The following is a 55,162-nucleotide window of genomic DNA, read 5'->3' as shown; positions in this document are numbered from 1 at the left end:
AACCCAGCCAAATTAAGTCTAAACTCCACTCTGTAAGTCCCTGCCTTTTTTACATTTAAAGTCCGTTTTTTCATGTAGGTAGTGTTTGTGTTATTGTAACTATTTGTCTCACTATGAATAACAAATTCCCCAACGTCAAAGTTGGTTTTTGCGTTACCTACCATACCAAACATATTTACACCTTGTTTGATATTTGAAGCAAGAAAATCAAGTTCATCCTCATATACAGCAGTCGAACCATCATAATAGCCCGCTGGAGGTGTGAAATATAATCTATTTGGGATGGTTGATAAGACACTCGTTGTCTTCTGTGATGTCCCTGATCTATTTGTCATTGTTCCTGTTATTTCCCCTGCGTCTGTAGTCGCTGTTTTACCAGAGAGAAGGTCAGACGCTACAGCATTACCACTGCCACCTTCACCCTGTAAGATAAAAGACGTTCCATCATAACGGAAGGTGTATATGCCATTCGCTTTTAAATTAGTCACATCAGTTCCGTTTGACTTCTTAACCCCTTTTGCGCCTAATCCATTTACATTTAGTGTAGATGCAGCAGAAGCGTTTACGTTTATTTTTACAGACACCGCCATACCTTCCACATAAGCAGTAGGTGCAGAGGATAAAGTAACGGCATATGTGTTAGATGTGCCTGTTGTAACTCCATAGGGCACATGTGACGCTAAATCGGCCTCATGCGCAGCGAAATCACTTGCAGATGCAAAACCCTCAGACTGTATATCTGCCATAAAAGCATCCCATTCAGCTTGAAATTGGCTTGTCGGAATGCTAATCAGCGAATACACCAATCCACATAAATTTTCATCTAATCTTTCGTCAATAAGATCAGACGGGACCAAAGTAGATGTGTTAGCCCTCACTCTAATTTGAGCTAATGACAACTCAAAAATGAATTCGTCCCGTTGTAACGTTGGAGCAACTGGTGCAGCTGCAGCTGTCCCCTGTAAAACAAAAAGCTTGATAAAACGCGATTGGTTACGTTTATCAAGCCTTAATATGATTCTGTCTATACGATCTAACGTTGCTTCTGGAAGTGCGTGTTGCAGGTACAAATCGGTTGTGTTTTCATATGCATAACCTTGAATGATTGCTTTTCCGGTTTCCACATAAGTTCTCAGGTCAGTTCCATCACACTGAACTTGTAGTGCTGGCAAACTATCAGTATGAAGTAAACCAGAACTCAGAACATCTCCAAAGTAATCCGCAAAATCGCTTGCTTGATAGGTCCTTAGATCGCCTGGTGCTGAATTAAAAAAGATACTTTTCTCCATTTTCTCACCCTTTCTATATGCCTATATAAAGTTTGTTATAACTAATGTTGACGATGGCCCCTTGGATATCACTATCAGCTGAGTATTCTATCTCATTCTCGCCGATCGAAAGCTGAAAAAAAGTGCTACCAAGGTCAATCCAATTAAACACGTTTTTAACTGTCCCATCTGGTGCCACGAATTCTACACTTTTATTACCTGGAGTTGTATCAACTCTCATAAACTCATCTTCAGCTAAAGTTTTATTGACTTTAATGTATTCACCAGTCGTGTTATTTGTAATAATCGGACTGACAGCAGGTCCATAAAATTCAATCAGGACGGGTGCCGGCGCATCCCCATCGTTTATAATGATTCGCTTATCACGCTGCATTCCCATTTCAAAGGTTCCCTCGAATGGAAACTGGAATAATGGCTCAAATGTAGGCTCTTCAGTAATATTAAGCGACTTCCAGTAAGGATTTGGACACTTCCAAGTGATCATGAAATTTTGATAGTGATTTTCCCCTCGTTCCGGAAAAAACACACCACCATCTAAAGTCCCGTTAATTTCTTTGACTTCCCCATCCATTTCAAATGTTATTTTACCTAATCCTAATTTTGGATTGCATATTCTTGTCAGCTCGCGTCTTCGGTCCTTATTTTCAGAGACACTTGATTCAAGTATTTCTCCTTCAAGATTAATAAACCTAGGTTGTAAAAGAGTATCAATGTAAGTGTCGCCATCTTGAAATGGTGACTTTTGACTTTGTAAGTCCGTAGTCACTTCACCTATCCCTGTTAATGAGTTTATAAAAAAAGGCGATAGATAAAATTCGATACTATCTCCCCTGCTATTCTCAAAGGTTAATCGTCTCAATATCTATCACCTCCACTCTAAGGCTAATTGTTGTTGAGCTTGTTTGAATTTCCTTGCATTTTCACTTGGCGAAGTTGGGTCAGGGCTTGTAATAGATATGTGCTGTGTAATTCCTGATTTTAAATCCATAGTTGAAGCTATTCCTCTACCTATTGCCCCGAGTGTTTCTTCATTCAGAGGTAATGCAGCCTCTGGTCCCGCATCTCCAGCACCTTGTAATCTTCCATTCATCATTCCGAATATGGTTGGTTGGGTGAATATAGCCCCTTTAGCCCGCCAATCCACATCAAAGCCAGTTGGATAAGTGATATCTTTACCCATAAAGCTTTTAGTTTCATAGTCTAAGCTAAAGTGAGGCATTTCTGGAAGTTCGAATTTTGGCAACTTAAACTCAATACCATCAATAAAACTTAAAATATCATCAATAACGCCTGTGATGGTATCGTATATATTGCCCCAAATTTCTTTTGTATCACCCCATAAACCTTCCCAAAATCCAATCATTTGACCGGTTGCCCAATCAATTTCACCAACATGTTCTTTCGCCTGGGCTTTCGCTTCTTTTACAACATCGCGATGCATAATTTCAGCTTCAGCAACTGATTTATCCTTTTGCTCTCTTGCTGATCTAATTAAAGCTTCAGCCTGTTCGGCGGTAATACTTTTAGTCTCGTCTCTTTGACGGATTATTTCTTGTACTGTTTTATCATATTGATCTTCAGCAGCTTTTACAGACTCATTTTTTTGCTTCAAACTGTTTTTCACAACATCAGCTGCCTGTTGTGCTGTAATTTTGCTAGCTTCAGCTTTCAATCGTTCTAATATAGATTTTTGCTCCGCCTCACTCGCAGTCATCATATCTATAGCCTGTGTTTGCATTCTTGCTTGGATAGCATTAATTTCTGTTGCTTCAGCATCTGTAATAGAACGTTTCTCTTCTTTGGCTGTGTTCAATATTTCAACGATTCGATTTTGACCGTCTGTAACTACTTGTGTACGAGTTTCATAGTTAGAATTCAACTTTGCTAATGCGTTTGCTTCTTCTTCAGCTGTTAATGCACTTGAGGTTGCAAAAAAAGTCTGCATGTTAGTTAAGGTTTCTCCTTGTCGTGCTGCTATGGCATCACGAACTTGTGTAGCCATGGTTTCGAAGGTCTGTGTAACTTCAGATGCAGTTTCTTGCGAAAGAGGAACAACACTTGATTTAAGCAATGCGATCTGAGTAGTGGCATTATCGTTTAATTCGAGAAATGCTCCTACCGCTTTCTTTGTACCAGCTGAAATATTCTCCCCAAACAGATTAAAAGTTTCAGCTATCTCAGGTTCTTTTTCTTCCATAACATATAAGAAATAAGCAACCTTGCTTGCAATTTCCTCAAACGAAGCAATTATTTCTCTATTTTTTTCTTTCACTTTTGCTGCAGTTGTGTCTGAAAGTGCATCTCCAGCTTTCTTTGTAGCTCCTTCAAATTCCCCAAGTTTATCAACACTTGTATCTATGGCACCTACAACTTCTGCCTCAAGGTCTTCCCATTGAGTTCCGAATACACCAACTGCTAATTGATTAGCTTTAACCTTATCATCCATGTTGGAGAGTTCTCTAACGATTGCATTAAAAACTACTTCACCGGTAACTTTCCCTTCGTTAAATTGCTTCCACAAGTTTTGTGTTTCTTTGCTCATACCGGCAAAGGATTCCGAAGTTGCTTTAGATCCATCTTTAACACGAATATTGAATTCTTTTACAATATCTCCGAGTTTATCAAGGTTAAATGCTCCGTTTTCTGCCCCCTGCTTAAATAGAGTAAACATATCCGTTGCATCCATACCCAAAGATTTGAATTGTGGGGAATATTCGTTAATGCTATCAAGGAATTCTCCAGAAAAGTCTAAGCCCTCTTGAAAACCTTTTGTAATGAAGTCAAAAGATTGTTCAGCGGTCATGCCAAAAGTGGCCATTAACTGTTTTACTGTTCTGGTGGAATCAGCAACGTCTACTTCAAATGTGTCTGCTAAGATTTGAGCATATTCCGCTGCCTTTTGAATTTCTTCTTTAGGAAGATCCCTTAGATTTCTGTTAACAGCAATAACAGACCTTGCCACATCATCAATTGATTCTCCCCAGCCGTTTTTCCATACTTCTTCTGTAACTTCTCCCAGTTCTTTAGCTCTTTCTTTTGTAACACCTAGTGAAGCTTGGATTTTCGCATCAGCATTTTCAAAATCTATCGCAGCTGTAACTGCAGCCGCACCAACAGCTGCTACTCCTGCCGCGACTGCCGCCCAAGGTGCAGAGGCTAAACTGCCAATAAATTCACCCGCTGGTCCAGTGGCACCCGCGATTGCTCCACCAACTTCAGAGAACTTATCACCCATTCCACCAACTGATCGTTCTGTCTTTTCGCCGCTGTCTTCAAGTTTATCTAATGACTTTTTAAAATCTAATACCGATGATTTAGTATCGTTTATTCGTTTTTCCAACTGCAATACTTCTACAGAGTTTTCACCGTAAACTTTTTTAGTCGATTCTAATTGTTTTTCTAAGTTGTTAACGGTCTTAACTGACAATTCCATTTGTGTCCTAAATTGTTTTTGAGAAAGTTCTAATCGTTCGGATTCGCTTGCGTTCTCTCCAAGCTCTGCATTTTGCAACTTAAAAGCACTGGTTAAACTTTTCTGTTCAGCCTCAAGTAATTGACTTTCACTTTTCAACTTATCCAGGCTATTTTGAGCATCTCTTGCTTCTGTAGCTTGATCAGATAAACCTTTACTTACCTTCTCCATGGATTGTTGCAACTTAATCTCAGCACTTTCTGCATCAAGTAACTTTCCATACATTTTAGTGAGTTGATCAGTTGTCGTACTAGTATCCTTAGACATTGCCTCATATTCGTCTCGCAACATCTTCGTTCTTTTCTGGGCACCATCCATTTGTATTTCAAGCTTCTTTTTCTCGGCTCTTAATTTATCTGTTGCAGAAGCATCCTGACCCATTGCCGCAATATGGTTTTTGTATTCTTTGGCCGCTGTGTTCATTACAGCATTTATTTGCTTTAATGTTTGAGCGTATTGCACCTGACCATCCATTTTAAAATTAAGTACAACATTTTTAGCTTTGTCCGCCATGATCTCACCTCACTTTATAAAAACGGAGTCTGATCCAAAGTAAAAATTTGCTTTGGTTCAATTTCATGCAAAGCCTTTGGATTGTTATATTTCAACCACATAATGAATTGTTTTAACAAATGGTTAGGTGTGCTTTCTAAGAATTCTTCCCTGCTCCAATTAAGCAGCGTTTCAGCTACAAAAAAATAAAAATCCCAATCAAGTTCTTTAGACTGGGATTCTACATTATTTTTTGTAAGTATATTTAAGATTTTTTTTTTGTGTTTTTAATCTTAGCCATATCAGAACGTTGGAAGTTTTGATTATTAAAAATTCCTATTACCACTTTAAAAACCTGAGGTAAATCACTAGGCGGAATCGCTGTTTCAATCTCTTCAAAAGTCGCCTCAGTACCTCCGCTTCTAATCATGGCATAAACCAAAGTGTTTATCGCCCTAATTTCTTCAACACCAAGCTTAACTTTGCCTTTTTCTAACATTGCATATAAATCTTTCTCGAAAACATGATACGGTTCGCCATACGCTTCCTCAACATAAGCGAAAGACTTAATAGTAAATATAACAGGGATTTCAACACCTTGTACTTTAATGGTATCCCTGTTTATATTAACGTTTACTAGATCACTAAATCTTGCCATTAGTTCAGCTCCATTTCTTTATTAAGGAGTAGTTGGGAATAAAGTTGCAAGTTGCGATTCATCACAAACAACTTGTTCCATAAATAGTTCTGCAGTAACTCCTGTTGCCGAATCACGAGCAGAGTTAAAATCAGACTTTGTGACATTATTGAATAACAACGGAGAAGCAGTCATTACTAATTGTTGAGTAGGGATTGTCGTTTCTTCAGTACCGGTTGCATATGACTCTTGTGGAGGTGTGATTTGTACTCGAGGATACCAGCGAGCAATTTTAGATCCATCATTCAATGGAGCGATAAAACCAATTGCGAAAAACGGGAATTCTTTTACATCCGATGTATCAAATACAATCCCTTTTTCGGCAACATAGGAATTCATCTTATCCATAACTTCAACTGGCAATGCCGTGTGATCGAGAGTTAAAGTGAATGTCCCGTTTTTTGTAGCATTTACAAACATTTTATTTGAAGCCCATTTAACAGCAGTGGTAGGGTTACCAGCTATCCCAATTGTTTCGATGGTAGGCAGTTCATAGATTTCTGTTTCATATGTTGGAATCGCATTAATAGTATCTTTTCCGCCTGTCATAAAAGCGATAAACAGGTTTTCAACACCAACCGGATAAAGCATTTCTTGTGCTTTCGTCATTTCATAATCATCCTTCCATTTTATCGATTATTTTATTGGCCATCATTTCTGCAATTTTTTCACTTTCAGCATCAAATGTATTACGCACAAAATGTTGCCCTTTTACTTTCCCTTTTCCATTTGCCTTCTTATGCCCGTGTTCTACCATGTACCAATAAAAAGCTTTATCCTCAAATTCAACTGAAACAAGATCATCCTTTAAAACGACTTTTAAACTATCCCTAAGATGATTCTGTTTGTTCTTTTCAGACCTTTTTATTCTTGGTTTAAGTTTGCTTACAAAATACTTTGCTGCATCCTCCAGAACATCCTTTTCCACATTCTTGTCCACATTCAGAAGAGTATTAATCTCATTTAATGCATCCGCAAAACCATTGTTATTGGCCATTAATTCACACACCTAACATACGTGATGAATTGCGTTATGGTGGCATCGTTCTCGTCATAAGGAATACCATCGAATTGGTTATATTCCACTCCATGAACATTGAACACATCCTTTAATGGTTCATAATCTGCTTCAGTACCATTTGTAACAACTGCTATCTGATAAAGTGGCATTGATTTAAACAGTTTAGAAGATGATCGTTTATGAGTTTCATTCACAAATTCATAAATGATATATGGATATGCAGCATTGGTTGTTGCTTCATCACGGTAAACAGACATTCCAGAAGACTTTAAGATAGTCCGTAACTTTTGAAAGTTAATCTGCATAGGCTAAGCTCAACTCCATTACGCGATCATTTTCGCGCACGTAGATTCGTTCGATATTGTAAATTACTGCATTTATTTTTACACGGTAATCTTTCTGGTTACTTTCGATACTACGATCAAGACGAATCTCAATTTTTTTCATTACTTCATTAGTATCTTTTGTTGTAAATTTATCCGATGCAGTAACTCCACTATTGTTGTATTTTAATTTACGTTCGAATGGATAACCCATGACTACTCTGTCCGTTGCTGGATCAACACTTTCGCCAAGCTTCAATAAATCGGCTGTCCATTTTAATCTATTCGGTTGGCGTTTCGACATCACTGTACACCTCCTGAACAAAGAAAGGTGTTAATGCATCAAGTGCTTGCCCCAACTCTTTTTCAGAAACTCTATAGTCATACATGATTCCGGCAACCATCAGCACAAGATATTCAACTTCTTTACCAGTTGCAGTTTGAACGTATTTTTTTGCATTAACAATATAAAAAGGGAGCATGGTTTCATCCATGCCCTCTTCCCAGTGAATATGGCTTTTTAGTTTAGCAACATATTCCGTATCAGTCATAAGCTATTAGCCTCCTACAGGTGCAGTAGCTCCTACTTCGTAACGGTAAACAGCTGGTTCAAATGGAGAGTAAACCAATTGACCATCAAGCAAGTTGTAAATTTTAAAACCTACTCGGTTAGTACTAGCGTAAGTTTCAAGAAGTTTTTGCAACTGCATTCCGCCAATAACATCTTGAATGTGGAAGGCTTTAAAATCTCCAAAATAGAACACTGGATCAGTCGGGTCAGTACCATCAGCAGCGTCTGTAAAGTCTAATTTATGGCCAAGTAATTTGTATCCTACACCATCGGTTGCATCTTGATGTAATAATGGACGACCAGTTGTATCTGTCATATCTTCTAGGACAGTTAAAGCAGCACGGTTTACAATCCACATAGATTTCTTAAGGACTTCTGTAACCGGTTGACCTTTAACTTTAACTAATTGAGAGTAAAGCTTTTGAGAATAACCAGCTGCGGTAATATCAACTGGAGCAGTTTCGTAGAATGCCACTGCTTTCTTTGCAAGTGCACCTGGGTTTTCGTTTCCTACATCATCACCGTTAAACATGTAGTTAGTTTCTTTACGAACATAAGCTTTCTTCAGTTCGTCGATTACGATCGTTTCAACCGGAGCACCAGACATGTTTAGTAGCTTTTGGGTAACAGTTGCAAGAGCATCAAACTCTGCTGGGCTCAATAAAATTTCATCAAACTCAATTGTAGTTACAGGGATAGGACTTCCAACAGCGCGTTCGTTCTTGTTAACATTTGCATCTGCTTTCTTAACAAGTACCGGATATTTAACGTTTCCTTTTGTTTTATGAACAGATCCGTATTTACGAAGTAAGTTTTCTTCTTGTGCATAAGAAATAACTTCAGATGCCACAACCTCTGGAACTGTGACTGAACCGTTTCCAGTTTCAATTCCTAGAGATCGAGCTTCGGCTTCTGTAATTTTACCTGCTACAAAATTCGCAAAAGCTGAACGGATTTCTTTTTCTTTCTTCGCTGAGGATTTATGTCCACGAGTGGAAAGGCCTTTACCGATTTGTTGCATAATGCCACTGCGTTGTTCCGAAGAGATACCATTTTGTCTTTCTTCCTCTTCATCATCTTCATTAGAACGTTCTTCCTCGTCTGAATCATCTGAGCGATCTTCCTCTTCATTAGCTGGAGGAGTTTCTTCTTCATCTCCACCATCTTCAAGGTTCGCTAAAGCATCAGCAATTGCTTGTGCTTCATCAGCAAGGTCTTGTACTTCTTGCTGCACTCCTTCTAAGTCTTCAGCGCGCACTTCATTCTTTTCTAATCTCGAACGTAACTCAGTAAGACGTGCCTTGTTACGTTTTTGCATAGCTAACAATTGTTTTTTATTCATTTCCCAAAACCCCTTTAATTTGATTTATTAGTTTCATTCGTTGTTCTACTGATTTATCAATCTCTTTACTTCTTAAAGACACTTCTGTGTCTTCATATGCGGGTATTGACACCACCGAAATTTCATAAAGCTCAACCTCGTTTATGGTCCTTACTGCAGGTTCCACTGAGTAATCCCATGTCTCACCGGTTGCCCAAAAACCAAAAGAACATTGGTTAATGTCACCGCGTCTCATGGATTCCGTCAAGTCTCGTGCGACTGAAGTGTTAGGTAGTTCAACCTCAAATTTCAATCCACGTGTATCCTCTTCTAAACGTAATGTTCCGTTTTTAGTACGGCCAAGAACGTTATCCCAGTTATGATTAAATAATGCTCTAACATCTCCGTTTTCAGAAATAGATCTTGAGAATGCACCAGGTAAAATAATTTCTTCAAACCAATCACCTATCGTTGTCTTCGAATTAAAGACAGCAGCATAACCACTGATTACTGAAGGAGTTGAATCGGTTCCATCACGAGTCTGTAAATTAGTGATGTCAATTCTCCGCATTTCCTTTTTCTTCACTTTCCTCACCTCCCTTCAGTGAATCGTCAGTAGCTTTCTTTTCTCCGATTTTTGATAAATCATTAGAAATATAGATTGCTTGTGTTTCTGGTGTATTCTGTTCAGGGAATCCAAGCATTTTAGCCACGTTGTCTGGGCTTGTAATACCAGTACGAACAATGTTGTAACCAATGTTTGTTTTGGTTGAGTAAGGCACAAAATCAAGAATGTTAATCTTGAACTTGATACGCTTGTCTGAATTTCGACCAAAAAAAAGAAGACTCAAATGGTCCTCAAAATTCCTCATTATTGGTTTAACGGCTTTGTTGTGTAAGTACATCATTGCTTTCTCGAGATCAGACTTAGTAAGGGCTGTATAAGTGTCCACATTTATTCCTAAGAATTTGCCCAGGTCCTTCTTATAAACATTCAAATAAGCTAAAATCTTCTCGTCTTCAATCGGACTTTTCATGCTATCGATTGAGTATCCCTTTCCAAGTGGAATCATTTTTACTGACCTGGATTCATCAATCGCTTCCAGCTGATCTAAGATAGCTTTAATTAATTTCGACTGTGCCGCGTTTTGTGGGTTTATATGAGCGTCTAGCTTGAGCAGATAAGCCAATAACCCTCCTTTAGAGTATTTGTCTGTCAGAACCTTTTCAGCGCTCATAACGCCTTCTAGGGTGTTCTTACCGAGCTCTAAAATTCCCACACCTTTTAAATGGTTTGTTCCCACATTTTTTACGTGACGAATCATAAAAGAAGGGATAGACTCTCCGCCAACTTTAAATTGCTCTATTAACCTTTCATCCAACTCACAATAAACATTTGTGGCCAAATGAAGTTGGTCCATATCCAATACTGGAAACACTTCACCGTGAAGCAGATAAGTATTTGTCATGAGCTTAATAAATTCAGAACCGGTTAAATAATTATTAGGATTCCTTAATACCTTTAATGCTGATTGATTCTTAACTTCATTTCCTTCATTGTCCTCAATGATAATGTTAGCTAACATCAACTGATTGCTGATGTCTTGAAGTAATTCATATACATCGCTGGACTCTAGAATGTTTTCATCATTCACATACCTGCCGCCATAACGGATGGTATTGTTAAAAATATCTTCAAACCAGCCGCGCTTTTCCACTTGTTTCAAAAGAAAATTTGAAATCCTATCTCTTAATCCCAATATCTCACCTCCTAAAAAAAATCCTCATTTCTGAGGATTTTAATTTAAATATATATTTTTACTTCTAAACTCACTGAGATGACTTTTTATTGCTTTTATTAAATCGAAATACCTATCCTGTAAATAATAATCATCTTCAGTTTTTAACTGTTCTTCATAATTAATATTTTGAATTCTTTCATCAAGGTCTATTATATATTCTGCTATATCTTCATGGAGAAGGTAGAATTTTTCATATAATATGGGTCGAACCTCTTTTAAATACAAAGTGATATCAAATTCATAAAAACCTCCTCCACCATTTGTAACCAGAGTATTTTCGCCATCTAATTTAAGCACTCTACTATAAATATCTAAAGCATCAATTACTTCTAATCTTTTTTCTTTTTGTTCTTCTTTTTTTATTTCTTTGTCAAACAAATCATTTTGAGTTTTTCTGGTAAAATAAATTCCTAAAAAAGCGCCAATAAGACCAACACTTGCAGGGAAAATTACTTTTATTAGCTCTAACAACATATCCTTCATGCTCCCACATCCATTTTATTACTTTTTTTTATTTTGAATTAAATGAAGGTATAAATCAATTAAGAAATTCATCTATATATTTCACTTATCAAATCGTCCATACCATTTTCATCTATGTCATCCATCTGCATCATGGTTTCTTTATGAGCAACTAAAAAAGCCACAAATCCATCAATCTTTTTCTTTGATTGACGCTTCGACGGCCCTTTCATTCCGTTTAAGTTTGTGACAACAACTAGATTAAGAGCGCAATAAACAAAAAGAGGATTGTCTGTAAACAATTTCTGTTCATAAATAATCCTTTCAGCATCATCTATCATTGCATTCATGACGGATGGGTACTGATTAACAGCAATACACTCTAATCCTAGATTCTCACACTTCTCAATAAGTTTCTGAGACATAGCAGGATCATAGTTTAATTGCTGCACATCATATAAATCCATGCACTCTTTGATGTATTCAAGCACTTGATCTTGATCAATCATCTTACCGTCACAAAATTGCACAAAACCTTTTTCAGCCAAGTCTGTATAAGGCACGTTATCTTCTTTTTCCCTATGCTCAATATCAGCATTTGGGATAAAGTACATTTGTTTTACCTTTAATATCGATTTTCCATCATCATTAAAGACAGGGAAGTTCAAATTCACACAAGTTAAATCTGTTGTTTTAGACAAATCCAAGCCGATATAACAAGTTTCTCCCGTTAAATCTCCGAGATCATTAACCAGCACATGTTCAACCTGATCTTGTTCAAAGAAATTGTCTGCTCCATTTACGAAAACATTTATATGCTTGGATAAGAATTCCGCTTTTTTATGCGCAGAACGTTCTGCACTAATGAATTCTGTTTCCAATGCACTCATTGTTACAGAAACACCAATATTCGGATTCACCATTGCCCAAACTTTACGATCTTTCCAGTCGTAATTTTTGTTAGGTTCATAGATCATTACGAAGTTTGCATCGTTATCATCATTTTTAAGTACTTCTTTCGCTTCGCGATAAACACGCATACCCACACTGGACGAACCTTTGCCAGCAGTAGAGATATTAAACATGATAGGCTCATCACGAGCAACCTGAGCGGACTTAAAGTTGTCGTATTGGTCCATATTTTCTTGTTTATGCAGCTCATCATTTAAAACAAAATGAGGATTTGAACCCTCGATGGAATCAATATTTTTACTCATTACGATAAATTGATTAGAGTAGGCTAATCCTTCATGAATATAATCATAAGTAACAGAGGAAACCGAGCCTTTAGGACCCTTATAAATATGAGATGCATTCATCAATGCGTCATGATTAAGGATTGTTGCTGCGAATGGTTTAGCAGCATATTGCGCTTGGTTAAAATCACTTGCACAACAGTAACAATCAGCACTTAGAACACCTTCACCATACATTGAATAACCCAAACCACCAACTGCTAATAATGTTTTACCGTTCTTTTTGGGAATCTGAATGTAACATTCTCTAGTAACACGAACGATTTTACCTTTCTCGTTTTTATGCACCCACCCATATATCCATGAGTACGCAAATTTTTCCCATTCTTCTAAAATGAAAGCCTGGCCAGCTAGATCGCCTTTCGTATGGCGGACAAATGTTTCAACCCAATCCATCATTTCATTCGCGCGATCTACATCAAACCAAACATCTTTACGTTTTTTCCACTTATACCACCTATCAACCATTTTCTTAATGGTATCAGGATATTTTTTAGGGCTTTTCCTTACTTTCTTAGCGAAAATTTCAGCATAGTTAACGCCTCGTTCTATCACATAAACCCCACCCCCACAGCCTATACTTTGCCGCTTCTCCATTTGTTTCTATGAGCTGTTAATTCATCCACAACAGGTTCAGGCTTTGTCATTTCTTCTTCTTTCCGAACGGATGAGCCGCCAGTAACAATTTTCCCTGGCTGTTTATTGTTAGTCAGACCAAGCAAAGCAAGTGCCTTTGTTTTTTTATCCGACCATGTTTCTACTTGTTGCGCCAATGGATGTTTAGAGTTATTAGTCGCCCCTGCTTTATTGGTATGTCGTTGAGTAGCTGGGAATCCTTTCTCTTTCCACTGTATGTACATGGTCATATAAATTTCGAAAATATCAAGATAGGATTCTATGAGTGGATCTAAAGTAAGGGTGTAAATATCAGCCTCCCTCATGATCTTCAAAATTCTATTTTTTTCAGCCTCTGTTTTTTCGGCTACAACCTTTTGTCGTTCTTTTTTGGTTGCCAATAGTCACACCCCCCTTTAATTTTAGAAATTGTTGTCCAACGAAAGAAATGCCTCCTCTGCTACCTATCTCTCCATGACCGGATATTTTGATTTTGGGTAGGGGGGCTATCGCTTTTCAAAGTAACTCGGAAACACTTTTCCCTTTTCCTTGTTCTCTTCTTCTGTATGACATTTAGGACAAAGCAGCATCAAGTTGTTCGGTTCCAATCTCAATGTCGGATCTTCTTTAACCGGTATCACATGATGCACATGTGCCTGTTTGCCAAACACAAACCTCTTACACTTCTGACAGCAGCCACGTTCTCTTTGATAAACAAAGGACCTTATATCTTTCCACTGCTTTGAGTTATAGAACTGTTTGTTCTCGTGGTGGTAGATGTTCCTTTTCTTTCGCTTCTGCAGCATAGATTTCCTAGACCTCTTATGCTCTTCGCAATAAGTGCCACGGTTTATCTTAGTTCCACAGCCATTAAAGTCACAGTACTTCATTCAGCATCAGTAAGGAATTTAATAATGTCATCTTTCTTAGTGATGTCAGAAGGTATTTCAATTTCCTGTTCAGCTGCAAACTCTTTTAATTGAGGAACTGTCATCTTGCTGAAATTAATTACATCTTTATCACCAGCTTCAGACTGATCAGAACCCTTTCCTAAAACCATACTCTTAGGATCCTTTGTCACTTCAAAGTCTGGTTCCTCACCAGCTGGGACGAATAATACCTTTTTTTCTTTTGCATCCCAATACTCAGTACCTTGTGCAGTTACACGTGTTTGAACTTTCATTGCTTAACACTCCTTTAATATTATTTACTACAGACAAAATACCAAAAGATATTCTGTGTGTAATAAACAAAAAAGCACCCTTCAGAGGATGCTCATTTTAATTATTCTTCTTCAGTTGTAAATCCAATTTTTCTTTTCGGTTCATCAGGATTTAATCTTTTTACTGACATTAACAGAAAACTAATTTGTGAAACATGTTGAATTAATTCTATAGGATTCCCATCTTCTGTTCTGCCAATGAATTTTATCAAACTTGGATTGTAATATCCTAAATCCTCTACATGAAATTGAACTGTTTGTCCGAATGAAACCAATCGCATACCTACTTCATGACTCTGGTCTAATTGTTCATCAAAATCATTAATCATTTCTACTAAACGTGTATAAAATTCACTTGCATGATTAGGGTTTGAGAATTTAAAATCCTTTTCGATGTCATATGTAGGCACTTTGGGAATAATACTACTTAAATCCATACCTTTTAAATTCATTTTTCCACCTCCTTCCACCAAACGTAATTCGGCAAAAGGAAACAATTTCCTGCTAGTCAAACCTTCTCTAATATCACTATAACATGGTTTTTTTAAACAATCGTTCGTAATTCGTTCACGAATAGTTCGCTATTTTTCATGTTTTTATTTTTTCTCTTGAGTTCTCTACAATACATAGGGAAGCAAACTCACTGCCTCGCTCTTTTCCTTACAGCCCTCTGCATTCCAATGGATTTTAAAAGATGAGTTTGAAAACCTGTTTTTTAAACAAACTGAATACGTCAAAAAAAAATAAAGAAGGACTTTAAATTTTAAATTTACGTTGAAGAGTGTTGAGCTCGTCTTGAATAATACCGATGTATCTCATGGTGATCTTAGGATGTGAGTGATTCAGCATTTCCTGAAGAGCAGCTACATCTCCGTGTTGTTTATAAAAGTGATAGCCATATGTTTTTCTCATGGAATGGCATCCTATTCGTTCCAGACCAAACTCTTCTCCAATGTCTTTCAATATGTTATAGGCCATGCTTACTGTAATTGGACTGTTATTTCCTTGACGGCTCTTAAACAAATATTCGTTGCTTTCTTTATCTTTTACATAATGACGTATAGCTCTTTTAAGTTCATCTGGCATATAAACTTCTTTTGTCTTCTTTGTTTTCGCCTCTTTTAAATAGATACTCCTTCCTTCAACATCTCTCACCTTTAGCTTGAGGATATCTTTTATTCTAAGACCTGTATTGATCCCTAAGAGAAAAAGAATATAATTTCGTTCATTTGTTTCCTTCAGATACTGCTTGATTTCTTGAATAATGTTTTTATCACGGATCGGCTGTACAATGTTCATGCACTTTTCACCTCGTTTCTTTTCTTATATACTTCAATCTTTAATGCAAATGCTAATCGCAGCATAGCTTTCCCTTTTAATTCGTAGTACATTGTCTTTCCGATACCGAGATCCATCCAGATATCCGGATCATATCCTGTAACTTGTTGCATGTATCGATTTACGATGATGAATTTCTCGTCAGGCTTTAAAGCTTCGACAGCTCCATGTATCTTGTTAAAAAATTTATCTCGATACATCTCAAAGTCAGCGCGCTCAACGGCAGCTTCTTCTGTTTTACTGTGGAACTCATTTGAATTGCTTGGAGGAATGAGTGAATAAGATGCCGTAATTTTCGGTGAGCAATCAACAGGTAACGTCACTAGTAAGTCTCTGTACTTTTCAAGTTCTCTTTCAACTGCTTTTCTTGTAGCTTTTGGATTCACTTCAGGTAAATAAAAATTCATTTGATTCTTCATCATACATTCCTCCCTTTGCTTATCTTTGACGGATTGCACCATTTCTTCTCGAATATGTTGGCCTATATTTACCCATAAGCTCTTCAAAATCGTTGGTGTTAAGTTCACTATCCTTTTTCGGCTTTGGCTGCTTCTTCTTGGATGGCATGTTCTTCTTCGTCCATTTTTTTAATTCGCCTTTTAAATTACTCATGTTTATACCTCCCTGAATAGGTACTGGTAGTCGAAACCTATAAGCAATGACCCCTATACCCCATAATAGGAAACAAAAAGAAGGCACTAATCGGAGCAGTGGCATCTGCTCTTTGATTAGTGCCCTCGGTTTTTCCGATAGGCTTTATTTGATTTTGAAACTTGATTCTAATTTCCCACCAAGTGGTTTTCCGTTCTCCCAGGTGATGATCTGTTTCCCATAACCATCTACCGGTTGAGGTACTTGTTTCAATACTCCATCACGTACTACATATGTTGCATTATGCATGAGATCAACAGCAGCAGTCATAATGTTTTCTGCATTCATTACTTGCGTTTTCATCCCGGCAGCCCCCTATACATGTTATAATTTAGGTACCAAACACTTGCTCGGGTTTTAACGCCTGGGCTTTTTTTATATATACAATGCGCTCATGTGGTGCAGTTCATCAACGGAATGTTCATTAATATCCAATTACAAAATCCACTGAATAATTACATTCCACTTCTTTTGTTTTTCTAATTAACGGTATTGCAGAACGTATTAAAGATTTCTTCGCTTTTCGGTAAGTGTTAGGATACTTTTCTTTCTTTTCCGATGGACAATACTCCCAGACTTTATATGAATTAGCTTCATTTTCAGGACTACCGTCACAACCACTGTCACACCAGCGTTGGTGTATCATTTCTGCCATTTCATCATTATCGTCAGAAACGTGAAACCTCTCATAATATTCACTATAGGCTAAATACAACTTATCGTAATCTTCCATTTCAGAAGAAATCCTTTTTATTTCTCTTACCGCTTCAATTGGACTGTCAAATGTTTTCACCAATACCTTTCACTCCTTCGCATTTTGGTCCTATGATTTAGCAGCAACCTCCTTTATCTTTGGATAATCATCTTCCCATCTTTGTTTCCATTCGGCTTTTGCTTTTTGATCGCCAGTTCGAATGAGTTGAATAATCCGAACGAGTGGTAATTTCTCATAAACGAATTTTCTTCTAAGCATTAATAAATCATATCTCCTTCACGCTGCATGTTAATCCATCGCATCTCTTCTTCAAGTTCGGTCAATGTCAGCTCGTATAGTTGCCGGCCATTCAAATCTTCAAAAGTGCCTATTGATATGAGCTGACTGATCAACTGAGTTCGTCTATACTCAACTGCTTCACGGAGTTGGTTTTTTTGCATAACTCCAATCATCGGACACTCTCCTATTCAGCAAAACGTGCCATTCGTTGTTTGGCGATCTCCCGTCGATAGCTGGTTGCTTTGTTTTCGACCATTAGACTCGTTTCTGTCATACGGTCATAAGTTCTAAATCCTAATTGTTCTGCGAGATTCTTAGGTTGAAGGTTAGAAGTATACATCGTTGGCAGCTTTCTCCGATACCTGCCGTCTATGACTCTATAAATCACATCTTGTACCCAGTCTGTAAGTTTCTCTGCTCCGATGTCATCGAGGACAAGAAGGTCACATGTCGTTAAAGCACGCATGATTTCCTGCTCTGACTCTTTGCTGTTCTTGTTAAACGTGCTGCGGATCCGTTCCAAAAGTTCCGGGACACTCTGAAATACAACGATGCTGCCTTTTGCAGTCACTTCGTTCGCAACAGCTGAGGCTAAGTGAGTCTTCCCGTTGCCCGGGTCACCCCAAAGAAGCAATGAATCACTGCCCCATTCTTTAAATTCTTCAACGTACTTTCGGGCAATCTGAAAGACTTTCTCGGCACCTGGTCTTGGTTTAAAGGCTTTGAAACTAGCATTTTCAAAACGCTCACCCAAGTTTGAGATGGAGAAGAGTCTCTCGATTTGCTTGCGCTTAATAAGCGTGGCATCCATCAATCTGTCATGCTCCATCTTGTCCGTTTCACATTTGCAAACAGGCTGTACAAACTTTTTCATGCCTAAAAACTCGATTTCCATCCGTGGTACGGTCATATTGCAGTGTGGACAGGCATAAGGTTTATCAGAGGGATAGTTCTGCGTATTCGTCTCTACGATCTGGGATAGTGCGCTTTGCAAGCTTTTCATTTCTTTGGCTCCTTTCTTGCTTCTGGATCTCCGCATGATACTTATCGAGAATGTACGGGACACAGTAGCTCAAGGAATTGATCTTGTCCCTTTGATGTTTAGGTTTGTAAGTATTGAACCGGTCTACCAACCAGTGAACAGCTTTATCAAGTGGTATGCCACTTTCGCATAATTCAATGGCTGCTGTTTCATCACTGACTGAAGTTTGGAATCCTGAATTGCGCAGTTGAATGTATTTGTTTAAGATCGTCCGCTGATATACTTCTGGAGTATGTGATATTTCTTCCCTGTCCTCGGCAGGTGTCAGGAAATCTCCTTTTGGAACGGTTGTAGGCACCCCGTCACTTTCTCCTTCGCACGCATTTTCAGCAGCAGTAAATTCTTTATCATTCTTAATACATTCTTTATCATTCTTGTTTATATCCGCGAGGTGTTTCCCACCTTCTCCATCAGGTGTTACTTTACTGTTACCCTCAATCGAATTGACTTGGTACGAATCCCAGTTTAGTAGAGTTATAAGCGTGTATTGCCTGTTACCCCTACCGCGGTCTACTGAAATCATGTTGTGCTTTTCTAACCATTTCAAAATGGTGTCGATTGTCTTCGGATTTGGCTCTTTCCATTTGGCTCCCTCATACCAGCCAATCGCCTTCGCAATATCTCTTACGGAAGTAAGATGCTGACCTGGTTTAATCACGAGAAAAGTTCCGTCTCTCATAGGAATCTTGTTTTCCTGATGATTAACCTGATATTTGAGATACTGCCAAGTACGGTGATACAGAGGAGGCATGAGCCAAATATCGCTGTCTAATTCTTTCCGATAGTCTTTTATATAGCCTTGCATGCTATCCCCCCTGTTCTACTGTTAACATGCTTTAATGATTCGTTTATTGCCCGTATCACGATGTATCAGGTGCAATTCCCCGTTGATATTCTTATAAATCAGCCAATTATTCGAGTTTAGCCCTGCTTTCTCCAGGACGCCTTTTTGTTGGCGTGTAAGTCGCTTTCCGTTCTTCATCTGAGTTCCTCCTTATACAAATAATTTTGCCGCCCACAATTTTTGTCACTTGTAGATCTGAATAGTTTCTTCTTATGTAAGCATGCAGATAACGTTTAAAGAGTAATTTATCTTTTCTAGCAAAACTCCAATACATGGTTGGAATTCTGACTGTGTACTCAATGGCATTCTTCATAGGTACTACCACCAATTTGCATGCAGTTTTTATATCTGCTACAATTTCATTAGATTATTTAGATGACTTCTCTTCCTGTGCCGGGTGAGAAGTTTTTTTGTTTTTTTGCCATTTCGCGATAAAACTTGCCCTTTACTGAATCAACAGGCCGATTCAAATTTTTTGCTGTACGTTCAATTCCGATTAGAGGTACATGGTTCATCAGGTAAAAAATCTCCATGGCTCCCCACTCGCCTCTTTTATAATCAATAGAATCTTCAACTGTTACACTTGGCGCCAATAGCTTACCTAATCTAACAATCTCTTTTTCATTTTCAAAAGAATGCTTAGATCGGTTTTGTTCAATGAGCTCCGAAATACGCAAACGGATTCGACGCTTTTCTTCCCTTGTCATATGTATCACCTCGCTTTCTAGTGCAAATCCACACTGACAGATTCAAGGACCTATCCTTAGACCTGTCAGCAAGGATTTTACTTGCTGAAGCATTTGTAAAATGCTAGAATTAAATTACCTTTTCGAATGTTTACATGCATTCAATGATTAAGCAGTAAGCGTGTCATCGCTTGCTGTTTTTTCTATTTTTGGACCGTAAGCAAATTGGTATATCTTCTTTTCATCGTTTACTTTTGCAGCGACTGTAAAGTATGGTATTGCTTTAAACGAACGACCACGTTTTACATAATGATGAGCAATTTTCCGAAGTGATTGAATTACAATCTCCATTTCTCCTCCGTCTAAAGCAGCATGTCCTCTTGTGAAATCGAATTTTTTATAAATCTCATTGGTCCAATCATGTCTAAACCCACTTCCCAAACTTTCAATCTCGTTAGCCAGTGCCACTTGAACCTTAAGGCTTTCTGCAGGTAACAACTTCAATTTATGTTTCATACCAATGTCTTCTCCCTTCGAATATAATTGTTTGAAACCAACTTCATTTCATGTTCTTTCCAGAGTTCATTCCAACTGAATCCATAATCACGGCAGCTTACTGCGACCAAGTGTGTAATGGCATACAGGGCATCAATTCCTTCAAGGGCCATTTCTTTGATCAGCTGCTTATCATGTTCTTTTATAGATGTTGGAGGTTTTGCTAGCTTCACTTCTTTAAATGCTTCAAGGAACTCAATGATTTCCTCTTCTGTTACATCTGCCACGCTTGTTCTATGTAGATCTACAGATGCTCCGTTCAATGGTTTTACCCATGAGCCATTCGTGTATTCGCTTGCAACTGTCATCGCTAAGAATGGATCATCGAACTTCTTGATTAATTTCTTTGAGATATCCGGTGGGATCGGTGTTCGCTCCGTTTCCATTGCAGAGATACTTTCTCTGGAAACATTCATTTCCATGGAGAGCTTCAATTGTGATATCCTCCCTCTAGCTGTTTTTAAAGCTTTACCAACTGCCATATTCAGTTGTCCTCCCTTTTACCATTTTTGGATTAAATTTGATTTACTATTGTAATTGAGAGCTTGTCCTGTTGTTGGTTAAAAAGAATGGCTCAGTTTTTTGAGCCTAGTTGGTTTTTACGGTGGCTGCTGCCCTCTTCTCTTGCATTTCCTTTACGATTGCACGGCCAGCGATATGGTACTCTTTAATGATTTGATCAATCTCTTCTTTGGTCTGATTTTTTGGAGCAACAATGTTCACTATGGTGTTTCCGAACTTATACGTAGCATCATACTTTTGCTGATCCATTTGATCACCTCGGTTTATTGTATGAGGATCTGTGGTTGGGACTGCCCTCTCAATTGTTACTTGCATTCGGTTTTCTCCTTTCTTTTTAAAAAGTAGTACCTGGGTATTAGCTAAGAGACATCTAGTAGGTGTTTTTTCACCCATTTGTTGAAATAAGTTGTAAGCAAGATATATTTTTCCAGTTAAAATGTTTAAAAAAATATACTTAGAGCCACTGGCGCAATGCTGCAGTAATTTCTAAAATTTTCTCAACTGCTTCTTGAGAAGTTAGTTCCTCATCTTGCAACTCAAGACACAGATTTAATAATTTGGTGTATTGCTCACTTATGAATGTTCGAACTACAAGGTCTGACATAGCGAGCACTCCCCTTTTTGTTTGCTCCACATCCTGCACACAGCATCGACCGTGGAGATCGGTGCTCTATGCAGTTGTGGAGAAAAAATATTAATTTGCCGTTTTGGCAAAATCAACTTCAAAAAAAAGTTGGTCAATTGGTACTTTTAAAATGCTTGCTACTAAAGCAAGTGTTTCAGCAGGAAATTTCCCTCTCCCAATTTCTAAATAATAATAGCCATTTGGACTTTCGTATCCGAGAATTTTAGCCATTTCATCTAATGAAATTGATCTTTCTTTTCTTAATTGTTTTATTTTTTTTAAGTTAACTTTTTTCACAGGATGTGATTCCATTCTTATTTCACCTCGATTCGTAAAATTGCCATATCGGTAAACCTTGAATTAAATATAACTTGCCGTTTTGGTAAAGTCAATAATAATTTTACCTTTTTGGCAATTTTATTTATTACCAAACTGGTAAATGCTAAAATTTTCATATGCTAGTAAGATAGGTGGTCTATTATGAACCAATTAGGAGATCGTTTGAAGAGTCTTAGAGAAAAACAAAACAAATCACAATTAAGGGTTGCTAAGGACTTAGGACTATCTAATGTTCAATTATCAAGATATGAATCTGGTGATAGAAAACCGGATCCTGAAGTAATTGCCTCATTTGCGGATTATTTTGAAGTAACAACTGACTATTTATTGGGACGAAATAATAATGTAGTTCAAGTTGCAGGTAAGGAAATCATATTAACTGAGAATGAATTGAAAGTATTTAATGTACTTAAAAAGCAACCTATCTTGTTCAACAAACTTGCAGAAGCTCCAGAAAAGAAAATCAAAGCACTGATCAGAATGTGGGAAGCACTTGAAGCAGCTGAAGAAGATGAAAACGAAGATACTATCGAAGACTAATACATAGCAATTATCTAAGCACGCATCAATCTGCGTGTTTTATTTACAAGTTAACTTGGGATTTTTAGACAAAAATGTTAATTATGTGATTCATCCGGTAAAGTGATTCACCCGGCTAATTCATCAACCGGTCATTAAAAAGTATAGGGGAGAAAATAATGAAAAAGAAAATTTTGTTGTCTACTGTTGGTACTGCGGTAATTGCTGCATCATTTGCTGGAGGTGTCTATGCAGCATCCGCATTAAAATTAATAGTAAACGGTGTTCAATCCAATGCTGAAGCTAAGATTATTAGTAACCGTACATATGTCCCATTACGTGCCGCCGCAGAAATGTTAGGGGCAGAAGTAAATTGGGATTCAAAGACGAACACAGTCACGGTTAACGGTAAAGATTATGATCCGACTCCTGGAAAAGCATACACTGTGAATATATCAGGTACTTCTGGACCAATGGAGATAACAATTTCAAAAGTAACACTTGATAATTCATACAATTATAACGATTATTCTGAACCTATAAGAGCAGTTGTATTAGATGTTGTTATAGAAAACACATCAAGCGAATCTATAAGTTGGCATCCTGACCAAGGAACATTGGTATTAAATACTAAAGAACAAATTGAAAACCCTATTCTTTACTCTGATGATTTGGGTGGAGAATTTCACGGAAAAGTGATTAAAAAAGGAAAGATAGCTTTTAAGACTGCTAGTTCTTTTGATTCTGTTTCAACTTTGAAATTTGTTATTGACGGTTCCTTTGATTCAAACCTAGATAGAGTTGGTGAAGACCTTTCGTTAGATATTAACCTTAAATAATTTTTAAAGGGAGATCTCAATGAATTAATACTATTTTTCTTTTGTTTTATAACGTTAATATTCAAAAATGAGGTGTAATCAATTATGAAGAAGTTGAAGCTTTATAGTACGTTTTTTTTCGTTTTATTGTTAAGCGCATGTGGTAGTTCAGATTTCTCTTCAGAGTTAAAACCAAATGATGTAATTAAGGCTTTCAAAGATGCTGGACTAGAAGCTGAGAGTCCAAAAAAGATGACAAAAGATGACTTTGGAATAGCTCCAATGAAATCCGAAGATGGTCTTCGCTTTTTAATCCCTTCTCTTGGTGATGATAATGGCGGAAGGATAATAAGCTACAAAAACTCAGAAGATTTAGAGGAAATGAAAAAATATTACGATGACTTAGGTAAAGATTCAGCAATGTTTTTCTCTTGGACAACAAAACATGAAAACATTTTAGTACAAATTAATGGTGATCTTGAGGAAAGTAAATTTAAAAAATATGAAGAAGCTTTAAAAACCTTGAAATAGAATTTAAAAAAAGGAGATTTTTAAAATGAAAGCAATCGCAATTTGTCTGATCGTTTTTGGGATTATCGGTTTACTATTATCTTTTGTCATGTATGGGGATATAGGGATTGCCGCAGCCATTGGTTCTATCACAGCAATTTTGTGTGGTATTGGTTTTTCGAAAGCATTCGATAAGATTAACTCTATAAACAAATCAAACTCACACCATCAGTAATAATTAATTGATTAAAAGGTCGTGACAACATGCAGCTTAAACATCTTTTGCCAAAAACAAAAAGCGACTACTGGGAGGATCGGGCTGAAAAAGTCCTCTCCCATTTTCAGTTTGCATCAGCTGACGAAATCGACATTCTACATATTTGTAAGATGTATGGGATTAAGATGCTGCCGTTGGACGTGAATTTTTATGATGGGGATATTGAAGACGGGATTAAGGCATTCTCTCTCCCCTCTGCTAAAGGACGTAAAGGTGTGATCTACATTCAGCCTGGGTTGGATGCAATTGAAAAGAAGTTGATTCTTGCTGAGGAGTTTTGTCACATCTATGCCCATTATCAGTGCCAGCTGACATTGGACACGCATGCTATCGGAAAGTTGGAAGCTCAGGCAAAACGAATGGCTGCCTATTTGCTAATGCCTAGAAGATTCTTAGATGAAGTGTATCTTGCTGCCGCAGAACAGACTGTTTTGATCACTGACATCGCGGATCACTTCCTTGTTGATGAAGAAACCGCACAATACCGCCTGCAGTTGGAGTTCGATCGTAAGGTAGATGTGATCGGATCTATTGGCGGTAAGGTTGGGACGATTGAATGGTTATAAAGGAAAGGAGGCACCATTTATGATTGAAGCAGATATTTTACTAAATACAGCAGCTCGTGGCATGACTAAGCCAAAATTTTTCCATTGTAGTGACAATCAAGCTTATTTAATAAAATTTAACCATCCCACTGAATGGAATAGAATTTTATTTAATGAGTTTGTTTCATATCATTTAGCTGAATATTGTGGCTTACCAATGCCCAAAATGGAACTTATAAACGTTTCACCTGAACTTTGTGCTATGTATAACAATATTGAAGGTTTAACTCCAGGTATTAAAGTTGGTTTCCTTAAAGAAGAGATAGAAGACAACCATCATTCTTCAGGAATACTAAAGGAACCATATATTACTGCTTTTAAGAAGGTGGATAATAAAGAAATATTCCCATCGATGATAGCTTTTGATGCCTTTATTCATAATCGGGATAGAACAGGAAATGACGGTAACTTTATTTTAACTTTCTCTGGGTATAATTCTTATTTCATGAAAGTTATTGATCATGGTCACGCACTAATGGGTCCTTCAGCATCTCCTCAAAGGCTTGTTCATCTAAGAAGTTTTAGAGACGTTCAAATAGATCCCATTGGAATAGTTTATGAAGCTGTGAAGAATCAGATTGATCTCACTACTGGAATCAATCCTTTTATTAATATTATTAATCGTATTGAGTCTATTCATGAACAAACACTAATAAACATATTTCGAATGATACCAAACTCTTGGGGTATTAATACAACAGAGAAAGAAGCAGTTGTTCGATTTTTACTTGAGAGGAAATTAAGTGTTAAAATACTATTAAACAATCTGGTGAACGGTGGATATTTCCCATATTGGAATAAGGAGGGATTATCATGGCAAGGATTGCATGCAAGTTCGCTGTAATACAATACATGCCTGACGTTATTAAACAAGAGTTAATTAATGTCGGAGTTGTTATGCATTGCCCTGAACAAGGGATATTAAAGGCTCGTTTTCTGAAGCAACTTCAGAAAATCACAAAAATTTTCACCTCTGTGAATATAAATGAGTACAGAAATTTCAAGAACATTTTCAATCGTCATTTAAAAATCTCGTCAAAAGAATTAATCGACTCAAAGTTAAATGTTCCAACTTCTTTAATTGAATACCTTGATTCTTTTTCCGAAATTGAATTACCGAAATTCATTATTAAAAAGCCTCAACCAATGTTAACTGAGAATCCGTTGCAAAAGCTTGATGATTTGTTTAATTTATACGTTTTTGAAGAAGATCGGATAGATAAACGAGAACAACCTTTTGTAAACACAGTTTGGGAAAAGTTCAAAGGTGCTGGACTTGAAAAGTTTATTAAAAAAGAAATAGAGTTACCTGATTTTCCTATCACAATAGATTATGGATATCAAAACGGTCAACTAAACCTTATACAACCGATTAAATTTACCGATCAATTCAAAGACAATTTTAAAGAGGGTTTAATGTGGAAAGACGCAATTGAAATAAAAAACAGATCTGAGAGTTACAAAGATTCTCCTTTTTATGCAGTTGTAAAGCCACCCGCAAATCCTCAAAAAGTAGGGTTTAGTTTAGCGTTAGATCAATTTAGAGATTATGAAGGAGTAGAAATTGTTAAATACGGAACAAGACAATTTAACGAATTCTTAGATCATATTAAAGAGCATGGTCATGAATTGCATTAATATGCTCACTTGCGATAATAGCCTTTCCATTGGGCTATTATTTTTTATTAAAGTTAAGGAGGAGAGATATATGGAAAGAGTCTGCATGTATTTACGTAAATCACGTGCCGACCTTGACGCAGAGGATCGTGGTGAAGGGGAAACATTAGCAAAGCATAAGAAAGCTTTGTTAAAAGTCGCGAAGCATCAAAATTTGAATATTATCAAAATCCGGGAGGAAATCGTTTCTGGAGAAAGTCTCGCCTTTCGTCCAGAAATGTTAAAAGTGCTGCAAGAAGTTGAGCAAGGTCAATATGATGCTGTCCTCTGCATGGATATGGACCGTCTTGGCCGCGGAAACATGCGTGAACAAGGAATCATCTTAGAGACTTTTAAAAATGCTAAAACAAAGATTATAACAACACGTAAGACTTACGATCTTGAAGATGAATGGGACGAAGAATACACTGAGTTCGAAACTTTCATGGCTCGTAAAGAGCTTAAAATCATCACTAGACGTTTACAAGGAGGTCGAGTTCGTTCGATTGAGGAAGGTAACTATATTGCTACTAGGCCGCCTTATGGCTATGAGATTAAGAAACTAGGACCTAAAGAAAGAATCCTATTCCCACACCCAGAACAATCACCTGTAGTTAAAATGGTTTATGAGTGGTATACCCATGATGATCCAAAACAACGAATGGGTGCAAGTAAAATAGCGAATAAACTCAACGAGATGGGTTATAAAACATATACCGGTATTAATTGGTCCAACTCTTCTGTTCTAACTATCTTAAAAAATGCGGTTTATGCTGGGAGACTGCAATGGAAGAAGAAAGAAGAAAAGAAATCATTGCAACCAGGTAAACAAAGAGATACTCGCACAAGACCAAAAGAAGAATGGATTGATGTAGAAGGTAAGCATGAGCCACTCATCTCCCCTGCCCTCTTTAATAAAGCTCAAGATATACTTAGGAATAAGTATCATGTTCCCTATAATCAACAAAATGGAATCACAAATCCATTGGCCGGCTTAATCGAGTGTCATTTATGTGGTGCGTCAATGGTGTATAGACCCTATACAAAACAAAAGCCCCATATCATGTGCTATAACAAATTTTGCGAGACTAAGAGTACTCGTTTTGAATTTGTAGAAGATAAACTGATTAATGGATTGAGAATATGGCTGCATCATTACAAAGCTGAACAAATTGATTTGGCTCCAGTTGAAGACAATAATGAAAATGAAGTCTTACTCCGTCAGCAAGCTCTCACTGCACTTGATAAAGAGCTCATCGAAATTGAAAAGCAAAAGAGCCGACTACATGACTTCTTAGAAAGAGGAATATACGACGAGGAGACTTATTTAGAACGTACTCAGACTCTTGCTGATCGATATGAAAAGACGAAAGTATCAATTAGAGATATTACAGCAATATTAGAAATTGAATCAGCCAGAGATCAAGCAAAGTCTGACTTTATTCCGCAAGTTGAAATCGTATTGTCTTTGTATCCAAATACTGAGGATCCTAAAAAGAAAAACAACCTTCTCAAGTCTATCCTAGAAAAGGCTGTATACCACAAAGAGAAGACGCAGCGTGGTGATGACTTCTCATTAACCCTATATCCCAAGCTTCCTGACCTTCACAGATAACCTGTGGAGGTTAATTCATTTCCCTCTTTATCCGTTCCGATCGGGTCATGAAGGGAAACATCTTTCTTCGTTTTCTTTAGAGCTCTTAAATGCATCAAGATCTCGTTCTCTATACACCGAGCTGCATACGTAGCAAGCTTCGTACCCTTTCCTCTCGAATAGCTCTCAATAGCTTTTATCAATCCGATCGTCCCAATTGATATTAAGTCTTCCGTATCTTCACCTGTGTTTTCAAATTTTTTCACGATATGCGCAACAAGCCTTAAGTTGTGCTCGATCAACATGGCTCTAGCATGTTCGTTTCCTTCGGCCATCTCTTTTAAGTACTGCTTTTCTTCATTTTCAGACAGGGGCTGGGGAAATGCATTATTTTTAACGTATGATACAAAAAGCATAACTTCCTTAAAAAAGTAAGCCAACACACCTACTAATGACATGACAGCACCTCCAAGACGATTCTCTATTCCCTTAACAGTATGCGGTGCTGGGCTTGGGTGTGTCTGTACATCTTTAAAAACCTGGGAACCTTTTTATTTTTTAAATCGTACTAGAAATAAATGGTTCAATTATGAAGAAATCCATACTATAATGGAGCATGGAATGAGGTGAAGATATGAATAAAACAAAAAAGCTTATTGCAGGTGTATCCTCTGCATCTGTTGCAGTTATGCTCTCTGGCTGTAACGACCAAGCACAAGATATCCCACCAGAGCCAACTGATACGGAATGCCAAGATTGGGAATGGGATGAAGACGATGGGGTATATGAATGTGATGATACCGGTTCTCGCTATTTCGGTCACTATTACCACGGCGGAAGTTACTACAAAGGAAAGAGCAGCTTATTAAAAAGTTCTGCTTATAAATCCTACAAAAGTAGTTCGAGTTTCAAAGGCGGTGGATCTGGCTTCGGAGGAAGTAAAGGATTTGGCGGATAAATCATGAGGAGTTGTGAAGATGGAGAACTTATTTCTTAATTTTGCCCTTTATGCGGCAACAGGACTTGGATTACTTTTTGTCGGCTTTATTATATTTGAATTAACAACAAAAACGAAAGAACTTCAATTAATCAGTAAAGGAAATTGCGCAGCTGCTTTATCACTTGGCGGACGACTTTTTGGCCTTGCTTTTGTCATTGGATCATCGATCGCAAATTCATTGAGCATTGTTGATTTGCTAATTTGGGGATCAGTGGGAATCATCGCTCAGATCGTAGCTTTATTCGTAGCAGAACACCTAGCGATTCGTTCAAGCATCTCAAAAGCAATCGATGCGGATAATAAAGCAGTTGGACTTCTTGTCATGTTTTTAAGTATTTCCGTTGGTTGGGTTATCGCTCAGTGTCTTACATATTAAAAGAAAGAGCATGTGGCATCTGCCACATGCTTAAATTTTATCTCCGACATACATCACATAAACAGCACGGTCTTCATCTATTTCAGCTGAATCACGTAAATACTGTCCTTTACCAGGTATATCTACTACGTCTTTTAATAAATAACGGATAACATCCCAATGGCTGTTTAAAGCTTGCGTATGAAGTACAGGCATATCTCCTGAAGAGTTATAAGAGCGGAATTCTAAAAATATCCCTCTTCCTTTATAACTCGTTTCCTCTGTAAATCTTCGCGCTTCTCCTACTTCTTTTATGATTAAGATCTCCTCGCTACCTTTCATCTCGTTCGATTGAAGCTCGTACTCTTTTCCACCTGTTACAAAAAATTCACAGAGCTGCCGCGCATATTTTTCATCGTTATGCATGTTTTCAGGAATCTTATACGTTAAGAAGGCTTCATATTCGTTGTCTCTTTCGATAAAATAAGTGAGTTCCATTATTTTCATCCTCTTTATAATTTGTTATGTTTATCATACCAGTTTACAGTTCTAAATGTATGTTTTGGAGGTAATCACACGCATGACCTATATAGATAATAGACAAAAATTTTATAATCAGCTACCTGAATTTTGGGCCGATATGTATGGCCAAGAATATGCTTTATACGAACCAGCTGAAATTTCAGAAGACGCTGTAAATGATGCGAAACTGCTTGGCGAAAGAGGCGGTCATATACTGTTTAAGACCGCTTCCCTCCTGCAATCTGAAAATATTGAAGATGATACCTTACAGCTTCTAGGTTTCCCAGAGGTTCTTAATTCGTTTCTACGCTATCAAACGCCATTAGCGAAAACGGTAATTGGCAGGATTGATTCAATCGAAACACCTGAAGGACATAAGATAATGGAGTTTAACAGTGATACGCCCACATTTATTTATGAATGTTTTAAGGTGAACGGTTTAATCTGTAAACAACACGGATATCGCGATCCTAACGAAGACAAAGAAAAACAATTAAAGAACGCTGTACGCTCCTCCATCCTGAGTGCGTATCGACACTTACAAACAGAGCATGCCCCACATATTGTTTTTACAGCACATGAAGAGAACATTGAAGACAAACAGACTGTTCTTTATTTAAAGAAACTTTCAGGATTTCCTTCTCAGTTTGTCCCTTTAGAAGAATTGGTCATACGAAAAGGAATTGGTTTATTCGATCAAAACGGGAAAAAAATTGATGTTTTATATAGACAAACATTTCCGATCGAGCTTCTTATTCAAGATGTAGATAAAGTAACAAACGAGGATATAGGCTTACAGTTAACACAGCTTGTGGTTCAAAACAAATTGGCTATCATTAATCCACCATCAGCCTTTTTATTACAGAGCAAAGCCATCTTAGCCGTCATATGGGGATTACATGAGGCACGATCTCCTTACTTTTCTAGTGAGGAACACGAATGGATCGAACGCTATTTTTTACCTACTTATCTTGAACCTGATCCATTTTTGAAAAACAAAGAAAAGTATGTGCAAAAGCCCGTTTTTGGCAGAGAAGGAGATACAGTTCGTATTTTTGATGGTGTCGGCAGCATCATTGATCAAGACAAACATCAGAGTTATGACAACTATGTAAGTGTTTATCAAAAGCATGTATCACTGCCTAAGATGACTTTCCAATCTCATAAAGGTGTTCAAGAAGGCTACCGAATGACAGGTACATTTATCATTAACGGAAAACCAAGCGCTTTTGGATATCGTATTGGAAATGCGATAACCGATAACCTATCTTATTTTTTGCCTTCTTGTATAAAAAAATAGCGCATGCCGAACCGGCACGCGCTACTTTTTACAGCCATGAAGACAAATTATTAGATGCTTTTTCTTTAGCACGATCATAAAGTGTTTTTACTTCCCTATCACGAGCATAAAGCTCATTAGATCGACTGTTCCTCTTAATAGAAAAAGTAATCGTTACAAAAAACAAATGTAGTGTAAACATATCTTTTTTAACTCCTTCGTTTCAATCGTATTTTTTCCCTCAGGTTGAATCTTTCTCCGTTAGAAGCCAAGTCAGCAGTGTAATTCCAATCATTATCATTTTCTTCTCCTCCTTTAAGTTGTATAAAAAAAACACCGCAGAATAACCCCTGCGGTGTTAAAAAAGCACACAAAAAACCGCAGGCATTCGACCTGCGGTGTCTTTTAAATAAGTTAAATAGACATACTGCTCTGATTGGCGGTCGAACGTAAAGATTTATTCAGTTGGTAGATCGTATCAATGTACATCATCATTTTGTTCAACCTCCTTTTATATAATTTACTTTACTTAGAAAACCTTACACTATTTACCAAGTCGTGTAAAGAGTTTTTTTTATCCTAGATAAGTATATGCACGTGAAATCGAAAGTTCACAAAAATTAGGGAGGTTTTCTATAAATAGGCAATACCTACATAAGATAATTATGTGTACACTTTCACAAACTTTTACTATAATTATGAGTGTAAAGGGGGAAACACAAATGATACATCCTAAGGTCATCTTTGCTTCAACACGGCCTTTTTCATTAACAGCATCTGTCATTCCCGTTATCTTCGGGACAATTCTTGCATTACAGTGGACAAGTATACATTGGCCTACTTTCTTTTTAACACTTATTGGTGCTGTTTTTCTTCAGTGCGGAACAAACTTAGTGAACGACTATTTTGATCATGTAAAAGGTGCGGATATACCTGGTTCGTTGAGCCCATCAGGCGTCATCGACCGAAAAGAGATGACTCCGCGCCAAGTATATATCACAGGACTTATTTTCTTTGGTCTAAGTATTATTGTGGGACTTATTTTAACTGCACTTACCGGCCCTGTTGTTCTTTATTTCGGGATTCCGTCATTACTTGTAGGGTACTTTTACACAGCTACTCGTTATGCGCTTGCTTACAACGGACTAGGTGAGATCGCATCTGGAAGTACACTAGGTATTCTCGCAGTTGTTGGTTCGTTCTACACACAAACATTAACGTTAAACACAGAAATCTTTTTAGCTGCTATCCCTAACGCTCTTCTTGTTATGGCTATCCTTCATGCTAACAACTTGCGTGATTTCGATACAGATAAGCAGATCGGCAAAACCACTATCGCTGGTTTGATCGGAAGAAAAGCATCACGACTAGAATACTATGTCTTAATGCTTGGTACGTATGTAAGTTTATTAGCTCTTATATTCTTAGACATCTTACCGCTTTGGAGTCTAATCGCGGCGATTACCCTTCCCATCGCGTTAAAAGGGTTAAAGATTGCGATATCCACATGGGATGCTAAAGAGTTAAACAAGGCGCTTGGTTTAACTGCACTTCTTCATATGGCTTTTGGTATTTTACTTTGTGTAGGTACGTTAACTGGAATACTATTATAAACGTGAAAAAGTCCACTTCTATAAAGTGGACTTTTTCTTTTACCCTTTTCCAGCTTGAAAACCTGGATATAATGTCATTCCGCCGTCAGCAATTAGTGTTAGACCTGTAACATAACTTGCTTGGTTTGAGGCTAACCAAACTGCGGTCGCTGCAATTTCCTCTGGCTCCCCGATATAGCCCATAGGAATTAACTTTAAAACGCCTTCTTTTTGTTTTGGATCTGAAAACTTTTCTGCATTAATCGGTGTATTGATGGCACCCGGCGCAATGCCGTTGATTCGGATACGCTTAGGAGCATATTCAAGTGCGAGGGTTTGTGTCATCAGCTTTATTCCGCCCTTACTTGCTGCGTAATGTACAAAATGTGGCCATGGAATGATCTCATGTACACTCGACATATTGATTATAGCTCCTTGGATGTCATGCTTTAGGAAGTAATCGATCGCCTCTCTGCAGCCTAGAAACTGGCCAGTTAAATTCGTTGAGATAACTTTGTTCCAATCTTCTAATGTGAGCTCATGTGAAGGAACTTCATTTTCAATTCCAGCGTTGTTAATCATGATGTCTAGCGACCCAAACTCATTGATTGTTTTCTCAATCAGTTGTTTGATGTCACTTTCTTTTGTTACATCCCCTTGTACAGCAATTGCGTTTCCACCACTGTTCTTAATTTCCTTAATCATTTCTTCTGTTTCTTTCACTTGTTTATCTGAATGGAAGTTAATGACAACATTAGCTTCTTCTTGTCCGAATCTTAGTGCACATGCTTTACCGATGCCTGTTGCTGCACCTGTGATTATAACCGTTTTTCCTTTTAAATCTGGATACATCCTCTTCAGCTCCTCTATGATTTTGTAAATCCTAACATGACGCCACCCGCTATGATAATTACACAACCTGAGATCACCCAGATGATCTCTTTCTTACTTCTTTTTTCACCTAATAAAAAGATTCCTCCGAGTGTTGATATGATGATACCGGTCTGTGAAAGCGAAAAGCTTGTCGCGATTCCAATCAGAGGCAATGACAGCAGTAAGGTCAGATTACCAGTGCTCCAAATCAGTCCTGTTAAAATATTGCGCACAGAATACTTATTAAACGGTTTATGTTTAAAAGATAAAACGAGCGCGCCAATAAACATCCCTACGGCTTGAGGTAAGATAGCTTGCCATCCATTTACTTCAAACCATCTGATAATAACGACATATGTAACATATCCTATCGTTGATATAAGAAGGATGGTGAGTCCTTTTTTAAAGTTTTGTTTATCTTTTTGGTCACCTTGTTCACTTCTTCTTGATGTTAATAACGCTCCTGCTATGATTGCACAGATTGCAATGATTCCGATGATAATTTCTGTTGTTGTTTTCCATTCATGAAAAACGATAACACCAAACAATGTTGTTCCGAACAACTGCATACCTGTTGAAAGAGGAACGATTTTAGAAACCCCTAAATAATCAACACTAGCAAATTGGTTTCGCTGTCCGATCACCCAGAAGATCCCTGAAACGATACCGATCGCAAAAACTGTAATATCAAGATCCGGCTGAACGATAAAGAATGCAACAATTGAAAACAGTAGAGCTCCTAATGTCATTCCAAATGTTTGACTGTGAAAATCTCCGCCAAGTTTTTCGCTCACTAAGACGATACTTCCCCAGCAGACTGCTGTAATAAGTGCCCAGATGATACCCACTAACTCCACTTCTTTCTCTAATATAGATTGTTAAAACTTAGTATGACCTTCTTCGGCCGTTCTGTATCCATACCCGATTGTTCTAACGGAATAAACTAGTTAAACTAAAACTTCTATAGGTGACATGAAAGACTGAAGAATTAAGCTTTGTTAACGATTTAGTTCAAGTGATTCATATGTAATCGCTTTCTTTTTATGAGGTGTAGCGAGTGAAGACACTTTTTCAATTACGGTTAAGAACATAAAAAATACCGCCCCTGCTTAAGGGACGGTACGTGAAATTATTTATATGGTTTATTCACTTAATTCTTGTAATTGTGTTTTGCACTTTCTTACAACGTTATACATAAGTGCAGTGAATCCCAAGCATGTTGTCGAGGCAATACCTAATGTGATGGATTGAACAAAGTTTTTGTCTTCAACAGGAAGTACTAGTCCTAAATAAAAGAACGTGCTAACAGCCAATAAAATAAAACCGAAGCGCTGGTAGTCAGCGATTTTCTTTTGAATGAATTCAGCATTGTTTTTCATAAAAGTGTCTACCTCCTACTCCTAATCTCTATATAAAGGATAACATAGGTAAGACCCTATTCTACCAAGTAGATTTTGACAAAAGCGTGAAGTAAATTTGTCTAAATTGTGATCAAAAATTTGCATCGTATGCCTTAAATGGAAGGTGAATATATCTTTTATTAATTTGAGTCAAAATGCTTCAAAGGGGCCTCTAAACTGTTAGCAGTGTACCCTGCGGGGGATTTAAAGTAATAATTCAGCAAAATCTTGAATTTTGCAATCGAAAAGGCTTTTTTCATTCTTCCATAGATGTTAACTTAACAACACACGCAAACAAAAAAAGAACAAGTGCCGGTTAAAGCACTTGTTCTACCCTTTATGTTCCTCATTTAACTTAAAGCATTTTTCAGATCATCGATCAAATCGTCAGCATCTTCAATACCAACAGAGATACGGACCAATCCATCTGTGATTCCTAGTTCTGCTCTACGTTCTGCGGGAATAGATGCATGTGTCATACGAGCAGGAACGGAGATCAAACTCTCAACTGCTCCTAAGCTTTCTGCAAGTGTGAAGTATTTTACCTTTTTCAGAAGTGCATCAGCATTCGCTTGTGAACCAACATCAAAGGATACCATACCACCGAAACCACCAGATTGTTTCTTAGCAATCTCGTGCTGAGGATGATCTTCTAGTCCTGGGTAATAAATCTTCTCTACCGCTGGATGAGATTTTAAAAATTCAACGATTTTTTTCGTATTGTTTTCGTGAGCTTCCATACGCAACCCAAGTGTTTTGATACCGCGAATGAGCAACCATGAATCTTGTGGCCCTAGAACGCCGCCTGTTGAGTTTTGTACGAAATGAAGGTCTTCTCCTAGCTTTTCATCGTTTACCACGACTAGGCCAGCTACAACGTCACTATGTCCGCCAATATATTTCGTTGCAGAGTGAAGAACAATATCTGCACCTAATTCGATCGGATTTTGCCAATATGGTGTGTTAAACGTGTTATCTACCATGAACAGAAGGTTTTTCGCTTTTGCCCAAGAAGCTACAGCTTCAATGTCTGTAACCTTTAATAGCGGATTTGTTGGTGTTTCTACATAGACCGCTTTTGTGTTCGGTTTTAATGCCGCTTCGATCTGTTCGATATCTGTTGTATCCACGAACGTCGAATCGATTCCAAGACGGTTTAATACCTTCGTCATCACACGATAAGTACCGCCGTATACATCGTCTGTTAGAATAACATGATCACCAGAATCAAATAACATCATAACGGCGGAAATAGCAGCCATACCTGAACCAAACGCAAATCCGCGTTTACCACCTTCTAAGTCTTTAATTAGTTCTTCTAACGCATGTCTTGTAGGATTTCCTGTACGAGAATATTCAAATCCGCTATGCACTCCTACATCTTCTTGCTTGTATGTGCTTACTTGATAGATCGGAAATGACACAGCTCCTGTAGTCTTATCAGAAGGAATGCCTCCGTGGATCAATTTTGTTTTACGTTTCATTATCAGATGCCTCCTTCATAAATTTTCTTGCTTAAATATCGCTCTGAGCTGTCAGCAAATATCGTGACAATATTTTGTCCCCGTTGTGCTGTTTGTGCTTCAATGAGGGCTGCGTGTAACGCTGCTCCTGAAGAACTTCCGACAAGAAGACCTTCTTTTTTAGCTAGTTCAGCGACTCTTTGGAACGCATCAACATCCATGACTGTATGGATGCTTTTGAAATAGGATGGGTCCATATAGTCTGGCAGAAATTCCATACCGATACCTTCCGTCTTATGAGGTCCGGATTCTCCACCATTAAGAATAGAGCCTTCAGGTTCAACTATAACCGTCTTCACGTTTTCGTTCTTTTCTTTTAAATAGCGAGCTGTACCCATGAACGTACCACCTGTACCCGCCCCGGCTACAAAAACATCTACATGACCATCAAGCGCATCCCAGATTTCTGGACCTAATGTTTTGTAGTAAGTGTTTGGGTTATCCGGATTAGAAAATTGAGAAGGAGAAAAAGAATTCGGAATCTCATTCAGCAACTCCTTTGTTCTTTTTATCGCTCCTTTTATTCCATCGGCAGTAGGAGTATGAACGATAGTAGCACCCAATGCTTTCATAAGCTCTTGTTTTTCGATACTAAATTTTTCTGGAATAACAAAGATTACGTTTATACCTTTATTAATCGCAGCAAGAGCTAGACCGATCCCTGTATTTCCTGCTGTAGGCTCGATGATCGTTCCACCTTGCACAAGATCACCTTTAGCTAGGGCTGCATCTAACAGCTCCAAACCTAACCGATCTTTCACACTTCCGCCAGGATTCATGAACTCCAGCTTTGCAAATAAACGAACACCTTCTGGAAGTGAAAACTGAGTGATCTCCATAAGAGGTGTATTACCGATCATCTCATGCACGTTTTTAAAATATTTCATTGAAATCGTCCTCTATTCTCCGAAAACAATATGCCACTCGTCTTTTTTAGCAAGCATCTTGCGCGCGATCTCTTTCGCACCTTCAAGACTATGGTTAGCTGCCCAGCCACATTGTACTTCATTACATGCAGGTACTTCAGTAGCTTCTAATACATCGTGCAACGTCTTTTCTAGTACATCTAAAATCTCATCATAGTTATCATGGTTGATCACAGATAGATAAAAACCAGTCTGACAACCCATAGGGCTGATATCCACTACAGTAGAATGGTGATTTCGAATGTTTTCTGCCATCAAATGTTCAATGGAATGAAGTCCTTCCATCGGCATATGATCTTTGTTCGGCTGACAAAAACGGATGTCATACTTATGGATAATATCTCCGTTAGCACCTGTTGTCGTACCTGCTAATCGGATATATGGCGCGACTACTTTTGTATGATCAAGGTTAAAGCTTTCTACATTCATTTTCTTTGTCATAATGATTTCAGCTCCTCTACGATTTTTTGTACTAATTCTGCCGAGTTCTTAGATGCTGTTTGTAAGAATTGGTCATAAGAAACACGTGCATCTTTTCCTGCAATATCTGATAAAGAGCGGATGATCACAAAAGGAATGTTGAATTGATAACACGTTTGAGCGATAGCTGCGGCTTCCATCTCAGCTGCAAATAGAGCAGGAAACTTGCCTCTGATATCTTCTACCCTAGCACGGTCACTCATAAACGAATCTCCTGAAGCGATCAAACCTTTTGCTACTTGTATGTTTTCCACTCTCGCTCCAGCTCTCTCAGCTGCATTCACAAGTTTTTCGTCAGGAAGGTAGTTCGGAGGCATCTGTGGTACTTGACCGTGCTCATAACCAAAGATCGTTGCATCCACATCATGATGGCGCACATCAGTTGAGATGACTACATCACCGACGTTTAGATCCGAATGAAAACCTCCTGCAGATCCCGTGTTTAAAATAGCGTCCGGTCCATAAAGCTGGATCATTAACGTAGTACCGATCGCTGCGTTTACTTTTCCGATTCCTGATTTTAATAACACGACTTCTTGACCACCGAGTAAGCCTTTGTAAAATTCACAACCTGCTAGCTTATTTTCTTCTAGATCTTCTAATTGCTCTCTCAACAGAACAACTTCTTCTTCCATTGCACCGATAATTCCAATTCGCTTCATAATATTCTCCAATGTCTATTTTTTTACCGCTTCCATCAGCCAGACATATTCATTAAGTTTTTTGAACGAAACCTCAAAGTCATGTTTCTTAAATAGATCTTCTAGTACTCCGAGGGTTGTATAATACTCAGTCTGCAAATCTTTTAACAAGTTAAGAAACCCTTGAGATCTTACTTTTTCATGACGCTCTTTTTTATCATCTTCGTGAAGATAAGCGGTATCTGCAAACACAATTTTACCATTCTTTTTAAGCAGCTGGCTATACTGTCCGATTGCAATATCCTTTTCTTCATCTGTTAGGTGGTGGAACGCATAAGTGCTTACGATAGTATCAATCTCTTGATCGAGTTTTGGAAAAGATAAAAAGTCACCATCATAAAGTGTTAGATCTGGATGACGGTCGGACGCTTTTTCACGCATTCCTTTTGACGGCTCAATGCCAATCACTTGTTTACCGCTTTTAAGTAATTTCTCGCTTAAGTTGCCTGTTCCAACTCCGAACTCCAAGACAACATTTCCTGAACGTTGAACAACCGTTTCTAATATTTCATCATATTTATGAAAAACTTCCTTATATTCCTGATCATTTCCTGAAACCGTTTCGTCATAAGAGGAAGACCACTCATCAAACAGATCAATAAATTCTCGTCCCATTTTTCACACTCACCTTTTAATTTATATAATTCCTATCAATATACTATGAATTAAAGTCTTACAGGTTCCAAATTATCATAATTACTAAAAATTTTCAAATGAAAAATCTTTTTCTTTTGGCAATAATTACAGATATATCTCGACTTTACGAATGGAGTTAGGTGATGGCCAGCTCTCTGCAGCTGGCTTTTGTGCATGGAAAATGGAAGTCATGGTGGTCGGCCTGCTGCTAAAAATACACCATCCTATAAAAATGGAGTAACATCACATAAAAAAGAGCAGGCATCACATAAAAAAGAGCAGGCATCACATAAAAATTTTAGGTTATCACATAAAATTTGCCCTTAATCATATAAAAATAAATTTCAACTCATAACTTGTACACTCCAAAAAGACACTGCCACCCAAAGTGACAGGGCCTTCTCATTTCGATCCCGCATTCTCTTTATATTTCCAGAAAGCAGCTCGCTTTCCACATTTCAAACTGCCTTCCTTTATGCTCCTTGCTCTTGCGTCTACAAGTTAAATGCTAGCGGAGTAAGCTCCCTCGTCGCATGCCATGGAAGATGTATTTCAGGTGGTAAGCACGCACCTTGCACTCCAATCAATTGTCAAAGGTGACAAGGAGTTCAAAGCAACAATCTTTTTGAAAAGAGTGTTAAACAAAAAAACAACCTGTAATATTAACAGGTTGCTTTTCTTCGTTTTATTGAACTGGAGTTACACTCGTTGGCTGCCATCCTTTTTCAGGAATCCATTGAAGCATAACATCATATTTTTTACCATCGGCTTTCGATTGTACGGTACCTTTTGAAAGATCAGGACCTCCACCATTTCCTAACCAAAAAATGGTCATCTGATCTTGTGGAATGCTGGTCGCATAAGAAAGGGCTTGGACCATCTCGTTCCAGTCTTGTGAACCATCATCATACGTCTTTGTATGAGGTTCTGTTTGTGAAGTTCCGATTGGTTGCCATGGACCTTCAGGACCTCCACCTTCAGGCGTTTCTGATTCTGTCTTTTCTTCTTCTGTTGCTTCTTCATCTGCTTTGTCTTTATCTTCAGCTGATTCTTCTTTATCCTGAGACTCAGAATCCTCATCATTAGCTTTTGACTTTGAATCATCCGTTTCCATCTCAATTGAACGGTTATTGGATTCGTTGTTTTTAGTTGTTTCTTCAGAATTAGATTTGTTCGTGGAAGCTGTTTCGTTATCATCGCCTGAGAAAAGATTAAATGCAACAACAACAATCAGCAAAACAACTAACCCGATTGCTATGTTTAAAAAACGATTTTGTTTTCGTTTTTCTAGTCTTGATTCATAACGTTGGTTTCGTTTCATAATATCCTCCTCAGTAAAATACTTTTTTTATTTTACCACGAGGAGGAGGTGTAGGAACACTATTTCCTATTACTCTTTTTTGATTATCTCTTCCATCAATTTGATTTTTCCATAATTTCAGTTGCGATGTCCCTAAATACAGGAATCGTGCGATTAACGGTATCGTGTTTTAAATCTACGATAACAAGTGCAAAACGGGGTTGACCCGCCGGAAAGTATCCTGCAAACCATTTATTGTTATACCGTTTATCGTCTCCTTTTTGGGCGGTTCCGGATTTTCCTGCAACTTGAAAGGGCAGTGCCTGTAAAGCGTGTGCTGTACCTTTTTCGTTCTTAACTACGTTTAACAATAAGGATTGAAGTCTCATAATCGTATAAGGAGATAACTTTTCATCTTCTTTCTTGTGTTCTTCAAACTTAATCAGTTCGGTACCATTAGCAAAATTGACACTTTTAGCTGCCTTTACTTCATAACTGACCCCGCCCCTAGCAATCGTTGCCATCATATTTGCCACAGCAAGCGGTGTGATCTTAACATCAAGCTGACCGATGGCAGTTTGTGATACCGCCAAAGTACTTTCGTAGTCAGATACTTTCTTTTTCGAGTTGTAGATCTGACCCGCTTCTTCTTTATAGAAATGTGAGAATGCTTCTAGATGATAGACTTCACCTTGCCATCCATTTTGCGTAAGTAGACCTAACTTTTCTGCATATTTTTTCATATAGTCTGAATCTGTTTTTTGCAATTCATTCGCTAGATCTCCAAACGTTCTATTGCAGCTCTGGGTAAAGCTGTCTTCAATATTTAACAAACCTAGCTGCCTTTCATCTCTCTTACCGTAGATGTTAAGGTTACAATCATACATCTTACCGTTTTGCAGCTTATTCTCTTCAATAGCAGCTGCTGCTGTCACAATTTTAAATACAGAACCAGGAATTTGTTGAGATGTCATATGATCTACATGTTTATAGATAGTCTTACTTGAAAATAAGGGTCTGCTTGACATCGCCAACAGTTCATTGGTTTCAATATCAAGCAAAACAGCTCCGCCTTCTTCAACACCATGAATATCAAGTGCTTTTTCTACCGTTTCCTGCATCTTCTTATCTAGCGTCGTTTTTACGTGAAGAGGATATAGGGGGTTCGATTGCGAACGGAATTTAACATCAAGTCCAAACAACGGATGTCCTTGACGATCCACATGATAGATATATTCTGTTTCTCCTTCCGAAATTAAAAAAGGATCAAACGTATATTGCATGCCGTTCTTACCTGTTTTTGTGCTTATCGTAACCGTGCCTTTTTTTAGTTTATCTTCATACTTTCTTTTGATCAGGTCCGGATCTTGTCCAACCGCTCCAATGATATGATTTGCGAAAGGAGTTGGATTTCGTTTTGTAACAAGCTGAGCGTAGAGTCCAGGAACCTCTAGTTTATTAATCTCATTCATCTGCTCTATACTGATTTCTTCTGAAAGAGAGAGTGCAGATGGTTTCTTTAGATCACTGATTTTTTTTGTAAAGTTACTTGTTGGTATATCCAGTATGTCAGCAATAGAATCAATCGGCCATTTACTTGAGTAAAGATTAGGAAAGACGATGACCTGAGCTGTTACATCTGTTGAGAGCAGCTCACCATTTCGATCAAGAAAATAACCTCTTCCATCGTTGATCGTAAAACGGTGTGTACGCTGATCAACACTTTCTTGTATGAGATTCACTTTATTCTTGGAAAAGGAAGTAGTCGAAATCAGCTGTATATCAGCTAACCGATATGTGAGAAAAAGGATAAGGAATAGGAAAAAAAGTGCTACTACCATCGTTCTTTTATTCGATAACACACACTCACCACCTTACACCTATTCTCACCCAGTCGTTTTGATCCTAAACGGCTGCAAAAAAAGAAGACTTGCATATTACTGCAAGTCTTCCAATAGGTTGAAACGTTTATTTTACTTCTAATATAACAACGCTGATTTCTCCACCAGGCGTTTGAACAGAAACCTTATCTCCCGGTTTTTTACCTAGAAGACTTTTTGCCATCGGAGAATCGTTAGAAATTTTCCCTTCAAACGGATCCGCTTCTGCACTACCTACGATGATGTAAGTTTCTTCGTCACCGTCTGGAAGCTCTTTAAACTTAACTGTTTTCCCGATGGAAACGTTATCAGATTGGTCTTTATTATCTTCAATAATAACAGAATCACGAATCATTTTTTCTAATTGAACGATACGAGCTTCTACGAATGCCTGCTCGTCCTTTGCTGCATCATACTCAGAGTTCTCAGAAAGGTCTCCGAAACTGCGAGCTACTTTAATTCGTTCAACAACTTCTTTTCTTCGTTCTGTTTTTAGAAACTCTAGTTCGTTCTCTAACTTCTCTTTACCTTCTAAGGTCATATAGTGTTTTTTCTCGTCTGCCATTGTTTTTTCACTCCTTAAATAATCAGTACCCTTGTTACGTTATATGATAATTCGGCTAGGGTATGTATAAAATATGGGTCATTAGTTGATTGCCAAATGGCTTAAAGCTGAAATTTGTCACTGTATACCGAAAAAATGAGGATGATGTTCCTCATTTTTTCAATAATGCTTTGTCTTCCAATATCGTCTTAATCTTTGTTACCATTAAGTCGATCGCTACAAGATTCTGACCGCCTTCTGGGATAATGATATCCGCATATCGTTTCGTTGGCTCTATGAATTGATTATGCATCGGCCGAACCACTGCAGTATATTGATCGATAACAGATTCAAGTGTTCTTCCACGGTCTCGGATATCTCGAACCATCCTTCTAATAATACGAACATCTGCATCCGTGTCTACGAACAGCTTGATGTCCATCAAATCACGTAGTCGTTCGTCTTCAAGGATCAAAATACCTTCCAGTATAATGACATCTTTAGCATCAACTGGGATAATTTTATCACTTCTTGTATGTGCTGTATAGTCGTACACTGGTTTTTCGATGGAATCGTATTTTAGAAGTGAAGAAATGTGCTGGATTAACAGATCATTATCGAAAGCAAGAGGATGATCATAGTTCGTATCCAATCGTTCTTCCATCGATTTTTCTGATTGATCTCTGTAATACGCATCTTGCTCTATGATTAAGATGGATTGGTTAGCAAACTGCCTGTAAATTTCTTTCGCTACCGTCGTCTTACCTGATCCAGATCCACCTGCAACCCCAATTACTATTGGTTTTTGTGCCATTTTGATTACTCCTCCAAACTGCATGTCCCATTAAGAATTTCTAATACTCACCATCATTCCATCTCCAACCGGTAAGATTGAAGACTGATAGTCAGGATGCTGCATCATGTATTCGTTAAAACTTCTAATTTTTTTTACTAGAGAACGAAGTCTTCTACTCTCTAAGCCGCTTTCATCAGCGACATACCCTCTAAAGAGAACATTATCTGTGACGATGATGCCATCAGGAGACAGCATGGAGGAATAATGATCAAAAAAGTTTTGATATTGTCCTTTTGCTGCATCTATAAAAATAAAGTCATATGGGGCATAGTTTTCTACTTGGCTCTGCAATTCATTCGCATCTCCAAATAACAAGGTAATTCTGCTCTCTAGATGAAAGGATCTGACATTATCTTTTGCTATATTGTACCGTTCTTCATCTCTTTCAATACTAATAACTTCAGCATTCTCACATGCAAGAGCCATTCGGATGGCGGAATATCCAATCGCTGTTCCTACTTCTAATATACGTTTCGGTTTTTTTAATCTAACATAAGACAAAAGCGTCTCCATACCTGTTAGATCCATGATCGGCACATTATGCTCTTTCGCGTATTGCTCCATTTTTAGTACTTGTTCAGAGCGCGTTGGAATAATTTTTTCGATATATTGGTTCAATTCTTTTGAGACCAAAGTAACACGCCTCCTTCACACTAACCGGTATATTGTAACATAATCTTTATTTGAAGGCGAGAGTCCTATTTCTTTATGAGTATTTTCTATGGAATTAAAGATCGTACACTCTTAATAGGCTTTCTTAGCAAGTTGATCGTACAGCATAAAAAAAGAGAATACCTACTAGTATCCTCAGAAACATGCTTAATTATTGTCTTTTTCTTGCCAAACCTTCCATTCGTCTCTGTATTTTTTATATACAGCATTATGTTCGCTTAATGTTTTTGTGTAGATGACTTCGCCGTTTGGTCTTGCATAAAAGAACAGCTCCTCCATCTTAACAGGTTTCAATGCAGCTTCAATCGCTTTTTCACCAGGTGAAGTGATAGGTCCGATCGGAATACCTTTATAAAGATACGTATTGTACTTTGAATCATACTTTAAATGTTCGTATAAGACTTGCACATCAAAATTCTTTCTTGCGTATTTAACAGTTGGATCGGAGTCTAGTTTCATATCTTTACTTAAGCGATTATAAAAAACACCTGCAATTTTTTTCCGATCCTCTTCACGCTGAGATTCTTCTTCTATAAGAGAGGACAACGTAATGATTTGAAAAAGGGAATAACCGCTATTCTTTATTTCTGTTTCATGTTTAGTTAAAACAACAGAAGATTGTTCGACCATCTTATCAATCACATCTGTTAGCTCCGGTTTTTTTACATCAAAATCATAAGTTGCAGGAAACAAAAATCCTTCTAGAGGGTAATAAAGTCCCTCCTTCATCAAATCATCAGGTAAGATCGGGTACTTGTCTTGAAGCTGTTTCAGATAAGATTTATCAGTCATTTTTTTGATAATATCTGCTTCACTATAACCCGTTTTCTGACTGATTAATTTTGCGATCTGTGGAACATTATATCCTTCAGGAATCGTAAGTGTTAGAGCTGGCTTCTTAAACATCTTTCCGTCTTTAAGTGCTGAAATAATTTCAGAAAGGTTCATGGAAGGAGTTAGTTCGTAAATGCCCGCTTGAAAGTTGCCTTCTCCTTTAACTCTTGTGTAGAGTCTGAAGAAATCACCGTTGTTGATCAACCCTTTTTTTTCAAGCTCTTGTCCTATTTTTGAAGAGGAAGAACCAATTGGAATTTCCACCGTAATTTTTTCATTATTAGCTGAATCGACCGGTCCAATATTTTTATTGTAATAATAATATGCACCTATAGCCACAGCGATGATTAGAGCAACAATTAGAAACAAAATGGATAGAACTATCGTTTTGGTACGCTTTTTACTTTTATTTTCATTTATGTAATTCCCAGATGACTGGAGATGTAACATGTTATTTCCCCCTTTCCACCTGTTTAATTATACGTTTACTAGCAGAAATTGTCGAGATTGGCCGTAAAATGGAATAAAAAAAGAAGTTGGTTAGAAAACCAACTTCCGTTTTGTTTCATCTATTGTTCTGTTTCGTACTCGTCATCTTGAAATGTGTTTAGCATTTCTTCAATCATGTCCCATTCTTCATCTGACTCAAGTGGGAATAGAGCAAGATCGTCTTCTTCTCCATTTTCTTCATAACGGAAAGGGAAAACTTCTACTTCATCCGTATCATCATCTTCTGAATCAGCTACAGGAATAGTCACCATGTATGATTTTCCAGTTTGATCCACATCAAATTTGAATAGAACTTCAAATAGATTTTCGTCTCCATTCTCGTCTGGAATAACGATGCGTTCGCGTTCTTCTTTTGCCATAATTGGCTCACCTCTACTTTTCTTATTGTTGGCTGTCCAAATAACCTTGCAGAATGATCGAAGCTGCTAGCTTATCGATCACCTGTTTTCGTTTCTTTCGGCTCACGTCAGCTGAAATCAATGTTCTTTCAGCTGCCATGGTGGTCAGCCTCTCATCCCATAGGATAACCGAAAGACCTGTCAGACTTTCAATATCTTTTGCAAAGTTTTGACAAGCTTCTCCGCTGGGACCGATCGTACCATTCATGTTCTTTGGAAGACCTACTACGATCTTACTGATATCATGCAACTGAATCAGCTCTTGGATCCTTGCATAGTCTTCTTGGGGCTTGTTAGGACGGCGTCGGATCGTTTCGACTCCTTGTGCTGTCCATCCCAATGCATCTGAGACGGCAACACCTATTGTCTTCGTTCCAACATCCAGTCCGAGTGTTTTTGTCAAATTAACGACTTCCTTCTTTTTGAGTGGATAGATATGATTTTACAAGCTCCTCAATAAGCTCATCTCGCTCCAGTTTTCTAATCATGCTTCTCGCATCATTATGACGAGGAATATAAGCCGGATCCCCTGAAAGCAAATAACCTACAATCTGATTGATAGGGTTGTATCCTTTATCCTGCAGGGCGTCATAAACAGAAAACAGGACAGTTTCTACATTCGTCTTATAAGCATCTTCTTCGTTGAAGTTAAACTTCATCGTTTTGTCCATTGAACTCACTGGCGAACACCTCTTTCTGAAGATCTCCCTTAAGGGACAAATTAGTTCTTGTCTCTATTGTACATGAAAGATGAAAGCTTAGGAAACGGTTTTGATCAATTCAACTGCAGAATCTATACCTTCTTGCAGCTTTTCGGGATCTTTACCTCCAGCTTGAGCCATATCAGGACGGCCGCCACCGCCTCCGCCGCAACGGACAGCCACTTCTTTTACTAGGTTACCCGCATGATAACCTTTTGTCACTAAATCTTTTGTTACTCCCGCTACGATATTTACTTTACCACCGTTTTCCGCACCAAGAATAACAACTCCACTTTGTAGTTTATTCTTTAAGTCATCTACGATCGAACGCAAACCATTCATATCCATACCGTTCACTTTTTTAGCGATGACAGAAACTCCGTTGATCGTTTGAACCTCATCAACAAGGCTTCCTGCTTCCATGTTTCCAATCTTAGCTGCAAGAGATTCTTTCTCTTTTTGCAACTCACGAATTTGTTCGTTTAATGTGTCTATACGCTGTGGCACGTCCTTAAGATTTGTTTTCAACTTAGCTGCCGTGTCTTTTAATAGCTGGACTTGGCCGTTCATCAAGCGGTACGCGTTCTCACCTGTAACAGCTTCAATACGACGTGTTCCTGCACCGATACCAGACTCTGATACGATCTTAAACAAACCGATCTCTGAAGTGTTATTAACATGACACCCACCGCAAAGCTCAAGACTATAGTCTCCTACTTTTACAACGCGTACCGTTTCACCGTATTTCTCACCGAATAGTGCCATTGCACCCATCGCTTTTGCTTCGGTAATGTTCTTAACCATCTTTTCAACAGGAATGTTACCCCATACTTTTTCGTTAACGATCTCTTCGATCTTCTCAAGCTCTTCTGAAGAAATGCTTCCGAAATGTGTGAAGTCAAAACGCAAACGACCTTCTTGTACAAGAGATCCAGCCTGATTTACGTGCGTTCCTAGCACATCTTTTAATGCTTGGTGAAGAAGGTGAGTAGCCGTATGGTTCTTTACTACTTTTGCACGAATCTCAGGGTCAACCTCGACAGAAACTTCTATATTGTTTTCAAGAACACCTTTTTCAACAACTACGGTATGAAGATTTTGTCCGTTAGGTGCTTTTTGAACATCCTTCACTCTAAGTAAAAGCTCTTTACCTTTTATCGTTCCTTGGTCAGCGATCTGTCCACCGCTCTCAGCGTAGAATGGTGTCACATCTAGGATGACTTGAGCTTCTTCTCCAGAAGCGACCATCGCCACTCGCTCACCGTTTTGTAGTACTTCTAAAATTTTCGCTTCTCCTGTTAAGCTGTCATAACCTCTGAATTCACTTTTCACGGTGATGTCAGAAAGAATTCCACCTTGAACTTGCATGCTGTCTACTTCTTGTCTTGCTGCACGCGCACGTTCACGTTGAGCCTTCATCTCGTTTTCGAAGCCTTCTAAATCTACATCCATTCCGTTTTCAGCTGCATACTCTTGTGTAAGCTCAAACGGGAAACCAAATGTATCGTAAAGCTTGAATGCGTCTTTACCAGAGATGACGCTTCTTCCTTCTTCTTTTTCTTTTGCCATAACATCTTCTAAGATAGCAAGACCTTCGTTGATCGTTTCATGAAAACGCTCTTCTTCCGTCTTGATGACTTTTTGGATGAACGGAACTTTTTCTTTTACTTCCGGGTAGAAGTCTACCATGATGTCTGCAACAGTTGGAACGAGTTCATACATGAACGGCTTGTTGATGTTGATCTTTTTCGCAAAACGAATCGCTCTTCGGATCAAACGTCGAAGGATATACCCTCTTCCCTCATTTGATGGTAGAGCACTATCACCGATCGCAAAACTTACCGTACGTACATGGTCAGCGATTACTTTAAACGCAGTATCGGTTTCTGTACTCAAGCCATAAGACGTATCAGAAAGCTTTTCTGTTTCTTTAATGATCGGCATGAATAGATCTGTTTCAAAGTTCGTCTTCGTGTCTTGGATCACACAAACCATTCTCTCAAGTCCCATACCTGTATCGATGTTCTTCTTAGGAAGTGGCGTATATGTGCCATCCGGGTTGTGGTTGAACTGAGAGAACACCAGGTTCCATACTTCAAGATATCTGTCGTTCTCCCCACCTGGATATAGTTCAGGATCAGATAGATCGTTGCCGTAAGCTTCACCGCGGTCATAGAAGATTTCTGTGTTAGGTCCACTTGGCCCTTCACCGATATCCCAGAAGTTTCCTTCCAAACGAATGATACGCTCTTCAGGTAACCCTACTTGTTTTGTCCAAATATCAAATGCTTCATCGTCTTCTGGGTGGATCGTTACAGAAAGTTTCTCAGGATCAAAGCCGATCCATTTTTCACTCGTTAAGAACTCCCATGCCCAAAGAATAGCTTCCACTTTAAAATAATCACCGATCGAGAAGTTTCCTAACATCTCAAAGAACGTATGGTGCCTTGCTGTGATACCAACATTCTCAATATCGTTCGTACGGATTGATTTTTGTGCGTTTGTGATACGAGGGTTCTCAGGAATCACGCGGCCGTCAAAATATTTTTTCAGTGTTGCAACGCCACTGTTGATCCATAAAAGTGTAGGATCCTCATGAGGTACTAAGGAAGCGCTAGGTTCTACACCATGGCCTTTTTCTTGGAAAAAATCAAGGAACATCTGTCTAACTTGAGCTGAAGTCAAATTTTTCATCGTTTTCATTCTCCTTTTTTAGATAAATATAAAGACTGATTTCGTAAACTTGGTTGTTTTTTTAGTAGTTGATTTCGTTTCATTAACCAGAAGAACAAAATGTTGCTTCTAAATGTCTTTTTGTCTTCCTTGAGGGACTAGTCACTATAACTAGACAGGAGGCTCACCGTTCGCCCCATGGAAAGCGAGCAACCTGGAGAGGAAACCAACTACTTTCGAACGAAAAAAGCCAATAAAAAAACTCCCATCCCTATAAAAAATACAGGGACGAGAGTTTGAATTCACGCGGTACCACCCTGGTTATACGCTTTAAAATAAGCATATCACCTTGATTAAAGCCTTAACGCGGCATAACGGCAGATTTTCCTTCTGCACTCCAGAGTAGCTTTCTGCTTCGCTTCTTCCTAAAACATCTTTCAGCCGATGGATGTTTCTCTCTTTTGGAAGGACTGAAACGTACTTTTCTCTTTCAGCGATTTTTGATCTTCTAGCGTTAGTATACGTTTATTCATTCTTACTTGTCAATCGGATGATGATTGAAGTCGATGTTCCCTGATATGAATGATAATGACTTTAATCACACTGAAGATTGGAACAGCCAAGATCATACCTGGTACACCAGCCAGTTCTCCCCCAAGTAATAATGAAAAAATGATAAATACAGGATGGATGTGCAGATTCTTGCCGACGATAAACGGACCAAGGATGTTACCTTCAATAAACTGCAAAACAAGCATGATGCCAACAGTGATCCATACCATCTTCCAAGAGATTGTTAATGCGATCAACACGACGGGGATCGCTCCTAAGATCGGACCAAAGTAAGGGATGATATCCGTTATCGCGATCACCAGTCCTAAAAGAATCGGATACGGCATTCCCACCACCCACAAAGCAACCATTGCTGCAGCTCCTAGTATAGCACCTACAAATAACTGTCCTCGGATATATCCTCCAAGTGATTGGTCAATATCTTTTATTAAGTGCTTTCCTTCATAACGGTATTTTCTTGGTGTCAGATACCAGAGAGCTTTTTTCAACTTTTCAAAATCGTTTAGAAAATAAAACACTAAGAAAGGTACAACGATGATAACAAAGAAATAATCTACAATTTTTCTTAAAGAAAAGATCGCATTGGTCAATACATCCTGTGCGTTGCTTTCCATTTTCACGATATAATTTTCTATTTTAGAATGAACTGAATACGGAAGTGCAGATGTTCCACGGTCCACTTTATACAATAGTTCCTTATAATCCTCAGCAAGTACAGGTACGTTAACTAACAGCTGCTTCATCTGTACGATGAAGTAAGGAAACCCTTTTACTGCAGCAAAACCGATACCACCAAAGAAAAGGATGTATATACTTAAGATCGCAACAAAGCGAGGTAATCCTTTTTCATGTACGTATTCCACGACTGGATGGAGTAGATATGTAATTAGAGCAGCAAGAAAAAAAGGCAGAAAGACCCCTTTGATCGCACTCCATAATGGCTCGTAAAGAGGGTAAAGTTTCATCAAGAGAAACAAACATAAAAACAATAATAAAGAAAGGGCAAGCCTATAAACCCACTTCATTCGAATGTCTTTTGTCATCTCTTCACCCTTTTCTTAAAAAACCCCGTCTTTATTTGAGACGGGGTATGCTTTCTTTAATAAATGGCTTTTGCGACCTTTTTACGGATCTTTTTAACACGTCGTGATGTCCAAAGATCACTAAGATCTGAAAGATTATAGTTCATCTTAGACATTCTTGACATCCTCTTATTTCTCATCGCATATGTTGCCGCTCCAATACCAAGTGCGAAAAGAGAACTCATCGTCCTGCTCATGCTAGATCACCTCGACATCAGAGATTTGTTTTCTTTTATGATGTGCTTTCTCTATAAGTCAGATCTTGATCTTCAAATAAATCATCGAGTGATGTTAGAGAGCCGTCTTCTTCCACCTGATGAAGGGACAGTCTTCCTTTAACAATGGAAAGCTCAATAAAACAGTTCCAGCAATAATACTGGTTCACCCCGATTTTACCAATATCTTTTCTACTGCAGTTCGGACATTCCACTTGCTCTCTCTCCTTTAAATTTACTTTTACAAGGGTGTCCTGAATTTGTAGAAAATATACAGAAATCAATATTTAAAGGGATCATGACTTTTAGAAAAACAAAAAAGAAATGTCCGACAAGATGACATCTTACATCTCTCGAACATTTCTAGTTTGTTTCGTTTAGAAGGGAATCATTCATTAAATCTTTTTCCAGTATGGTCTCTTGAAGACGTGAACTAAGACCCGAGTACCGTTCAGTTTCATCGGATCGTTCAACAGCCCAATTAAACGCTTCTTGTTCTCCACACAGGATCAGATATTCTATACTCCTCGTTATTGCTGTATATAATAAGTTCCGCTTTAGCATTCGGTAGTAGCTTTTTAAGACAGGTAGAACGACGATCGGATACTCACTGCCCTGCGATTTATGGATCGAACAGCAAAAAGCGTGAGTAAAATGATGAAATTCACTTCTTTTATACGTAACCTCTATCTCATCAAAACTGATGACGATCTGATCTTCTTTATCTGTGTTTTCTCTTGCATAGATAACGGCCACGATTTCACCGATATCACCGTTGAAAACCTGATCTTCGGGTTGATTGACGAGCTGAAGCACCTTATCGCCTTTTCGATAAAACACATTTGCAACCTGTAACTGACGTTGTTTTTGTTTCTCTGGGTTAAACAGACGCTGAAGTTCCAGATTTAATCGATCAATTCCGACCGGTCCTTTGTACATTGGGGCTAACACTTGAATATCCCTAGAGCTATATCCTTTTTTAATCGCATTTTCACAAACCTGAAGGATAGCCTGAAACACCTGTTCACCTGAACATGCAAAGAATCGTCTGTCATTCTGAGGAACGAGCAGATCTTGCGGGACTTTTCCATTCTTCATCTCATGAGCTAACCGAATGATGGAAGAACCTTCTGCTTGTCTATAGATATCCACTAACCTAGATTGTGGAACATGCTCTGCTTGCAGAAGATCTTTTAAAACTTGACCAGGGCCTACGGACGGCAACTGATCTTCATCCCCAACAAAAATCATCTGGATGTGAGGTGGCAGAGCTTTTGCTAAAGAATGTGCTAGCCATATATCCACCATCGACATTTCATCGACGATCAGTAATTTCCCATCGATCTGTTCATCTTCATTTTTTTCGAATGTCCCGCCACCTTTCCATCCTAACAAGCGATGGATCGTGTGAGCCGGTATCCCTGTTGACTCTGTCATACGTTTAGCCGCTCGACCTGTTGGAGCAACGAGTAAAACGGGAAAGGATTCTTTCTTTCCTCGATAATCATCAGGATTCAAACTCACGCCATGGATCTCACTATACAGTTCAACGATTCCTTTAATTACGGTCGTTTTCCCTGTTCCAGGTCCTCCTGTTAAGACCATTAAAGAAGACGTTAAAGCCTTTTTAATCGCCTCTTTTTGACTGTTCGCATATGTCATGTTGAGTCTTTTTTCGAGCGCTGAAAGTTCAGACTCCAATTTTGCATCCTCAATGTGATAATCGTTTTTCTGACTATGTAATAATTGGTTCATCTTTTGAGCAAATCCACGCTCTGCAAAATAGAGAGACGGCAAATATACAACGTTCTCTTTTACGATCAATCTCTGCTCTGTCTCCATATCTTGAATCTCTCGAAAAATACTCATCTCATCAACCGTATTCTTTCCATCGGCTAAAAGCTTTCTAACGCCTTCTAACATTTCGTCCATCGGTAGATAGGAGTGGCCTAGGTCTGTACCTTGATCACGAAGCACGAACTGACAGGCAGCTTGAATTCGTTTTGGATGGTTGACCTGCATGCCATTTCCTTTTGCGATTTCATCAGCTCGGTGAAACCCAATTCCAGAAACGTCCTCTATCAGTCGATACGGCTCGTCCTTGATGACCTTTACAGCATCATCTTGATACGTTTGGAAGATCTTCATCGCTAGCTGCGGCCCGATACCATAGGGTTGTACGACCATCATCACTTGATCTAACCCTCGATTCTGCATGAGTGACTTCTGCAAACTTTGGGCTTGCTCTTCTGTTAGCTTTGGAATCTGACTGATGTATTCCGGTGATTCTAAAAGCTTTGTGATCGCATCATTTCCCATGACCTCAACGATATGCTCTGCTGTTTTCTTTCCGATTCCTTTAAACAGATCACTTGAAAGATATTGAATCATGGCCTCTTTTGATTGAGGCATTTCTTTTTGAAACAGTTCAACCTCATATTGCTTACCGTATTTCGCGTGGTCTTTAAATTTTCCATAAAACACATAAAGTTCATCTTCTCTTAGCGGGGGAAGGATGCCTGTTATCATGACTTCTTTTTCATTATAATTTTCGTTCGTCTCTTTCACCCTTATTCTGGCGACTGTATAGAGACTCTCTGTTTGATGATAAACAGTAGAGATCAATGTCCCTTTTATATAATTTCTTATTTCAGTTGACTCATCTTCTAAATGAAAAGAAGGCTGCTGTGCCATGAAGCACCCCCTTTAATGATTAGTATTTTTACTTTCGATATTTCGTTTTCCATTCCCTGCAAGATAATGATCTGGCTGTATGTCTAAAGCTCGTTGAAAAGCGTTTAGCGCTTCTGTGTTTTTATCAAAATAACTATATGTTACACCTAAATTGTACCAAGCATCGGCATGTGTCTCATCGCGTTCAACTACTTTTTCAAAGGTTGATGATGCAGACTCAATATCCCCTGTTCGCGCCTGACAGAGTCCGAATTGAAACAAAGCTTCATGATCTTGATCGTTGAGCTCTATTGCTCTCATTAAGTAAGGAAATGCAAGCTTATGTTCACCAAGTGAAACGAAAGACATGCCTGTCATAAAGTAAGTGTCACTATCTTGCAGACCACCTTTGATCGCTTCTTGGAACAGTTTTGCACTCTTAGAGAATTCCTCGAGATGATAACAGGCAATACCCGCACCATAGTATGCAGCTACAGCATTTTCATCGAGCGATAGTGCTTTATCAAAGAATTGAATCGCTTTTTCATGTTCATGAACAGCAGAAAGAAGATTTCCGAAGTTAATATAATGTACTGGATTTTCTGGATCTGCTGCAATCATAGATTCCAGACTTTTTGCTGCTTCTTCAAACTTTCCTTTTTGTAAATATTCAAGACCTTTTGAAGGTTCCATTGTCTTTACCCCCAATTTTAATTTCCTTCAAAAGTATAACAAATGAAGGAAGCTGCCGCATAATTATTTGTGGATTCCTCTTGTGAAGGGAGCGTCAAGCTATCTGGAATCGCTCATAAATCTCTGGAATCGCTCATAAATCTCTGGAATCGC

At 38.2% G+C, this 55,162-nt stretch carries 72 protein-coding genes, 1 pseudogene and 1 other annotated feature (1 of these 74 cut by a window edge); of the genes and pseudogenes, 13 read left to right on the top strand and 60 right to left on the bottom strand.

Going from position 1 to position 55,162, the window contains the following annotated elements:
* The 34 genes from IHV12_RS15270 to IHV12_RS15105 form a co-directional block, all read right to left on the bottom strand.
* Positions 1–1,289 carry the 5' portion of a hypothetical protein gene (locus IHV12_RS15270; RefSeq protein WP_197191411.1) on the bottom strand. The gene continues 232 nt to the left of window position 1, outside the view, so 1,289 of the gene's 1,521 nt are visible here — the first part of the coding sequence; its start codon is at positions 1,287–1,289; its stop codon lies off the left edge, out of view.
* A 13-nt stretch (positions 1,290–1,302) separates the two neighbouring features.
* Complete coding sequence (locus IHV12_RS15265) at positions 1,303–2,148, bottom strand: phage tail family protein (protein WP_197191410.1); 846 nt, start codon at positions 2,146–2,148, stop codon at positions 1,303–1,305.
* 6 nt (positions 2,149–2,154) lie between these two features.
* Positions 2,155–5,274, bottom strand: coding sequence for a phage tail tape measure protein (locus tag IHV12_RS15260; RefSeq protein WP_197191409.1), 3,120 nt, complete (start codon positions 5,272–5,274; stop codon positions 2,155–2,157).
* Positions 5,275–5,518: 244 nt separating this feature from the next.
* Positions 5,519–5,911 carry a hypothetical protein gene (locus tag IHV12_RS15255; RefSeq protein WP_197191408.1) on the bottom strand — a complete coding sequence of 131 codons (393 nt, stop codon included), beginning with the start codon at positions 5,909–5,911 and terminating at the stop codon, positions 5,519–5,521.
* Between the two features lie 21 nt (positions 5,912–5,932).
* The gene (locus IHV12_RS15250; protein ID WP_197191407.1) at positions 5,933–6,559 is read right to left on the bottom strand and encodes a major tail protein; all 627 of its coding nucleotides are present in this window, start codon (positions 6,557–6,559) and stop codon (positions 5,933–5,935) included.
* Positions 6,560–6,566: 7 nt separating this feature from the next.
* Entirely contained in the window at positions 6,567–6,947 is a 381-nt protein-coding gene (locus tag IHV12_RS15245; protein ID WP_197191406.1) for an HK97-gp10 family putative phage morphogenesis protein, read from the bottom strand.
* On the bottom strand, positions 6,947–7,276 hold the full coding sequence (locus IHV12_RS15240) for a hypothetical protein (protein ID WP_197191405.1): 330 nt from the start codon (positions 7,274–7,276) through the stop codon (positions 6,947–6,949). Before IHV12_RS15240 ends, IHV12_RS15245 begins: the two co-directional genes overlap by 1 nt.
* Positions 7,266–7,598: a hypothetical protein gene (locus IHV12_RS15235; RefSeq protein WP_197191404.1), complete on the bottom strand. Its 333-nt coding sequence runs from the start codon at positions 7,596–7,598 to the stop codon at positions 7,266–7,268. Before IHV12_RS15235 ends, IHV12_RS15240 begins: the two co-directional genes overlap by 11 nt.
* Positions 7,576–7,845: a head-tail connector protein gene (locus tag IHV12_RS15230; RefSeq protein WP_197191403.1), complete on the bottom strand. Its 270-nt coding sequence runs from the start codon at positions 7,843–7,845 to the stop codon at positions 7,576–7,578. The genes IHV12_RS15235 and IHV12_RS15230 overlap by 23 nt, the downstream gene beginning before the upstream one ends.
* Positions 7,846–7,851: 6 nt before the next feature.
* Positions 7,852–9,207 carry a phage major capsid protein gene (locus IHV12_RS15225; protein WP_197191402.1) on the bottom strand — a complete coding sequence of 452 codons (1,356 nt, stop codon included), beginning with the start codon at positions 9,205–9,207 and terminating at the stop codon, positions 7,852–7,854.
* The gene (locus IHV12_RS15220) at positions 9,200–9,757 is read right to left on the bottom strand and encodes an HK97 family phage prohead protease (protein ID WP_197191401.1); all 558 of its coding nucleotides are present in this window, start codon (positions 9,755–9,757) and stop codon (positions 9,200–9,202) included. The genes IHV12_RS15225 and IHV12_RS15220 overlap by 8 nt, the downstream gene beginning before the upstream one ends.
* Positions 9,744–10,946, bottom strand: coding sequence for a phage portal protein (locus IHV12_RS15215; protein WP_197191400.1), 1,203 nt, complete (start codon positions 10,944–10,946; stop codon positions 9,744–9,746). The genes IHV12_RS15220 and IHV12_RS15215 overlap by 14 nt, the downstream gene beginning before the upstream one ends.
* 39 nt (positions 10,947–10,985) lie before the next feature.
* A complete protein-coding gene (locus tag IHV12_RS15210) occupies positions 10,986–11,471 on the bottom strand; it encodes a hypothetical protein (protein ID WP_197191399.1) in 486 nt (161 codons plus the stop codon).
* A gap of 68 nt (positions 11,472–11,539) precedes the next feature.
* Entirely contained in the window at positions 11,540–13,261 is a 1,722-nt protein-coding gene (locus IHV12_RS15205) for a terminase large subunit (protein ID WP_197191791.1), read from the bottom strand.
* A gap of 20 nt (positions 13,262–13,281) precedes the next feature.
* The gene (locus tag IHV12_RS15200) at positions 13,282–13,722 is read right to left on the bottom strand and encodes a P27 family phage terminase small subunit (RefSeq protein WP_197191398.1); all 441 of its coding nucleotides are present in this window, start codon (positions 13,720–13,722) and stop codon (positions 13,282–13,284) included.
* 105 nt (positions 13,723–13,827) lie between these two features.
* Positions 13,828–14,211: an HNH endonuclease gene (locus IHV12_RS15195; RefSeq protein WP_197191397.1), complete on the bottom strand. Its 384-nt coding sequence runs from the start codon at positions 14,209–14,211 to the stop codon at positions 13,828–13,830.
* The gene (locus IHV12_RS15190; RefSeq protein ID WP_197191396.1) at positions 14,208–14,504 is read right to left on the bottom strand and encodes a hypothetical protein; all 297 of its coding nucleotides are present in this window, start codon (positions 14,502–14,504) and stop codon (positions 14,208–14,210) included. Before IHV12_RS15190 ends, IHV12_RS15195 begins: the two co-directional genes overlap by 4 nt.
* A 101-nt stretch (positions 14,505–14,605) precedes the next feature.
* On the bottom strand, positions 14,606–14,995 hold the full coding sequence (locus tag IHV12_RS15185) for a DUF6173 family protein (protein ID WP_231620771.1): 390 nt from the start codon (positions 14,993–14,995) through the stop codon (positions 14,606–14,608).
* 304 nt (positions 14,996–15,299) lie between these two features.
* A complete protein-coding gene (locus tag IHV12_RS15180) occupies positions 15,300–15,842 on the bottom strand; it encodes a tyrosine-type recombinase/integrase (protein WP_197191395.1) in 543 nt (180 codons plus the stop codon).
* The gene (locus IHV12_RS15175) at positions 15,839–16,300 is read right to left on the bottom strand and encodes an ArpU family phage packaging/lysis transcriptional regulator (protein WP_197191789.1); all 462 of its coding nucleotides are present in this window, start codon (positions 16,298–16,300) and stop codon (positions 15,839–15,841) included. The genes IHV12_RS15180 and IHV12_RS15175 overlap by 4 nt, the downstream gene beginning before the upstream one ends.
* 19 nt (positions 16,301–16,319) lie before the next feature.
* Positions 16,320–16,493: a hypothetical protein gene (locus IHV12_RS15170; protein WP_197191394.1), complete on the bottom strand. Its 174-nt coding sequence runs from the start codon at positions 16,491–16,493 to the stop codon at positions 16,320–16,322.
* Between the two features lie 144 nt (positions 16,494–16,637).
* Entirely contained in the window at positions 16,638–16,835 is a 198-nt protein-coding gene (locus tag IHV12_RS15165; protein WP_231620770.1) for a DUF3954 domain-containing protein, read from the bottom strand.
* Between the two features lie 121 nt (positions 16,836–16,956).
* Complete coding sequence (locus IHV12_RS15160; protein WP_197191393.1) at positions 16,957–17,328, bottom strand: hypothetical protein; 372 nt, start codon at positions 17,326–17,328, stop codon at positions 16,957–16,959.
* A 27-nt stretch (positions 17,329–17,355) separates the two neighbouring features.
* Positions 17,356–17,505, bottom strand: coding sequence for a hypothetical protein (locus IHV12_RS15155; RefSeq protein ID WP_197191392.1), 150 nt, complete (start codon positions 17,503–17,505; stop codon positions 17,356–17,358).
* Positions 17,505–17,699, bottom strand: a complete 195-nt coding sequence (gene fbpA / locus IHV12_RS15150) for a Fur-regulated basic protein FbpA (protein WP_231620769.1) — start codon at positions 17,697–17,699, stop codon at positions 17,505–17,507. Before fbpA ends, IHV12_RS15155 begins: the two co-directional genes overlap by 1 nt.
* Before the next feature lie 11 nt (positions 17,700–17,710).
* The gene (locus IHV12_RS15145) at positions 17,711–18,529 is read right to left on the bottom strand and encodes an ATP-binding protein (protein WP_197191391.1); all 819 of its coding nucleotides are present in this window, start codon (positions 18,527–18,529) and stop codon (positions 17,711–17,713) included.
* Entirely contained in the window at positions 18,465–19,373 is a 909-nt protein-coding gene (locus tag IHV12_RS22710; RefSeq protein WP_231620768.1) for a hypothetical protein, read from the bottom strand. Before IHV12_RS22710 ends, IHV12_RS15145 begins: the two co-directional genes overlap by 65 nt.
* Before the next feature lie 21 nt (positions 19,374–19,394).
* Positions 19,395–19,550, bottom strand: a complete 156-nt coding sequence (locus tag IHV12_RS15135; protein WP_197191390.1) for a DUF6906 family protein — start codon at positions 19,548–19,550, stop codon at positions 19,395–19,397.
* 233 nt (positions 19,551–19,783) lie between these two features.
* Positions 19,784–20,119, bottom strand: a complete 336-nt coding sequence (locus tag IHV12_RS15130) for a hypothetical protein (protein WP_197191389.1) — start codon at positions 20,117–20,119, stop codon at positions 19,784–19,786.
* A 147-nt stretch (positions 20,120–20,266) separates the two neighbouring features.
* Positions 20,267–20,614, bottom strand: coding sequence for a hypothetical protein (locus IHV12_RS15125; protein WP_197191388.1), 348 nt, complete (start codon positions 20,612–20,614; stop codon positions 20,267–20,269).
* A complete protein-coding gene (locus IHV12_RS15120) occupies positions 20,611–21,135 on the bottom strand; it encodes a helix-turn-helix domain-containing protein (protein ID WP_197191387.1) in 525 nt (174 codons plus the stop codon). The genes IHV12_RS15125 and IHV12_RS15120 overlap by 4 nt, the downstream gene beginning before the upstream one ends.
* A gap of 106 nt (positions 21,136–21,241) precedes the next feature.
* Positions 21,242–21,490: a hypothetical protein gene (locus IHV12_RS15115; protein ID WP_197191386.1), complete on the bottom strand. Its 249-nt coding sequence runs from the start codon at positions 21,488–21,490 to the stop codon at positions 21,242–21,244.
* A gap of 139 nt (positions 21,491–21,629) precedes the next feature.
* Positions 21,630–21,779 (bottom strand): hypothetical protein, encoded by a 150-nt coding sequence (locus tag IHV12_RS15110; RefSeq protein WP_197191385.1) that lies wholly within the window; start codon positions 21,777–21,779, stop codon positions 21,630–21,632.
* A gap of 90 nt (positions 21,780–21,869) precedes the next feature.
* Positions 21,870–22,112 (bottom strand): helix-turn-helix domain-containing protein, encoded by a 243-nt coding sequence (locus IHV12_RS15105; RefSeq protein WP_197191384.1) that lies wholly within the window; start codon positions 22,110–22,112, stop codon positions 21,870–21,872.
* Positions 22,113–22,280: 168 nt separating this feature from the next.
* Between IHV12_RS15105 and IHV12_RS15100 the strand changes: the two genes are divergently transcribed.
* The 8 genes from IHV12_RS15100 to IHV12_RS15065 all read left to right on the top strand — a co-directional run bounded on the left by IHV12_RS15100 (position 22,281) and on the right by IHV12_RS15065 (position 28,139).
* Entirely contained in the window at positions 22,281–22,679 is a 399-nt protein-coding gene (locus IHV12_RS15100; RefSeq protein ID WP_197191383.1) for a helix-turn-helix domain-containing protein, read from the top strand.
* 158 nt (positions 22,680–22,837) lie between these two features.
* Positions 22,838–23,497 (top strand): copper amine oxidase N-terminal domain-containing protein, encoded by a 660-nt coding sequence (locus IHV12_RS15095; protein ID WP_197191382.1) that lies wholly within the window; start codon positions 22,838–22,840, stop codon positions 23,495–23,497.
* An 84-nt stretch (positions 23,498–23,581) separates the two neighbouring features.
* Positions 23,582–24,007 carry a hypothetical protein gene (locus tag IHV12_RS15090; RefSeq protein ID WP_197191381.1) on the top strand — a complete coding sequence of 142 codons (426 nt, stop codon included), beginning with the start codon at positions 23,582–23,584 and terminating at the stop codon, positions 24,005–24,007.
* 25 nt (positions 24,008–24,032) lie between these two features.
* Positions 24,033–24,221, top strand: coding sequence for a hypothetical protein (locus IHV12_RS15085; protein ID WP_197191380.1), 189 nt, complete (start codon positions 24,033–24,035; stop codon positions 24,219–24,221).
* 47 nt (positions 24,222–24,268) lie between these two features.
* Positions 24,269–24,829, top strand: a complete 561-nt coding sequence (locus tag IHV12_RS15080) for an ImmA/IrrE family metallo-endopeptidase (RefSeq protein ID WP_197191379.1) — start codon at positions 24,269–24,271, stop codon at positions 24,827–24,829.
* A gap of 19 nt (positions 24,830–24,848) precedes the next feature.
* Complete coding sequence (locus tag IHV12_RS15075) at positions 24,849–25,712, top strand: HipA family kinase (RefSeq protein WP_197191378.1); 864 nt, start codon at positions 24,849–24,851, stop codon at positions 25,710–25,712.
* A complete protein-coding gene (locus IHV12_RS15070; protein ID WP_197191377.1) occupies positions 25,682–26,506 on the top strand; it encodes a DUF3037 domain-containing protein in 825 nt (274 codons plus the stop codon). The genes IHV12_RS15075 and IHV12_RS15070 overlap by 31 nt, the downstream gene beginning before the upstream one ends.
* 70 nt (positions 26,507–26,576) lie before the next feature.
* Complete coding sequence (locus tag IHV12_RS15065) at positions 26,577–28,139, top strand: recombinase family protein (RefSeq protein WP_197191376.1); 1,563 nt, start codon at positions 26,577–26,579, stop codon at positions 28,137–28,139.
* 8 nt (positions 28,140–28,147) lie between these two features.
* Here the strand turns inward: IHV12_RS15065 and sigK are convergent.
* Positions 28,148–28,576: pseudogene (sigK, locus tag IHV12_RS15060) on the bottom strand (RNA polymerase sporulation sigma factor SigK); the annotation flags it as partial.
* A gap of 176 nt (positions 28,577–28,752) precedes the next feature.
* Here sigK and IHV12_RS15055 point away from each other — a divergent pair.
* Positions 28,753–29,076, top strand: coding sequence for an aminotransferase yhxA (locus tag IHV12_RS15055; protein WP_144698917.1), 324 nt, complete (start codon positions 28,753–28,755; stop codon positions 29,074–29,076).
* Between the two features lie 19 nt (positions 29,077–29,095).
* Positions 29,096–29,494, top strand: coding sequence for a DUF350 domain-containing protein (locus IHV12_RS15050; protein WP_197133361.1), 399 nt, complete (start codon positions 29,096–29,098; stop codon positions 29,492–29,494).
* Between the two features lie 30 nt (positions 29,495–29,524).
* On the opposite strand, the gene IHV12_RS15045 is transcribed toward IHV12_RS15050, so the two are convergent.
* Complete coding sequence (locus IHV12_RS15045) at positions 29,525–29,971, bottom strand: RNA helicase (protein ID WP_231620767.1); 447 nt, start codon at positions 29,969–29,971, stop codon at positions 29,525–29,527.
* Positions 29,972–30,053: 82 nt separating this feature from the next.
* On the opposite strand from IHV12_RS15045, the gene IHV12_RS15040 reads away from it, so the two are divergent.
* Complete coding sequence (locus tag IHV12_RS15040; RefSeq protein ID WP_197191374.1) at positions 30,054–31,295, top strand: glutathionylspermidine synthase family protein; 1,242 nt, start codon at positions 30,054–30,056, stop codon at positions 31,293–31,295.
* Positions 31,296–31,323: 28 nt separating this feature from the next.
* Here the strand turns inward: IHV12_RS15040 and IHV12_RS15035 are convergent, their stop codons facing one another.
* Positions 31,324–31,476 (bottom strand): YrzI family small protein, encoded by a 153-nt coding sequence (locus IHV12_RS15035; protein ID WP_197191373.1) that lies wholly within the window; start codon positions 31,474–31,476, stop codon positions 31,324–31,326.
* A gap of 520 nt (positions 31,477–31,996) precedes the next feature.
* Between IHV12_RS15035 and menA the strand changes: the two genes are divergently transcribed.
* Entirely contained in the window at positions 31,997–32,887 is an 891-nt protein-coding gene (menA, locus tag IHV12_RS15030; RefSeq protein WP_197133366.1) for a 1,4-dihydroxy-2-naphthoate octaprenyltransferase, read from the top strand.
* A gap of 39 nt (positions 32,888–32,926) precedes the next feature.
* Here menA and IHV12_RS15025 read toward each other — a convergent pair whose 3' ends face one another.
* The 8 genes from IHV12_RS15025 to IHV12_RS14990 form a co-directional block, all read right to left on the bottom strand.
* A complete protein-coding gene (locus IHV12_RS15025) occupies positions 32,927–33,718 on the bottom strand; it encodes a glucose-1-dehydrogenase (protein WP_197191372.1) in 792 nt (263 codons plus the stop codon).
* 14 nt (positions 33,719–33,732) lie between these two features.
* Complete coding sequence (locus tag IHV12_RS15020) at positions 33,733–34,587, bottom strand: GRP family sugar transporter (RefSeq protein ID WP_197191371.1); 855 nt, start codon at positions 34,585–34,587, stop codon at positions 33,733–33,735.
* A 294-nt stretch (positions 34,588–34,881) separates the two neighbouring features.
* Positions 34,882–35,118, bottom strand: coding sequence for a YrhC family protein (locus IHV12_RS15015; protein ID WP_191751792.1), 237 nt, complete (start codon positions 35,116–35,118; stop codon positions 34,882–34,884).
* 371 nt (positions 35,119–35,489) lie between these two features.
* Positions 35,490–36,623, bottom strand: a complete 1,134-nt coding sequence (locus IHV12_RS15010) for a bifunctional cystathionine gamma-lyase/homocysteine desulfhydrase (RefSeq protein ID WP_197191370.1) — start codon at positions 36,621–36,623, stop codon at positions 35,490–35,492.
* A 2-nt stretch (positions 36,624–36,625) separates the two neighbouring features.
* Positions 36,626–37,549, bottom strand: a complete 924-nt coding sequence (locus tag IHV12_RS15005; protein ID WP_197133378.1) for a PLP-dependent cysteine synthase family protein — start codon at positions 37,547–37,549, stop codon at positions 36,626–36,628.
* Positions 37,550–37,561: 12 nt separating this feature from the next.
* On the bottom strand, positions 37,562–38,029 hold the full coding sequence (locus IHV12_RS15000) for an S-ribosylhomocysteine lyase (RefSeq protein WP_197133381.1): 468 nt from the start codon (positions 38,027–38,029) through the stop codon (positions 37,562–37,564).
* Positions 38,026–38,730 carry a 5'-methylthioadenosine/S-adenosylhomocysteine nucleosidase gene (mtnN, locus tag IHV12_RS14995; RefSeq protein WP_197191369.1) on the bottom strand — a complete coding sequence of 235 codons (705 nt, stop codon included), beginning with the start codon at positions 38,728–38,730 and terminating at the stop codon, positions 38,026–38,028. The genes IHV12_RS15000 and mtnN overlap by 4 nt, the downstream gene beginning before the upstream one ends.
* 15 nt (positions 38,731–38,745) lie before the next feature.
* A complete protein-coding gene (locus tag IHV12_RS14990) occupies positions 38,746–39,384 on the bottom strand; it encodes a class I SAM-dependent methyltransferase (RefSeq protein WP_197133389.1) in 639 nt (212 codons plus the stop codon).
* A 195-nt stretch (positions 39,385–39,579) separates the two neighbouring features.
* Here IHV12_RS14990 and IHV12_RS14985 point away from each other — a divergent pair, with 195 nt between their 5' ends.
* The gene (locus tag IHV12_RS14985) at positions 39,580–39,732 is read left to right on the top strand and encodes a hypothetical protein (RefSeq protein ID WP_197191368.1); all 153 of its coding nucleotides are present in this window, start codon (positions 39,580–39,582) and stop codon (positions 39,730–39,732) included.
* A gap of 358 nt (positions 39,733–40,090) precedes the next feature.
* Here IHV12_RS14985 and IHV12_RS14980 read toward each other — a convergent pair whose 3' ends face one another.
* The 15 genes from IHV12_RS14980 to IHV12_RS14910 all read right to left on the bottom strand — a co-directional run bounded on the left by IHV12_RS14980 (position 40,091) and on the right by IHV12_RS14910 (position 55,009).
* The gene (locus IHV12_RS14980) at positions 40,091–40,726 is read right to left on the bottom strand and encodes a YrrS family protein (RefSeq protein WP_197191367.1); all 636 of its coding nucleotides are present in this window, start codon (positions 40,724–40,726) and stop codon (positions 40,091–40,093) included.
* A 95-nt stretch (positions 40,727–40,821) separates the two neighbouring features.
* Entirely contained in the window at positions 40,822–42,567 is a 1,746-nt protein-coding gene (locus IHV12_RS14975; RefSeq protein ID WP_197191366.1) for a peptidoglycan D,D-transpeptidase FtsI family protein, read from the bottom strand.
* 106 nt (positions 42,568–42,673) lie between these two features.
* On the bottom strand, positions 42,674–43,150 hold the full coding sequence (gene greA / locus IHV12_RS14970) for a transcription elongation factor GreA (RefSeq protein ID WP_144698889.1): 477 nt from the start codon (positions 43,148–43,150) through the stop codon (positions 42,674–42,676).
* Positions 43,151–43,301: 151 nt separating this feature from the next.
* Positions 43,302–43,943 carry a uridine kinase gene (gene udk / locus IHV12_RS14965; RefSeq protein ID WP_153237761.1) on the bottom strand — a complete coding sequence of 214 codons (642 nt, stop codon included), beginning with the start codon at positions 43,941–43,943 and terminating at the stop codon, positions 43,302–43,304.
* 30 nt (positions 43,944–43,973) lie between these two features.
* A complete protein-coding gene (locus IHV12_RS14960) occupies positions 43,974–44,618 on the bottom strand; it encodes an O-methyltransferase (protein WP_231618308.1) in 645 nt (214 codons plus the stop codon).
* 186 nt (positions 44,619–44,804) lie between these two features.
* Entirely contained in the window at positions 44,805–45,941 is a 1,137-nt protein-coding gene (gene mltG, locus IHV12_RS14955; protein WP_197191365.1) for an endolytic transglycosylase MltG, read from the bottom strand.
* Between the two features lie 119 nt (positions 45,942–46,060).
* Entirely contained in the window at positions 46,061–46,360 is a 300-nt protein-coding gene (locus IHV12_RS14950) for a DUF1292 domain-containing protein (RefSeq protein WP_197133401.1), read from the bottom strand.
* Between the two features lie 22 nt (positions 46,361–46,382).
* A complete protein-coding gene (gene ruvX, locus IHV12_RS14945) occupies positions 46,383–46,802 on the bottom strand; it encodes a Holliday junction resolvase RuvX (RefSeq protein WP_197133403.1) in 420 nt (139 codons plus the stop codon).
* Between the two features lies 1 nt (position 46,803).
* Positions 46,804–47,079: an IreB family regulatory phosphoprotein gene (locus IHV12_RS14940; protein WP_144698881.1), complete on the bottom strand. Its 276-nt coding sequence runs from the start codon at positions 47,077–47,079 to the stop codon at positions 46,804–46,806.
* A 78-nt stretch (positions 47,080–47,157) separates the two neighbouring features.
* Complete coding sequence (alaS, locus tag IHV12_RS14935) at positions 47,158–49,794, bottom strand: alanine--tRNA ligase (RefSeq protein ID WP_197191364.1); 2,637 nt, start codon at positions 49,792–49,794, stop codon at positions 47,158–47,160.
* A gap of 260 nt (positions 49,795–50,054) precedes the next feature.
* Positions 50,055–50,276 (bottom strand) — a binding site (T-box leader).
* Between the two features lie 39 nt (positions 50,277–50,315).
* Positions 50,316–51,371 carry an AI-2E family transporter gene (locus tag IHV12_RS14930; RefSeq protein ID WP_231620766.1) on the bottom strand — a complete coding sequence of 352 codons (1,056 nt, stop codon included), beginning with the start codon at positions 51,369–51,371 and terminating at the stop codon, positions 50,316–50,318.
* Positions 51,372–51,445: 74 nt separating this feature from the next.
* Entirely contained in the window at positions 51,446–51,625 is a 180-nt protein-coding gene (locus IHV12_RS14925) for a hypothetical protein (protein WP_066396448.1), read from the bottom strand.
* A 35-nt stretch (positions 51,626–51,660) separates the two neighbouring features.
* Positions 51,661–51,858 (bottom strand): hypothetical protein, encoded by a 198-nt coding sequence (locus IHV12_RS14920; protein WP_066240196.1) that lies wholly within the window; start codon positions 51,856–51,858, stop codon positions 51,661–51,663.
* A 148-nt stretch (positions 51,859–52,006) separates the two neighbouring features.
* A complete protein-coding gene (recD2, locus tag IHV12_RS14915) occupies positions 52,007–54,337 on the bottom strand; it encodes an SF1B family DNA helicase RecD2 (RefSeq protein ID WP_197191363.1) in 2,331 nt (776 codons plus the stop codon).
* A gap of 12 nt (positions 54,338–54,349) precedes the next feature.
* Positions 54,350–55,009, bottom strand: coding sequence for a tetratricopeptide repeat protein (locus tag IHV12_RS14910; RefSeq protein ID WP_197191362.1), 660 nt, complete (start codon positions 55,007–55,009; stop codon positions 54,350–54,352).
* Between the last annotated feature and the right edge of the window lie 153 nt (positions 55,010–55,162).

The sequence above is a fragment of the Fictibacillus sp. 7GRE50 genome, assembly GCF_015903875.1.
Lineage (GTDB): Bacteria > Bacillota > Bacilli > Bacillales > Fictibacillaceae > Fictibacillus > Fictibacillus phosphorivorans.
The sequence above is the reverse complement of the archived record's forward strand: the minus strand, read 5'-3'. Positions and strand labels throughout refer to the sequence as shown.

Excerpts from the sequence above, each read along its gene's own strand:
- IHV12_RS15220 (WP_197191401.1), bottom strand. The coding sequence starts at position 9,757 with ATGCGGAGAATTGACATCACTAATTTACAGACTCGTGATGGAACCGAT.
- IHV12_RS22710 (WP_231620768.1), bottom strand. The coding sequence starts at position 19,373 with ATGCAAGGCTATATAAAAGACTATCGGAAAGAATTAGACAGCGATATT.
- IHV12_RS15035 (WP_197191373.1), bottom strand. The coding sequence starts at position 31,476 with ATGTTTACACTACATTTGTTTTTTGTAACGATTACTTTTTCTATTAAG.
- mltG (WP_197191365.1), bottom strand. The coding sequence starts at position 45,941 with ATGTTACATCTCCAGTCATCTGGGAATTACATAAATGAAAATAAAAGT.
- recD2 (WP_197191363.1), bottom strand. The coding sequence starts at position 54,337 with ATGGCACAGCAGCCTTCTTTTCATTTAGAAGATGAGTCAACTGAAATA.
- IHV12_RS15010 (WP_197191370.1), bottom strand. The coding sequence starts at position 36,623 with ATGAAACGTAAAACAAAATTGATCCACGGAGGCATTCCTTCTGATAAG.
- IHV12_RS15135 (WP_197191390.1), bottom strand. The coding sequence starts at position 19,550 with ATGAAGAACGGAAAGCGACTTACACGCCAACAAAAAGGCGTCCTGGAG.
- IHV12_RS15165 (WP_231620770.1), bottom strand. The coding sequence starts at position 16,835 with ATGAAAACGCAAGTAATGAATGCAGAAAACATTATGACTGCTGCTGTT.
- IHV12_RS15240 (WP_197191405.1), bottom strand. The coding sequence starts at position 7,276 with ATGCAGATTAACTTTCAAAAGTTACGGACTATCTTAAAGTCTTCTGGA.
- IHV12_RS14990 (WP_197133389.1), bottom strand. The coding sequence starts at position 39,384 with ATGGGACGAGAATTTATTGATCTGTTTGATGAGTGGTCTTCCTCTTAT.
- IHV12_RS15180 (WP_197191395.1), bottom strand. The coding sequence starts at position 15,842 with ATGAACATTGTACAGCCGATCCGTGATAAAAACATTATTCAAGAAATC.
- IHV12_RS15155 (WP_197191392.1), bottom strand. The coding sequence starts at position 17,505 with ATGCTTAGAAGAAAATTCGTTTATGAGAAATTACCACTCGTTCGGATT.
- IHV12_RS14930 (WP_231620766.1), bottom strand. The coding sequence starts at position 51,371 with ATGAAGTGGGTTTATAGGCTTGCCCTTTCTTTATTATTGTTTTTATGT.
- IHV12_RS15040 (WP_197191374.1), top strand. The coding sequence starts at position 30,054 with ATGACCTATATAGATAATAGACAAAAATTTTATAATCAGCTACCTGAA.
- IHV12_RS15145 (WP_197191391.1), bottom strand. The coding sequence starts at position 18,529 with ATGAAAAGCTTGCAAAGCGCACTATCCCAGATCGTAGAGACGAATACG.
- IHV12_RS15130 (WP_197191389.1), bottom strand. The coding sequence starts at position 20,119 with ATGACAAGGGAAGAAAAGCGTCGAATCCGTTTGCGTATTTCGGAGCTC.
- IHV12_RS15190 (WP_197191396.1), bottom strand. The coding sequence starts at position 14,504 with ATGAAAGTTCAAACACGTGTAACTGCACAAGGTACTGAGTATTGGGAT.
- IHV12_RS15250 (WP_197191407.1), bottom strand. The coding sequence starts at position 6,559 with ATGACGAAAGCACAAGAAATGCTTTATCCGGTTGGTGTTGAAAACCTG.
- IHV12_RS15000 (WP_197133381.1), bottom strand. The coding sequence starts at position 38,029 with ATGACAAAGAAAATGAATGTAGAAAGCTTTAACCTTGATCATACAAAA.
- IHV12_RS15100 (WP_197191383.1), top strand. The coding sequence starts at position 22,281 with ATGAACCAATTAGGAGATCGTTTGAAGAGTCTTAGAGAAAAACAAAAC.
- IHV12_RS15075 (WP_197191378.1), top strand. The coding sequence starts at position 24,849 with ATGATTGAAGCAGATATTTTACTAAATACAGCAGCTCGTGGCATGACT.
- alaS (WP_197191364.1), bottom strand. The coding sequence starts at position 49,794 with ATGAAAAATTTGACTTCAGCTCAAGTTAGACAGATGTTCCTTGATTTT.
- menA (WP_197133366.1), top strand. The coding sequence starts at position 31,997 with ATGATACATCCTAAGGTCATCTTTGCTTCAACACGGCCTTTTTCATTA.
- IHV12_RS15025 (WP_197191372.1), bottom strand. The coding sequence starts at position 33,718 with ATGTATCCAGATTTAAAAGGAAAAACGGTTATAATCACAGGTGCAGCA.
- IHV12_RS15095 (WP_197191382.1), top strand. The coding sequence starts at position 22,838 with ATGAAAAAGAAAATTTTGTTGTCTACTGTTGGTACTGCGGTAATTGCT.
- IHV12_RS15175 (WP_197191789.1), bottom strand. The coding sequence starts at position 16,300 with ATGAAGAATCAAATGAATTTTTATTTACCTGAAGTGAATCCAAAAGCT.
- IHV12_RS15255 (WP_197191408.1), bottom strand. The coding sequence starts at position 5,911 with ATGGCAAGATTTAGTGATCTAGTAAACGTTAATATAAACAGGGATACC.
- IHV12_RS15230 (WP_197191403.1), bottom strand. The coding sequence starts at position 7,845 with ATGACTGATACGGAATATGTTGCTAAACTAAAAAGCCATATTCACTGG.
- IHV12_RS15065 (WP_197191376.1), top strand. The coding sequence starts at position 26,577 with ATGGAAAGAGTCTGCATGTATTTACGTAAATCACGTGCCGACCTTGAC.
- mtnN (WP_197191369.1), bottom strand. The coding sequence starts at position 38,730 with ATGAAGCGAATTGGAATTATCGGTGCAATGGAAGAAGAAGTTGTTCTG.
- IHV12_RS15110 (WP_197191385.1), bottom strand. The coding sequence starts at position 21,779 with ATGTCAGACCTTGTAGTTCGAACATTCATAAGTGAGCAATACACCAAA.
- udk (WP_153237761.1), bottom strand. The coding sequence starts at position 43,943 with ATGGCACAAAAACCAATAGTAATTGGGGTTGCAGGTGGATCTGGATCA.
- IHV12_RS15185 (WP_231620771.1), bottom strand. The coding sequence starts at position 14,995 with ATGAATTTAAAAGGTATGGATTTAAGTAGTATTATTCCCAAAGTGCCT.
- IHV12_RS14910 (WP_197191362.1), bottom strand. The coding sequence starts at position 55,009 with ATGGAACCTTCAAAAGGTCTTGAATATTTACAAAAAGGAAAGTTTGAA.
- IHV12_RS15050 (WP_197133361.1), top strand. The coding sequence starts at position 29,096 with ATGGAGAACTTATTTCTTAATTTTGCCCTTTATGCGGCAACAGGACTT.
- IHV12_RS15115 (WP_197191386.1), bottom strand. The coding sequence starts at position 21,490 with ATGCAAGTAACAATTGAGAGGGCAGTCCCAACCACAGATCCTCATACA.
- IHV12_RS15235 (WP_197191404.1), bottom strand. The coding sequence starts at position 7,598 with ATGTCGAAACGCCAACCGAATAGATTAAAATGGACAGCCGATTTATTG.
- IHV12_RS15085 (WP_197191380.1), top strand. The coding sequence starts at position 24,033 with ATGAAAGCAATCGCAATTTGTCTGATCGTTTTTGGGATTATCGGTTTA.
- IHV12_RS15105 (WP_197191384.1), bottom strand. The coding sequence starts at position 22,112 with ATGGAATCACATCCTGTGAAAAAAGTTAACTTAAAAAAAATAAAACAA.
- greA (WP_144698889.1), bottom strand. The coding sequence starts at position 43,150 with ATGGCAGACGAGAAAAAACACTATATGACCTTAGAAGGTAAAGAGAAG.
- IHV12_RS15260 (WP_197191409.1), bottom strand. The coding sequence starts at position 5,274 with ATGGCGGACAAAGCTAAAAATGTTGTACTTAATTTTAAAATGGATGGT.
- IHV12_RS15210 (WP_197191399.1), bottom strand. The coding sequence starts at position 11,471 with ATGAAGGATATGTTGTTAGAGCTAATAAAAGTAATTTTCCCTGCAAGT.
- IHV12_RS14980 (WP_197191367.1), bottom strand. The coding sequence starts at position 40,726 with ATGAAACGAAACCAACGTTATGAATCAAGACTAGAAAAACGAAAACAA.
- IHV12_RS15225 (WP_197191402.1), bottom strand. The coding sequence starts at position 9,207 with ATGAATAAAAAACAATTGTTAGCTATGCAAAAACGTAACAAGGCACGT.
- IHV12_RS15070 (WP_197191377.1), top strand. The coding sequence starts at position 25,682 with ATGGCAAGGATTGCATGCAAGTTCGCTGTAATACAATACATGCCTGAC.
- IHV12_RS15170 (WP_197191394.1), bottom strand. The coding sequence starts at position 16,493 with ATGAGTAATTTAAAAGGCGAATTAAAAAAATGGACGAAGAAGAACATG.
- IHV12_RS15245 (WP_197191406.1), bottom strand. The coding sequence starts at position 6,947 with ATGGCCAATAACAATGGTTTTGCGGATGCATTAAATGAGATTAATACT.
- IHV12_RS14925 (WP_066396448.1), bottom strand. The coding sequence starts at position 51,625 with ATGAGCAGGACGATGAGTTCTCTTTTCGCACTTGGTATTGGAGCGGCA.
- IHV12_RS14985 (WP_197191368.1), top strand. The coding sequence starts at position 39,580 with ATGGAAAATGGAAGTCATGGTGGTCGGCCTGCTGCTAAAAATACACCA.
- IHV12_RS15045 (WP_231620767.1), bottom strand. The coding sequence starts at position 29,971 with ATGGAACTCACTTATTTTATCGAAAGAGACAACGAATATGAAGCCTTC.
- IHV12_RS15120 (WP_197191387.1), bottom strand. The coding sequence starts at position 21,135 with ATGGCAGTTGGTAAAGCTTTAAAAACAGCTAGAGGGAGGATATCACAA.
- IHV12_RS15125 (WP_197191388.1), bottom strand. The coding sequence starts at position 20,614 with ATGAAACATAAATTGAAGTTGTTACCTGCAGAAAGCCTTAAGGTTCAA.
- IHV12_RS15055 (WP_144698917.1), top strand. The coding sequence starts at position 28,753 with ATGAATAAAACAAAAAAGCTTATTGCAGGTGTATCCTCTGCATCTGTT.
- fbpA (WP_231620769.1), bottom strand. The coding sequence starts at position 17,699 with ATGATTGGAGTTATGCAAAAAAACCAACTCCGTGAAGCAGTTGAGTAT.
- IHV12_RS15005 (WP_197133378.1), bottom strand. The coding sequence starts at position 37,549 with ATGAAATATTTTAAAAACGTGCATGAGATGATCGGTAATACACCTCTT.
- IHV12_RS15015 (WP_191751792.1), bottom strand. The coding sequence starts at position 35,118 with ATGAAAAACAATGCTGAATTCATTCAAAAGAAAATCGCTGACTACCAG.
- IHV12_RS15195 (WP_197191397.1), bottom strand. The coding sequence starts at position 14,211 with ATGAAGTACTGTGACTTTAATGGCTGTGGAACTAAGATAAACCGTGGC.
- IHV12_RS15090 (WP_197191381.1), top strand. The coding sequence starts at position 23,582 with ATGAAGAAGTTGAAGCTTTATAGTACGTTTTTTTTCGTTTTATTGTTA.
- IHV12_RS14950 (WP_197133401.1), bottom strand. The coding sequence starts at position 46,360 with ATGGCAAAAGAAGAACGCGAACGCATCGTTATTCCAGACGAGAATGGA.